This is a genomic window from Brevibacterium antiquum CNRZ 918, assembly GCF_900169145.1.
Taxonomy (GTDB): domain Bacteria; phylum Actinomycetota; class Actinomycetes; order Actinomycetales; family Brevibacteriaceae; genus Brevibacterium; species Brevibacterium koreense.
Genome location: NZ_FXZD01000009.1, coordinates 57,672 through 115,342, shown reverse-complemented (window position 1 = coordinate 115,342; position 57,671 = coordinate 57,672). Strand labels below are relative to the sequence as shown.

The 57,671-nt window shown below is 63.1% G+C and carries 43 protein-coding genes and 1 tRNA gene (2 of these 44 cut by a window edge); 25 read left to right on the top strand and 19 right to left on the bottom strand.

The window, feature by feature from the left end:
* Positions 1–571 carry the 5' portion of an isocitrate lyase/PEP mutase family protein gene (locus tag BANT918_RS13335; RefSeq protein WP_101620707.1) on the bottom strand. The gene continues 203 nt to the left of window position 1, outside the view, so the window shows 571 of its 774 coding nt (coding positions 1–571); its start codon is at positions 569–571; its stop codon lies beyond the left edge, outside the window.
* A gap of 96 nt (positions 572–667) precedes the next feature.
* On the bottom strand, positions 668–2,392 hold the full coding sequence (locus BANT918_RS13330) for an amidase (protein WP_101620706.1): 1,725 nt from the start codon (positions 2,390–2,392) through the stop codon (positions 668–670).
* Positions 2,393–2,564: 172 nt separating this feature from the next.
* On the opposite strand from BANT918_RS13330, the gene mobA reads away from it, so the two are divergent.
* Positions 2,565–3,200, top strand: a complete 636-nt coding sequence (gene mobA, locus BANT918_RS13325; protein WP_101620705.1) for a molybdenum cofactor guanylyltransferase — start codon at positions 2,565–2,567, stop codon at positions 3,198–3,200.
* 179 nt (positions 3,201–3,379) lie between these two features.
* On the opposite strand, the gene BANT918_RS13320 is transcribed toward mobA, so the two are convergent.
* Positions 3,380–5,035 (bottom strand): APC family permease, encoded by a 1,656-nt coding sequence (locus tag BANT918_RS13320; protein ID WP_208618112.1) that lies wholly within the window; start codon positions 5,033–5,035, stop codon positions 3,380–3,382.
* Positions 5,036–5,568: 533 nt separating this feature from the next.
* Here BANT918_RS13320 and BANT918_RS13315 point away from each other — a divergent pair.
* Positions 5,569–6,258, top strand: coding sequence for a GntR family transcriptional regulator (locus BANT918_RS13315; RefSeq protein WP_167389474.1), 690 nt, complete (start codon positions 5,569–5,571; stop codon positions 6,256–6,258).
* A 7-nt stretch (positions 6,259–6,265) separates the two neighbouring features.
* On the opposite strand, the gene ykgO is transcribed toward BANT918_RS13315, so the two are convergent.
* A complete protein-coding gene (gene ykgO / locus BANT918_RS13310; protein WP_101620703.1) occupies positions 6,266–6,388 on the bottom strand; it encodes a type B 50S ribosomal protein L36 in 123 nt (40 codons plus the stop codon).
* Between the two features lie 68 nt (positions 6,389–6,456).
* Here ykgO and BANT918_RS13305 point away from each other — a divergent pair, with 68 nt between their 5' ends.
* On the top strand, positions 6,457–7,527 hold the full coding sequence (locus BANT918_RS13305) for a GTP-binding protein (RefSeq protein ID WP_167389473.1): 1,071 nt from the start codon (positions 6,457–6,459) through the stop codon (positions 7,525–7,527).
* A 64-nt stretch (positions 7,528–7,591) separates the two neighbouring features.
* On the opposite strand, the gene BANT918_RS13300 is transcribed toward BANT918_RS13305, so the two are convergent.
* On the bottom strand, positions 7,592–8,005 hold the full coding sequence (locus BANT918_RS13300) for a Fur family transcriptional regulator (RefSeq protein ID WP_164743360.1): 414 nt from the start codon (positions 8,003–8,005) through the stop codon (positions 7,592–7,594).
* A gap of 136 nt (positions 8,006–8,141) precedes the next feature.
* On the opposite strand from BANT918_RS13300, the gene BANT918_RS13295 reads away from it, so the two are divergent.
* Both BANT918_RS13295 and BANT918_RS13290 read left to right on the top strand, forming a co-directional pair.
* Positions 8,142–9,275 (top strand): CobW family GTP-binding protein, encoded by a 1,134-nt coding sequence (locus BANT918_RS13295; RefSeq protein WP_208618111.1) that lies wholly within the window; start codon positions 8,142–8,144, stop codon positions 9,273–9,275.
* A gap of 347 nt (positions 9,276–9,622) precedes the next feature.
* Complete coding sequence (locus BANT918_RS13290) at positions 9,623–13,285, top strand: efflux RND transporter permease subunit (protein ID WP_167389477.1); 3,663 nt, start codon at positions 9,623–9,625, stop codon at positions 13,283–13,285.
* Positions 13,286–13,340: 55 nt separating this feature from the next.
* Here BANT918_RS13290 and aztA read toward each other — a convergent pair whose 3' ends face one another.
* Positions 13,341–13,973, bottom strand: coding sequence for a zinc ABC transporter ATP-binding protein AztA (gene aztA / locus BANT918_RS13285; RefSeq protein WP_096157623.1), 633 nt, complete (start codon positions 13,971–13,973; stop codon positions 13,341–13,343).
* A gap of 29 nt (positions 13,974–14,002) precedes the next feature.
* On the opposite strand from aztA, the gene aztB reads away from it, so the two are divergent.
* Genes aztB through aztD form a run of 4 tightly spaced genes read left to right on the top strand, consistent with a single transcriptional unit; the run spans position 14,003 to position 18,307 of the window.
* Positions 14,003–14,854 (top strand): zinc ABC transporter permease AztB, encoded by an 852-nt coding sequence (gene aztB / locus BANT918_RS13280; RefSeq protein ID WP_101620699.1) that lies wholly within the window; start codon positions 14,003–14,005, stop codon positions 14,852–14,854.
* A gap of 9 nt (positions 14,855–14,863) precedes the next feature.
* Positions 14,864–16,096, top strand: a complete 1,233-nt coding sequence (locus tag BANT918_RS13275) for a PQQ-binding-like beta-propeller repeat protein (RefSeq protein ID WP_101620698.1) — start codon at positions 14,864–14,866, stop codon at positions 16,094–16,096.
* A complete protein-coding gene (aztC, locus tag BANT918_RS13270; RefSeq protein ID WP_096167774.1) occupies positions 16,096–17,037 on the top strand; it encodes a zinc ABC transporter substrate-binding protein AztC in 942 nt (313 codons plus the stop codon). The genes BANT918_RS13275 and aztC overlap by 1 nt, the downstream gene beginning before the upstream one ends.
* A 19-nt stretch (positions 17,038–17,056) precedes the next feature.
* Positions 17,057–18,307, top strand: a complete 1,251-nt coding sequence (gene aztD / locus BANT918_RS13265; protein WP_101620697.1) for a zinc metallochaperone AztD — start codon at positions 17,057–17,059, stop codon at positions 18,305–18,307.
* Between the two features lie 9 nt (positions 18,308–18,316).
* Here aztD and BANT918_RS13260 read toward each other — a convergent pair whose 3' ends face one another.
* Complete coding sequence (locus BANT918_RS13260; RefSeq protein ID WP_096178391.1) at positions 18,317–19,123, bottom strand: FadR/GntR family transcriptional regulator; 807 nt, start codon at positions 19,121–19,123, stop codon at positions 18,317–18,319.
* A 216-nt stretch (positions 19,124–19,339) separates the two neighbouring features.
* Between BANT918_RS13260 and BANT918_RS13255 the strand changes: the two genes are divergently transcribed.
* From BANT918_RS13255 to BANT918_RS13225, 7 genes are all read left to right on the top strand, one after another.
* Complete coding sequence (locus tag BANT918_RS13255) at positions 19,340–21,031, top strand: L-lactate permease (protein ID WP_096162012.1); 1,692 nt, start codon at positions 19,340–19,342, stop codon at positions 21,029–21,031.
* An 89-nt stretch (positions 21,032–21,120) separates the two neighbouring features.
* Positions 21,121–22,389: an alpha-hydroxy acid oxidase gene (locus BANT918_RS13250; RefSeq protein WP_096146267.1), complete on the top strand. Its 1,269-nt coding sequence runs from the start codon at positions 21,121–21,123 to the stop codon at positions 22,387–22,389.
* A 384-nt stretch (positions 22,390–22,773) separates the two neighbouring features.
* Positions 22,774–24,639 (top strand): molecular chaperone DnaK, encoded by a 1,866-nt coding sequence (dnaK, locus tag BANT918_RS13245; RefSeq protein ID WP_101620696.1) that lies wholly within the window; start codon positions 22,774–22,776, stop codon positions 24,637–24,639.
* Complete coding sequence (locus BANT918_RS13240) at positions 24,639–25,358, top strand: nucleotide exchange factor GrpE (RefSeq protein WP_101620695.1); 720 nt, start codon at positions 24,639–24,641, stop codon at positions 25,356–25,358. The genes dnaK and BANT918_RS13240 overlap by 1 nt, the downstream gene beginning before the upstream one ends.
* 145 nt (positions 25,359–25,503) lie before the next feature.
* Positions 25,504–26,523, top strand: coding sequence for a DnaJ C-terminal domain-containing protein (locus BANT918_RS13235; RefSeq protein WP_096146269.1), 1,020 nt, complete (start codon positions 25,504–25,506; stop codon positions 26,521–26,523).
* A gap of 14 nt (positions 26,524–26,537) precedes the next feature.
* Positions 26,538–26,981, top strand: coding sequence for a heat shock protein transcriptional repressor HspR (locus BANT918_RS13230; RefSeq protein ID WP_101620694.1), 444 nt, complete (start codon positions 26,538–26,540; stop codon positions 26,979–26,981).
* Between the two features lie 94 nt (positions 26,982–27,075).
* A complete protein-coding gene (locus tag BANT918_RS13225) occupies positions 27,076–27,948 on the top strand; it encodes a DUF1206 domain-containing protein (RefSeq protein WP_009882589.1) in 873 nt (290 codons plus the stop codon).
* 149 nt (positions 27,949–28,097) lie between these two features.
* On the opposite strand, the gene BANT918_RS13220 is transcribed toward BANT918_RS13225, so the two are convergent.
* Together BANT918_RS13220 and BANT918_RS13215 are read right to left on the bottom strand one after the other, a co-directional pair.
* Complete coding sequence (locus tag BANT918_RS13220) at positions 28,098–29,453, bottom strand: LPXTG cell wall anchor domain-containing protein (RefSeq protein ID WP_101620693.1); 1,356 nt, start codon at positions 29,451–29,453, stop codon at positions 28,098–28,100.
* A gap of 242 nt (positions 29,454–29,695) precedes the next feature.
* Complete coding sequence (locus BANT918_RS13215) at positions 29,696–31,864, bottom strand: hypothetical protein (protein ID WP_101620692.1); 2,169 nt, start codon at positions 31,862–31,864, stop codon at positions 29,696–29,698.
* A 71-nt stretch (positions 31,865–31,935) separates the two neighbouring features.
* Between BANT918_RS13215 and BANT918_RS13210 the strand changes: the two genes are divergently transcribed.
* The gene (locus BANT918_RS13210; RefSeq protein WP_101620691.1) at positions 31,936–33,009 is read left to right on the top strand and encodes an IS630 family transposase; all 1,074 of its coding nucleotides are present in this window, start codon (positions 31,936–31,938) and stop codon (positions 33,007–33,009) included.
* Between the two features lie 201 nt (positions 33,010–33,210).
* Here the strand turns inward: BANT918_RS13210 and BANT918_RS13205 are convergent, their stop codons facing one another.
* Positions 33,211–34,326, bottom strand: coding sequence for a diacylglycerol/lipid kinase family protein (locus BANT918_RS13205; RefSeq protein WP_233430486.1), 1,116 nt, complete (start codon positions 34,324–34,326; stop codon positions 33,211–33,213).
* A gap of 119 nt (positions 34,327–34,445) precedes the next feature.
* On the opposite strand from BANT918_RS13205, the gene serS reads away from it, so the two are divergent.
* The gene (gene serS, locus BANT918_RS13200) at positions 34,446–35,726 is read left to right on the top strand and encodes a serine--tRNA ligase (protein ID WP_101620689.1); all 1,281 of its coding nucleotides are present in this window, start codon (positions 34,446–34,448) and stop codon (positions 35,724–35,726) included.
* Positions 35,727–35,754: 28 nt separating this feature from the next.
* A complete protein-coding gene (locus BANT918_RS13195) occupies positions 35,755–36,603 on the top strand; it encodes an HAD family hydrolase (protein WP_101620688.1) in 849 nt (282 codons plus the stop codon).
* Between the two features lie 3 nt (positions 36,604–36,606).
* Here BANT918_RS13195 and BANT918_RS13190 read toward each other — a convergent pair whose 3' ends face one another.
* From BANT918_RS13190 to ilvA, 5 genes are all read right to left on the bottom strand, one after another.
* Positions 36,607–37,443, bottom strand: a complete 837-nt coding sequence (locus tag BANT918_RS13190; protein WP_233429399.1) for a Cof-type HAD-IIB family hydrolase — start codon at positions 37,441–37,443, stop codon at positions 36,607–36,609.
* Entirely contained in the window at positions 37,440–37,994 is a 555-nt protein-coding gene (locus BANT918_RS13185; RefSeq protein WP_101620687.1) for a hypothetical protein, read from the bottom strand. Before BANT918_RS13185 ends, BANT918_RS13190 begins: the two co-directional genes overlap by 4 nt.
* Entirely contained in the window at positions 37,991–38,590 is a 600-nt protein-coding gene (locus tag BANT918_RS13180) for a proteasome activator (protein ID WP_101620686.1), read from the bottom strand. The genes BANT918_RS13185 and BANT918_RS13180 overlap by 4 nt, the downstream gene beginning before the upstream one ends.
* 61 nt (positions 38,591–38,651) lie before the next feature.
* Positions 38,652–39,680, bottom strand: coding sequence for an NAD(P)H-quinone oxidoreductase (locus BANT918_RS13175; RefSeq protein ID WP_101620685.1), 1,029 nt, complete (start codon positions 39,678–39,680; stop codon positions 38,652–38,654).
* 94 nt (positions 39,681–39,774) lie between these two features.
* The gene (ilvA, locus tag BANT918_RS13170) at positions 39,775–41,061 is read right to left on the bottom strand and encodes a threonine ammonia-lyase IlvA (protein WP_101620684.1); all 1,287 of its coding nucleotides are present in this window, start codon (positions 41,059–41,061) and stop codon (positions 39,775–39,777) included.
* Between the two features lie 204 nt (positions 41,062–41,265).
* Between ilvA and BANT918_RS13165 the strand changes: the two genes are divergently transcribed.
* Together BANT918_RS13165 and BANT918_RS13160 are read left to right on the top strand one after the other, a co-directional pair.
* On the top strand, positions 41,266–43,272 hold the full coding sequence (locus BANT918_RS13165; protein ID WP_101620683.1) for a maltokinase N-terminal cap-like domain-containing protein: 2,007 nt from the start codon (positions 41,266–41,268) through the stop codon (positions 43,270–43,272).
* Positions 43,273–43,374: 102 nt separating this feature from the next.
* A tRNA-Ser gene (locus tag BANT918_RS13160) sits at positions 43,375–43,465 on the top strand.
* A 328-nt stretch (positions 43,466–43,793) separates the two neighbouring features.
* Here BANT918_RS13160 and BANT918_RS13155 read toward each other — a convergent pair.
* Entirely contained in the window at positions 43,794–45,167 is a 1,374-nt protein-coding gene (locus tag BANT918_RS13155; RefSeq protein WP_101620682.1) for an APC family permease, read from the bottom strand.
* A 392-nt stretch (positions 45,168–45,559) separates the two neighbouring features.
* Between BANT918_RS13155 and BANT918_RS13150 the strand changes: the two genes are divergently transcribed.
* Together BANT918_RS13150 and BANT918_RS13145 are read left to right on the top strand one after the other, a co-directional pair.
* A complete protein-coding gene (locus tag BANT918_RS13150; protein WP_233430484.1) occupies positions 45,560–46,702 on the top strand; it encodes an MBL fold metallo-hydrolase in 1,143 nt (380 codons plus the stop codon).
* Positions 46,703–46,736: 34 nt separating this feature from the next.
* Entirely contained in the window at positions 46,737–47,879 is a 1,143-nt protein-coding gene (locus BANT918_RS13145) for a C45 family autoproteolytic acyltransferase/hydolase (RefSeq protein ID WP_101620681.1), read from the top strand.
* Positions 47,880–47,889: 10 nt separating this feature from the next.
* Here the strand turns inward: BANT918_RS13145 and BANT918_RS13140 are convergent, their stop codons facing one another.
* Together BANT918_RS13140 and BANT918_RS13135 are read right to left on the bottom strand one after the other, a co-directional pair.
* Complete coding sequence (locus BANT918_RS13140) at positions 47,890–48,915, bottom strand: hypothetical protein (RefSeq protein ID WP_101620680.1); 1,026 nt, start codon at positions 48,913–48,915, stop codon at positions 47,890–47,892.
* A 67-nt stretch (positions 48,916–48,982) separates the two neighbouring features.
* Positions 48,983–49,636, bottom strand: a complete 654-nt coding sequence (locus BANT918_RS13135; protein ID WP_233429398.1) for a TetR/AcrR family transcriptional regulator — start codon at positions 49,634–49,636, stop codon at positions 48,983–48,985.
* Between the two features lie 149 nt (positions 49,637–49,785).
* Between BANT918_RS13135 and BANT918_RS13130 the strand changes: the two genes are divergently transcribed.
* Positions 49,786–52,689: an MMPL family transporter gene (locus BANT918_RS13130; RefSeq protein WP_101620679.1), complete on the top strand. Its 2,904-nt coding sequence runs from the start codon at positions 49,786–49,788 to the stop codon at positions 52,687–52,689.
* A complete protein-coding gene (locus BANT918_RS13125; protein WP_101620678.1) occupies positions 52,686–55,094 on the top strand; it encodes a YhgE/Pip domain-containing protein in 2,409 nt (802 codons plus the stop codon). The genes BANT918_RS13130 and BANT918_RS13125 overlap by 4 nt, the downstream gene beginning before the upstream one ends.
* A gap of 292 nt (positions 55,095–55,386) precedes the next feature.
* Here BANT918_RS13125 and BANT918_RS13120 read toward each other — a convergent pair whose 3' ends face one another.
* Positions 55,387–57,671, bottom strand: the 3' portion of a protein-coding gene (locus BANT918_RS13120; RefSeq protein ID WP_101620677.1) for an FAD/NAD(P)-binding protein. It continues 37 nt past the right edge of the window; only the last 2,285 of its 2,322 coding nucleotides appear in the window; its start codon lies off the right edge, out of view; its stop codon occupies positions 55,387–55,389.

Genomic DNA, 57,671 nt, shown 5'->3' with positions numbered 1-57,671 from the left:
GCAGCCTGACCGGATAGACGGAATCCGCACCCGCCTCGGCGCACAGATTGAGGCGATGGATCGCCTCGGCGGTGGGATCGGAGAAATCACCTGGATTCTTGAACACATCGGTGCGGGCGTTGATCACCACGTGCACCCGTTGCGCGTCCGCGGCGCGACGCAGATCGCCGATGTACTCGGCATGCTCCTCAGCGCTGCGCATCCGTCCCTCGCTGTGGACGGTGTCCTCGATGTTGACCCCCACAGCACCGGCCTCGAGGAGTCCGGCGATGAGATCCGGCGCCGGGGTATCGTAGCCGGATTCCAGATCCGCGGAGACTGGAACGTCGACAGATCCGCAGACGCGCGCGATTCCGGCCAGGGCTTGGCTCAGGCTCATGGCCTCACCGTCGTCGGCCCCCACAGAATTTGCAAGCGGGTGGGATCCGATGCTCAGTGCATTGAACCCCGAGTCGACCATGGCATGGGCCGACCAGGAATCCCATACGGTCGGAAGGACGATCGGATGATCCTGTTGATGGGCTTCGAGCAGGGTGAAGGCGCGTTCGGCAAGAACAGTGAAATCAGTCATGTCCAATACTGTTCCACCGATTGGTTGCTACGATCCAGTAATCTGGCGAGTTCACCCGAAGATTTCAGTTGAATCCTCGTCTTCGCACCCTCGACTTCACAGCCTCGGTGTCCGCGGCGGCTCCTCACGACGGTCGCCGGTGGCTTCGAACGCTGCGGCGAGTTCGATGAGCAACGCATCGTCCCAGCCGCGCCCCGAAATCGTCAGCCCGATCGGAATGTCGGTGTCGGTCATCGTTCCCATGGGCACCGTGACTGAGGGGATGCCGAGGTGGCGTGGCACCAGGTTGCCGTTGGCGACCCAGGTGCCGTTGCGCCACCCGAGGTCCGCCGAGGCTTCGTTGACATCCATATCGGCCGGCCCCACATCAGCCATCGCCGGGTAGATGACGGCGTCGAAGCCGTTGGTGTCCATCCATTCCTCGAGATCGATACGACGAGTCACCTCTAGGCCGCGGATGCCGTCTTCGAGCTCGGGGATCTCTGCCACCGAGGTGTAGGGGCGGGCCTTGGCCAGCTGCGGGTATTCGGCGATGTCGTCCTCGAACCCGGTGAAGCGATCAGGGAGGGCGCCGTCCGGGTGGGGGAAGATCTTCATCCCGTCCACCCCGGTCAGCGTTGACCGATTCGGATCTCCGTTGGCAGCGAGGAAATCGTCCCAGGCCCACGCGGAGAGGTCATTGATCTCCCGGTCGAGGAAGGCGGTGCTCACGATGCCGCGGGTCTTGATCGTCGGTGCGCCGGGGCGATCGCCTTCGTAGTTGCTCACGACGGGGAAGTCGGTCTCGACCACCTGGGCTCCGGCGGCTTCGAGGTCGCGACGAGCCTGTTCCCACGCAGCGATCACCGAGGCTCGAGTCTCGATCCGCTGTCCCGTCGGCCCGCCGATGCCGCCCTCGGGGTTCGTGCCCGCCTCAGCATCGGCATTGATGTACATCTTCGGGATGGCCAATCGTTTGCCCGCCAGCGCCGAACGGGCCGCAGTCGCATCGGTCGGCAGAAGTGCGGCATAGGAGTCGGGGCGAATGGCAGAAGCGGCCGGGATCTCGACCCAGGGCTGGACCCGCCAGAAGTCACCACGAGTCTCGGTATCGTCGGCGACGATGACGTCAAGGACCTCGCACAGATCAGCCATCGACCGAGTGTGAGGGACGACGACGTCCATCGTGGGCACGAGCGGCCAGTTGCCGCGCACCGAGATGACGCCGCGAGACGGGGTGTAGGCGATGAGCGCATTGTGTGAGGCCGGAGCCCGCCCCGAGGACCAGGTCTCCTCGCCGAGACCGAAGGCGGCGAAGCTTGCGGTCGTCGCAGTCCCGGAGCCATTCGAGGAACCCGAAGCGAATGCACTGGTCAGCCACTCGAGGTTGTAGGGACTTTCGGCTCGACCGTAGAGTCCGCGCTGCATGCCCCCGTTGGCCATCGGTGGCATATTTGTCAGGCCCAGACAGATGGCCCCGGCACCACGGAGACGTTCGATTGTGAAGGCATCCTTCTGGGCGATGAGCTCGGCGAACGCGGGGGAACCAGCGGCCACGGACAGGCCGGCGACCATGTAGCTGTCCTTCGCGGTGTACGGGATCCCGTCGAGAGGGCCCAGCGTCTGACCCTGGGCACGTCGCTCGTCGGATGCGGCCGCCTCGGCGAGGGCCTCCGGGTTGGCCACGATCACGGAGTTGAGCCGGGTCTTCGTATCGGGGCCGTCGAAGGCGGCGATGCGAGCCTGGTAGGCCTCGACGAGCCCCACCGAGGTGATGGTTCCCTCCTCGAGGGCCGCTCGCAGTGAGGCGATGGATGCTTCGACAACATCGAACTTCGTCATTCGCGATTCCTCCGTGCAATTCCGGTGTGTACGGGCGCCTCGGCCGGGTCGACGATGTCCTACGCGACACAGCCCGCCATGAACTGGTGATGTCTCACAGTATTGCTCACCGGCGTCGGAAATGTCGTGCGGATCCCGTTGCCGATGCCGTCGTCCCGCGTAGGATCGGGGCATGTCGATCACGGCGATCATACTCAGCGGCGGCCGCTCGAACCGCTTCGGCGGCGTCCACAAACCCGCAGTCGAGCTGGGCGGGATCACCGTGATCTCCCGCATCCTCCGCACGGTTCGCACAGTCGATCCCGACGCCGAGGTGTGGGTGGCCGGACCGGGCGACGGATTGTCTGCCACGGAGCAGGAATCAGTGCATTCTGTTCGTGAGGAACCCGCTTTCGCCGGTCCGCTGGCTGGGATCGCGGCGGCAAGTGCAGCAGCCCGTGCCCACGATGACGCATCGTATGCTCTCGAGTCTGCAACGTCTGCGGATGTGACCCTGGTGCTGGCCGCGGACATGCCCCTGATCACTGCCGACCACCTCGGCGATCTGATCGAAGCCTGCAGGCGCACAGGGTTTCCGGCTGCGGGGACCGATGACCGGGGAAAGACCCAGTTCCTCTGCGCCGCGTGGCCGACGGGGCTGCTGATTTCGCGCTTGGACGCCATCGGGGACCCGACGAACGGTGCGGTGAAGTGGCTGTTCTCGGGGCTCGACCCCACTCTCGTTGACGTGGATCCGGGCATCGTTGCCGACTTCGACACGGCCGCCGCCTTCGACCGCATCCGCACCCGCATCGACAACGACAGTTGAACCTGGACCACATGTACTCGCCTCAGACGAACGCATGTGGTCGAGCGCAGCTGAATCTGGTTCCGAGAGTGCCGAAGCCGCCCCGACGCGTTCAAACGTCGAGGCGGCTTCGAAGGCGAATCTGCCATACAGACTCAGGCAGTACAGCCTTAGGCAGTACGAACTCAGGCCATACGAACTCAGTCGTCCGCACGCTGAGTCTGCTCGACAGCTTCCACCGCCTCTTCCGGGCTCAGCCGGCAGCTGATGCCGACGTGGAAGACGACGACCGAGAAGATCACCGTGATGAGCTCACCCCAGACGAAGCCCATGATGTCGAGTCCACCGCCGTAATGGCCGATGAGGCTGAGGACGACCAGGCCGACCATCCACAGGATCATCCACCAACCGGAGCGCATCTTCAGATCCGGCAGACGGCTCTTGTCCTTGGTGAAGATGTGGTGGAGGATCATTACGACGTAGCCGATGGCCACAGCCAGGAAGAGCTTCCAGTTCGTCTCCCAGCCTGTCCAGTACACGATGAGGTTCGCGCAGATGAAGCCGACGATCGGCAGCACATCGTTGCCGGGCAGTTTGAATGGACGTTCCTGATCGGGCAGCTGACGGCGCAGCGCGGCTACGACCACCGGACCCGTGGCGAATGAGAGCACGGTGCCGGAGGTGATGAATCCGACCAGTTTCGCCCATGAGGGGAACGGCAGGAACATGATGCAGGAGACGATGAACACAACGAGCAGCGAGATCCACGGGACGCCGTGCTTGTTGAGCTTGGCCAGGGCGCGTGGAGCGTTGCCGACCTTCGCTTGTGAATAGGACAGGCGAGGAGCCAGTGCAGTGTAGATCAGGCCGGTGTCAGCGGGGGAGACGATCGCATCACCGTAGAGGATGACTGCCAGCCATACGGCACCCAGCAGCAGAGAGATCTCAGCGAGAGGGCCTGCGTCATTGGTGAAGGCCAGGTTCTTCCAGCCGCCGTCGAGGAGGTCCGAGGGCAGCGCGCCGATGAAGGCCGCCTGCAGTGCGATGTAGATGACGCCGGTGACGAGGATCGACCCGATGACCGCGAAGGGGACATTCTTCTGCGGGTTCGTCGTCTCGCCGGCGAACTCGACGCCTTGGCGGAATCCGAGGTAGGAGAAGACGATCCCGGCAGCGGGGAGAGCTGCGAAGATCGGTCCGATTCCGTTGGGTGCGAATCCGCCGAACTGCTGGCTGGCGAAGTGGCCGGGGTTGAACGAGAGCGCGAAGAACACGACGATGACGAGGACGATGACGGCGAGCTTCCACCACACGAGGACGTTGTTGAACCGTGCGAAGAGCTGGACTCCGTAGAGGTTGATGAAGCTGAAGACCAGCATCAGGGCGATGCTCACCGCGATGCCCGGGCCGGTGAGGACAGCGACGTCGTCCACCGTGTGCATCAGCCAGGGGAGATAGCTCGAGGCGTACTGAACAGCGGCCATGACTTCGATGGGCACAGTCGCGGCCACAGAGAGCCAGGTGATCCAACCGCTGGTGAAGCTGGCGAATGAGCCGAAGGAGAAGTGGGGGAAGCGGATGACGCCGCCGGCGACGGGGAACATCACGCCGAGCTCGGCATAGTTCAGCGCCACGAAGATCATCATGACCGCGCCCAGCGCCCAGGAGATGAGTGATGCGGGGCCGACCATCACCGAGGCGTTGAATGCTCCGAAGAGCCAACCGGAACCGATGATCGAACCGACACCGGTGAAGAGAAGGCCGATCTTCCCGATGTCTCTCTTGAGCCCCTTATCGGCCCGGACCTCGACCTTCGTTGGTTGTCCGGATGCCGGGGGAATGATTGTGGACATCATTGCCCTTTCGATTGTGCCTAACAGCTTTCAACTGTTGAAGTTTGCTCCTTTGGAATAGGTGATGTCAATCACGCTGAAGTCGATTTCCAGGCTTTTTGAGAACCTTTATATACCTCATGTGACCAGCATCGATACTCAGTATTCTGCGCAATGTCAGGAAATGGTATCGATTGGATCCAATGCTTGGAAATGATGTTTCTGTGATCTCAGGAATGACCGGAAGTTATTGAATGTCGTGTTGTCACATTGGATCCAATTGCGTGCGGAATTCTCAGGAAGCAATTCGTCATTTCGAGGCGATTTAGTGGGAGACAGCAGCGGATTGCAGTTTGGTTGCAATCAGTGCGGCGTGTCTTCGGTCAGGGGACATCGCATGGCCCCGGGCGCGTATTCGCAGAGTGCGACGGGGGCTATGCTTCACCGCAGAGGCGGATGTCAGCAGACTGATGTCGGAGGGTGCGCGTCCGAGGGTAGGAGCCTGCCCGCGAGTGGACATCGCGTGAGCACCGCGATCGATGAAGGGAAGTCGAGCTGTGACACATGATCAGGCGGCCAGCGCCAGAATTGCGGCCGAGCTGAGGTCGCGGATCATCCAGGGCACTCTGCTTCCCGGGACCAGGATCAGACAGGAGGAGATCGCCGAGGAATTCGGCGTGAGTAGACTGCCGATCAGGGAGACTCTGCGCATCCTCGAATCCTCCGGACCGGTCACTCTCGTGGCATCGACCGGCGCGTGGGTCTCCACGCTTGATCTCGACGAGTGCCGGGAGATCTATCTGATGCGGGAACGGCTGGAGCCCCTGCTGCTGAGGATGGCGATGCCTACGCACACGGCCGAGTCATTCATCGAGTTCGAGGCTTGCGCCCAACGGGTGGAAGTGGCGATCGAGCCCGGTGAGTTCCTCGAGCGCGATCATGATTTCCACCGAGCGTTGATGGCTGGTCCTACGACGATCAGACTCCACGACACGGTCGACCACCTGTGGAACCTCACCCACTACTACCGCAGGCAGCTGCTGGCGCCGAACGCAGGCACCCGTCGCTCCCGGCGAGAGGATATCTTCGCCGAGCATCGCATGATCCTCAGGGCGGTCGTCGACGGCGACATCGAATCCGCGGAGGCGATGATGGCGCTGCATATCCGCCACACCAGAAAGCTCGTCGAGCTCTACCCCGAGGTCTTCACGCACAGCGGTGCGGGCGGGTCCAAGCGCTCCCGCTGAGGTTGGCTCAGCCCTGACGTGCCTTGAATCGGGGGTTGAGCTTGTTGATGACATAGACGCGGCCGCGGCGGCGTACGACCTGTGAGCCTGGCTGCTTCTTGATCGAGCGCAGGGAATTGCGAACCTTCATGACTGATCTCCTTAATGAGAATGAGTATTGTTAGTCTTAACAGTAGATTCTTTATGGGAAGGACGCCAATGCCAGTACCAAGTGGTGCCGATGTCGATGTGATTGCAGTGACCGGCGCATGTGCCCAGGAGCGGAGCAGCTGCGCCCGGGGCATTGCGGAAGCCCAGGGATTCGTCTTCGTCCCTGCTGACCAGACGGGCCAAGGGCTCGAAACAGTCGACAGGGCGGTCGATCTGATGCGCAAGTCGATCCACGTTCAGGGCTTGGTTCTGGAGTACCCGATAGGGGTGCCGGTGATGGAGATCGTCGGCTCCCTCACTGCTCCGGATGCCGGAACGAGACTCATCGACCTCGTCTGCGTTCTCGACGTGGGATGTTTGCTTGCAGACCTCGACTCCGAAGAGTTCATCAGACTTCCTCTGATCGGTGATGCGGACGACGGAGGCGTCATCGCCTCGAAGGCTGAGCTGATCGTCGCCCAGATCGAATTCGCCTCGACGATCGCAGTCGTCAATGGGGGATCGCTCCGGCCGAGGGCACTCGAACGGGCGACCTCACTGGTCAGCAAGCTTGCTCCGTGGGCCGAGCAGAGACTCGTCGCGAATCCCTGCGACGTGCATGGTCGTGACCGTAGTGACGGCCTACACAGTCCCTCCGGGAAGACCTATTCGCAGCAGCCGCCGAATGCCGGCTGGGTGTCGATCCTCAACCAGGAACTTCCGTCGCAGCGGCAATCCTGCGTGGTCGAAGCCATTCGCTACGAGCAGTATCGCCCCTTCCACCCAGGGCGCCTGCATCACGCGCTGAACACATGCCTGTTTCACGGGCACCGTGGGCACATTCTGCGTTCGGCCGGCTTCGCGCGATTGGCCTCGCGTCCGCACATCACGGCCCAGTGGGACCAAGTCGGCCGCATATTCACGCTCTCTCCCTTGGCACTCGATGACAGCCTTGGCGCCGAGGACGAGCTTCTCGCCTTCGGCCAGGACCTGGCATTCATCGGCACCGGACTCGACGAGGTCCGGCTGCGGCAGATCCTCGACGACGCAGCCCTCAGCCATGCGGAGCTGGCGGCAGGCCCCATGGTGTGGGCGAACTTCCCCGACGAGTTTCCGGCGTGGAGCACGACGGCGACGTAGGGCCGCCGATGCGGCTCGTCGATCAGGTCCAACGACGGATGATGCAGGCTATTCGCCGAGGTTGTTACCTGTTCTTCGCCAAAGCGGAGCACTCGGCGCAGAGTCCGAAGATCTCGAACACGTGTCGGGTGACTTCGAAGCCATGTGATTGAGCCGTGGTGGTGATCCAGTCCTCACTGGGCGGTTCGATCTCCACAGCCTTGCCGCAGTTCTCGCACACCAGGTGATGGTGATGCTCGTCCTGGGCGCAGGCGCGAAACAACTGCTTCTCGGCAATCGTGATGGAGTCGGCGCCACCGGACTCACTCAGAGCGTTGAGCTGTCGGTAGACGGTGGCCAATCCCACCGTGTGACCCTGGTCCTCAAGGGTTCGATGGAGCTGCTGGGCGGAGACGAAGCGCTTCTCACTCTCGAGCGCGGAGCTGATCACGGCCTTCTGGGCCGTGCTCCGAGTCTTCTTGGGTTCTTCAGCCGTCATGTCCTTCTGCCTCCGACTGTGCAGCGCAGCTGGTCCTGTGAGCATATGCGCATACGTTGATGTGTTCCGATATTAATGAAAAACGTTACCATTAGCGGATGACGAGTGGCAGCCAGGCGACAGGTGCGGAGGACAAGTGAGCAGGAAGCAGTCCGCAGGCGCCGTTCCGGTGATCCTCCTGACCGGCTACTTGGGCGCGGGAAAAACCAGTCTCCTCAACCACCTGCTGCGCCACCCTGATGCGCGCATCGGGGTCGTCGTCAACGACTTCGGCGATCTCAATATCGACGCGGGCCTCGTCGTCGGGCAGGTCGATGAGCCCTTCTCCATCTCGGGCGGATGCATCTGCTGCCTTGACGACGACACCTCTCTCGAGGATGCGCTCACTGCTCTCGCGAAACCGCGGCTGCGTCTCGACGCCATCATCGTCGAAGCAAGCGGCTTCGCCGAACCGCTGACCTTGGCACGCATGGTCACCCGCATGGGCCACCACCGCTTCCACCTCGGCGGGGTCATCGACGTCGTCGACGCCACCATGCATGCGGCCACGGTCGACACCGAAACCGCACCGCCGATGCGCTATGCGGCGACGACCCTGGTGCTCGTCAACAAGCTCGACCAATTGCCGGAAGCAGAACGTGAGCCTGCTGTCGACGCGATCCGGGAGCGGGTCCATCAGCGCAATCCGCGATTGCTCGTCGTCGGCACCAGCTATGGCCGACTAGACCCGACACTCATCTTCGATCCCGGAGCGGGAGCCGAACGAGGCGGAGACAGTGCTCGACCGAGCGTCGGCACGGGTGAAGGCGACGGCGCGAACGCAGAACCCATCCAAGCTGAGCTGCCGATCCGGGAACTCATCCGGCAGGCCTACGCCGAAGCCGCCCAGGAGAGCCACGACGGCAATGGCGAAAACGTCCCGGTTCACAAGCACGCACAATCGGTGACGATCACCGCTCACGGAAGTGCCGACGCCGGAGCCGTGCTCGACATCCTCGAAGATCTGCCTGCCGGGGTCTACCGGGCGAAGGGCTCGATTCTCGTCGACGACAGGGGTAGGCGCAGGCGCTACGGACTCCAGGTGGTGGGCCCGAACGTCTATGTGTCCGCAGCCGCACCACAAGAGCAGAACTGGGACAGCGCACTAGTCGTCATCGGTGAATCCTTCGACGAGGCGGCCGTCAGGGCAAAGCTGGAGGTTGCGTTGAGCGGCAATGGAGGCTCGAGTGGAGTGGAGCGACTCCGCCACTACGTACGCCTTCACAGCTGACCACAGCTGAACACGACTGTGGTGTTACCTGCCTCCAGTACGGAGGAAAACACCCGCGCCTGCGGCCTTCGGCGCTCATACGATCGAATCATGACCAGCCTCCCGTGCTGTACTCAGCCTTTTGGGGGAGGAAGAAGACAACTTTCGGGGGACGCGTCGACCAGACCGGACTGAAAGACTGAACTCGTTCCACCCTCACCCGGACCATCCCCGCCGACGCACTGACCGCCACCGCACCGCCGCCTCACCGAATCACTCGAGCACCACCACCGAAAATCACCGCTCCACCCATCTGCAGCTCCCGTATGCCCAAAACCCGGAGGAAACCCGTGTCCCTGATCACCAGGATGAGTCTGAAGAACCGTCTCATCGTCGGACTGCTCACCCTTGTGATCGCCGTCTTCGGCGTCGTAGCGACCACCTCGCTCAACCAGGAGACGATGCCCTCGGTCGAGATGCCGGGCACCTCTGTGCAGGTCACGATTCCCGGGGCCTCACCAGAGGTCGTTGAGGAGACGGTGACCAAGCCGATCGAAACTGCGCTCGACGGGGTCGGTGACCTCGAAGCGGTGACCACAACCTCCTCGGCGGGATCGATGACGGCTGACGTCACCTGGCCCTTCGGCAAGGACGCCGAGGAGATGACGGACGAGGTCCGGTCCGCCGTCGACTCCACGAAGGCCGACCTTCCCGAGGGCGCCGAGGCGGAGGTGCTCTCCCAGCAGATCGACGACGTTCCGGTGGTCATGTTCGCCGTCTCCGGGGGAGAAGATGCACAGAAGCTCGGTGACCTCGTCGAGAACGAGCTTGTGCCTGAACTCCAAGCCGTCGGCGGCGTCGCAGGCGTCGAGGTGGCCGGACAGACCGAGCAGCGGGTCAACATCAGCTTCCGGCCCAACGACGTCAACGACAAGAATGTCGTCACCACCTCGGTGCCAGATGAGCTCACCGCTGCGGGAACCGTCGTCCCAGCCGGACAGAGCGCAACCGGTGACAAGTCTCTGTCGGTCGAGGTGGGCGGCGAACTCGACGCCGTCGACCAGATCGAGAAGACTCCGCTGCGAACGGCCGATGGAACGGTCCTGCTGGGTGAGGTAGCCGATGTTGAGCTCGACTCGGTGGAGAAGACCTCGTATTCGCGTGCCGACGGCAACGATGCTGTGACGGTGTCCGTGACCAAGGGGCAGGATGACAATGTCGTCGAAGTCTCCCACGGCGTCAACGAGGTCCTCGACACGATGGGTCCGAAACTCGGGGACGACATCGCGTTCTCCACGATCTTCGATCAGGCACCAGAGATCGAGAAGTCGATCCACGATCTGTCCGTCGAAGGCGGGCTCGGGCTGTTCTTCGCCATCCTCGTGATCCTGGCCTTCCTCGGCTCCTTCCGCTCCACAGTCGTCGCCGCGATCTCCATCCCGATGTCGCTGCTCATTGCCATGATCGGACTGATGGTCGGGGACTACACACTCAACATCCTCACCCTGGGTGCCCTGACCATCGCTGTCGGACGCGTCGTCGACGACTCCATCGTCGTCATCGAGAACATCCGCAGACGGCAGGGCACGACCGAGCTGACGGTCGATGACATCGTCGCCTCGGTCAAGCAGGTCGCCGGGGCCATCACCGCATCGACGCTGACCACTGTGGCTGTATTCCTGCCCATCGCCTTCGTCGACGGCATCGCCGGGCAGCTGTTCCGCCCGTTCTCCGTGACCGTGACGTTGGCTCTGCTCGGCTCTCTCGTTGTGGCTCTGACCATTGTTCCCGTCTTCAGCTACTGGGTGCTGCGCAAGAGCCCGAAGCCTCTGTCCCCGAAGCGCCAGGCTGCCACCGATGCAAGCTATGAGGCCTGGGCCCAGAAGCATCGTGAGAAGGGCATCAAGCGAGCGGAGCGCCGCCAGAGGAAGATCGAGAAGAAGAACGCGAAGCGCGAGGCCAAGGGCAAGACACTGCTTCCAGCGGCGACTGCCGATGCTCCGGTGGAGCCGATGCCCGGTGACGGTGAGGCCTCCGACCGGGTCGACCGTCTCCAGCAGCGCAGCCTGCCTGCCATTCTCGCGGCACTGAGGCACCCATGGCGGACCATCGTCATCTCTGTGGCGATCTTCGCCGTCACCATGATGATGGCCAGCTTCCTCAAGACCGATCTCCTCGGATCTGCGGGACAGGGCTCCCTCTACATTTCACAGACGTTGCCCGCCGGAGCCTCGCTCGAGGCCAGCGACGAGGCGGCGAAGAAGATCGAAGACGTGCTCGCCTCCGACCCCGACGTCGATACCTATTCGACGACGGTCAATGGGCCAGAAACCGGCGCCGAGAATTCCTTCAACATCACGTTGAAGACCGACTCCGATGCGAAGGCGGCGACGAACCGGATTCGGTCCCAGGTCGAGAGCCTCGGTGAGGATATCGGTGAGGCCGATGTTCAGGACGCCTCCGGCAGCACGAATGAGGACGTCGAGATCAAGCTGGCCGGCTCTGATATGAAGGCCCTCGGCGAGGCCGCTGACGCGGTGACGAAGAAGATGAGTGAGACCGAGGGTGTGACGAACGCCCGCAACGACCTCGCCTCCGATCAGCCGATCATCCATGTCGACGTCGACCGTGAGAAGGCCGCGGACTACGGCTACAGCCAGGCTGAGGTGGGCCAGGCCATCGCCGCTGCCCTGCAGGGCAGCGAGGCCGGCACTCTGACATTGGAGGGCAAGGAGCGAGACATCTTCCTCGCACCGACCCACCCTGATGCGACACCCGATGAGATCCGAGCCTTGGAGCTTCCGGTCACCGAGGTGCAGACGCAGAACGCGCAGGAGGACGCGACCGACGCCGTTGAGGAGAAGACCGATCGCAGGGCCGACGAAGCCAAGGCCAAGGCCGAGGACGACGCGGCCGAGCAGCTCGACTCTGCACGCGAGGCCCGGGACAATGCCGCCGATCAGTTGGAAGAGGCTCGAAAAGCACTGAGGGACGCAAAGAATCCTCCACCGGCACCGAGCCCTGATGATATGGCGGCCGAGCAGGTCGACCAGGCCGAAGAAGGAGTCGAGCAGGCGCAGAAGGGTCTGAACGAAGCCAACGACGCTATCGATGACCTGGTCGATGGCCAGCGTGAGCAGGAGGAGAACCAGAACGAGGAGCAGGACCTCGCCGACGAGCAGGCAGCGATCCCCGACATCAAGGGTGAGCCGATCACGGTCGATGAGATCGCGAACGTCGATGAGACCGAGACTCCTGCCACGATCACTCGTGAGGACGGGGACCGTCAGGTCACCGTGTTCGCCACACCGGCCGAAGGGCAGCTCAATCCCGTATCCGCCGAGGCGAGTGCGCTGACCTCGAGCATGGACCTGCCCGCTGGTGTGAGCTTCGACGTCGGAGGCGCCAGCCAGGAGCAAGCTGATTCTTTCGCTCAGCTGGGATGGGCGATGCTGGTGGCGATCGCGCTGGTCTTCCTTGTCATGATCGCGACCTTCCGCAGCTTCGTGCAGCCATTGGTCCTGCTCGTGTCGATCCCGTTCGCCGCGACCGGTGCCGTGCTGCTGTTGCTGCTGACCGGAACGCCGCTGGGCATTCCCTCGCTCATCGGTCTCCTCATGCTCATCGGCATCGTGGTGACCAACGCGATCGTGCTCATGGACCTCATCAACAAGCTTCGTGAACACGGAATGGGGCTGATGGATGCGATCATCCACGGCACCCGTCTGCGTCTGCGCCCGATCCTGATGACGGCCGCTGCCACGGTCTTCGCACTCGTGCCCATGTCACTGGGGCTCACAGGTGGGGGAGTCTTCATCTCCCAGCCGCTGGCGATCGTCGTCATCGGCGGTCTGACCTCCTCGACCGTGCTGACTCTGATCCTCGTGCCTGCCCTCTACCTCCTCGTCGAGCGACGCAAGGAGCGCCGGGCCGAGCGCCACGACGCGAAGGCCGCGGCGAAGCGCGATGCCGATGAGGCAAGGATCGAAGCGGAGACCGCCGAGGTGGACGCCGGGTACAGGGAGGAGTGACCCTGACCGCGGCGGCAGGTCGATGTCAGCGTCGGCAGGCAGCCAGCCGTCCCCGTCAACCCGCTGCGAGGACGCCCTGCTCGAGCCGGACGACATGATCGGCACGCTCGGCCTGGGCGCGCTCGTGCGTGGCCATGACGATCGTGGCGCCGCGGTTGCGCTCGGAGTCGATGGCCTCGGCGATGTCCACGGCCGCGTGAATATCGATGCCGGCCAGCGGCTCGTCGAGGAGGAGCAGCTCGGGGCGCTGCGCCAAGCCCTGCGCCACGAGAGCGCGCTGACGCTGTCCGCCGGAGAGCGACCCAAGGCGTCGCGAGGCGAGGTCGCTGATCCGCAGACGTGCCAGGCAGTCATCGATGATGCGTCTGTCCTCACCGCCGAGGCGAGTCAACGGCCCGCAGGAGGCCCACCTGCCCATCGCGACAGTCTGCCGGACGGTGATCGGCAGGTGGTCGGGAGCCGTGCTGCGCTGAGGCACGAATGCGATGCTGGCCGGACGGCCGGAGATCGTGCCGCTCGTCGGCCTGAGCAGGCCGGCCAGCGCCATGAGGACGGTCGATTTGCCCGAACCGTTGGCCCCGACAAGTGCTGTGACCTGGCCCGGGACTGCTGTCAGTGACACGCCTTTCACCGCGAGATGGTCACCATGGTGGCAGGTCAGGTCTGCGACTGTGATCGGATTGCCCATTCGATAACAATAATGGTTATCATCATCGAATGGAATTCCTGCTTGCGCCCTTTGAGGTGTCCTTCGTTCTCCGTGCCCTCATTGCCGGTGTGCTCGCTGCCGTGCTTTGTGGGTGCATTGGCACCTGGGTCGTCCTGCGCGGCCTGGCCTTCTTCGGGGATGCGATGTCGCACGGGATGCTGCCGGGAGTCGCAATCGCGGCGCTCCTCGGCGGTCAGCTCATGATCGGCGCGGCGGTCAGTGCGCTGGTGATGGCGGCCGGGATCACCTGGGTATCGCGCGAGTCGAAGCTGTCCCAAGACGTCGGCATCGGACTGCTCTTCGTCGGAATGCTGGCCATCGGCGTGGTTATCGTGTCCCACTCCCAATCATTCGCCGTCGACCTCACGGGCTTCCTGTTCGGTGACGTGCTCGGGGTCCGCGGCCAGGACCTGATCATCCTCACAGTCGCAGCCTGCCTCGGAGTGCTGGCCTGCATTCTGTTGCACAGGCCGTTCCTCGCGCTCGCCTTCGATGAGCGCAAGGCGGCAACTCTGGGCATGCGGCCCGGCTGGGCTCATATTGCGATGCTCATGCTCACGGCCCTGGCGGTCGTCGCCTCGTTCCAGGTCGTCGGCACTCTCCTCGTCTTCGGGCTCCTTATCGGGCCCCCGGCCACGGCCTGCCTTCTCTTCGACCGCGTCGGAATGATCATGGCGGCCGCCTCGGTGATCGGTGCGTTCTCGTGCTTCTTCGGACTGCTGGTGAGCTGGTATGCCCAGACGTCTGCCGGCGCGACCATTGCGCTGCTCACCGTCCTCGTCTTCTTCGCGGTGCTCGTCGCGAGACGGGTGAGAAGTGCGCTACGATACACTCATCACAATGAGAACCATTATCAATAGAAAGATCTCATGACGAGGACAACAGCAATCGCCGCACCGAGCGCGGCACTGATCGCACTGCTCGCCTTCACCGGGTGCCAGGGCCAACAAGCGGACAGCGGGGCCAACAGCCCCAGTCAATCGACGGCGCCCCACGGATATGTCGAAGGGGCAGAGGAGGCCGACGAGCCGCAGCTGCGGCTGGCCGTCAGTGATGCGAAGACCGGGGCGGTCTCGGTCATCGACCTGCTCACCGAGGATGTCGTGGAGAAGGTCGAAGGCTCACCATCGACGACCCTGGCGGGGGCAGATTCCCGGTACCTCTACCTCGGCGATGGTGAAGCCGGAACGGTCACAGCCGTCGACACGGGGGCGTGGACGGTCGACCACGGCGATCACAGGCACTACTACAAGGCCGAGGCGAAGACCATCGGTCAGGTCGACGGGGCCGACCCCGCGCACGTCGTCTCGACCCCGACCGAGGTTGCCTTCTTCTTCGACGGCGAGGGCCGGGCGAAGATCTATGACCGGAGCGCCCTCGGCGATGGTGAACTCACTCAGCTCGGCACCGTGAAACCGGGTGCCCACCACGGAGTGACGGTCCCCTTCGAGGATCACTTCGTGTCCACGCTTCCAGGGGACAAGGCCGATGATCTGCCTTCCGAACTCACCGTGTACGACGACAAGGGTCAGGCCTCGCCGATCGATGCGACATGCGAGGAGATCCACGGAGCCGGAGTCACTCGCGACGGGCTGGTCTTCGCCTGCGCCGACGGCGTGATCAGGGTCGATGAGGACTTCGACGCCGAGGTGCTGCCCTACCCCGAGGACACCGATGAGCGCGCGTGGTCGATCGAGGTCGGTCGAGACCTCGCCGCGGCACCTTTCGATGATGGTGGAATCGGGATCCTCGACGCGTCGACCGATGAATGGATGTACGCCGACACCGATGCCGAGGTGGTCTCCGCCGGCATCGCCCCCGACGATTCCGTGGTCGTGGCCCTGGACGAAGACGGGACCGTCTATTCGCTGGACCCAGAGACCGGGAAGGAGTTGGCGAAGAAGAAACTCATCAAGCCCTTCGACGCCGAGGGCCAAGGTCACGGAGCCGGACCCTCGGTGGCCGTGGATAGCGAACGCACCTATGTCAGCGACCCTGCGTCGGGCACAGTGCTCGAACTCGACCCGGCCGATGGGCTGCGTGAGGCACGCAGCTTCGACCTCGGCGGAGCGCCCGCGAGCCTGGCTGTGACGGGACGGTGATGAGCACACGGCACCACCTCACTGCGGTGGCACTCACCCTGGCAACGCTCGGATCACTGACTGCCTGCAGCGGGGGCGACGATGAGCCGTCGATCGTGGTGACGACGAACATCCTCGGCGATGTCGTGAGCAGTCTCGTCGCAGACCACGCAACGGTCACGGTGCTGATGAAGCCGAACTCCGATCCGCATTCCTTCGGCATCTCGGCGAAGGAAGCCGGGGCCATGGAGAGCGCGGATCTCATCATCGGCAACGGCCTCGGACTGGAAGAGGGGCTCTCAGCCAACCTCGACAATGCGCGCAGCGAAGGGGTGCGTGTCCTCGATGTCGGTGAGAGCATCGACCCCCTCGAATACACCTCGGGCGGCAGCGCGGGCACACCCGATCCGCACTTCTGGACCGATCCCGCGCGGATGATCGCCGCCGTCGACACCATCACCTCGGCGCTGGGGGAGGAGGTCGGCGATGACCTCGCCGAGGCGATCGAACCGTCCGTGGCCTCGTATCGGGGGCAACTGGAGGACCTCGATGCCGAAATCGCAGAGATCGTCGAAGCGATTCCTGCGAAGAACCGGAAGCTGGTGACGAATCATCACGTGTTCGGCTACTTCGCACAGCGCTTCGACTTCGAGGTCATCGGAGCGGTGCTGCCAAGCGGAACCACGCTGGCCTCACCTTCGGCAGCCGACCTCGAGGAGCTCGCGCGCACGGTCGAAGACGCCGGCGTGCCCACGATCTTCGCGGACTCCTCGCAGCCGCAGAAGCTCGCCGAGGCCCTGTCTGAGGAAGTCGACCTCGACGTCGAAGTGACACCGCTGTTCTCGGAATCGCTGACCGAGGCCGACGGGGAGGCCGGAACCTACATCGACATGCAGCGAACCAACGCGAAGGCCATCGCGGACGGGCTCGCATCACCACAGATCACGGACACACCATCATGAGAATAGGGAAGAGAGAAGAATGAGAACACGACACACCCTGATCGCACCACTGGCTGCGACCGCGGCCGTCACCGCCCTCCTGCTGAGCGGCTGCGGCGGCACCGGAGCGGAGGCCGACCCCGACACCGGCGACCAGACAGATGCAGGGGAGCCCTCGGACGCCGAACAGGTCGAAGAAGCACAGTCGCGACTGGTCACCACCTACGACGGCGGCATCCTCACTCTGGATGCGAGGACGCTTGAGGTCATCGACGACACGAAGCTCGAAGGCTTCAACCGGGTCAATCCGGTCGGAGACGGACGGCACGTCATGGTCTCGGTGGCCAGCGGATTCCAGCTCTTCGACGCCGGAGTCTGGACCGAAGAGCACGGCGACCATACCCACAGCTTCGCCGAATCGCCTGAACTCACCGACAAGGTCTACGAAACCGATACCCCAGGTCACGTCGTGCGCCACGGTGGTTCGACGGTGCTCTTCGGCGACGGCGACGGACGGATGCAGATCTTCGACACCAATGCCTTCGGTGACGGCACACCCGAACCCGAGGTCAAAGAAGCAGAAGAGGCACACCACGGTGTGGCAGTGCAGTTGGAGAACGGCAACGTCCTGCACACCATCGGCAACGAAGAAGAACGCTCGGGAGCGAAGGTCATTGACGCCGACGGCAAGGAGATCGCCCGCAACGAAGACTGCCCGGGTGTCCACGGGGAAGCCGCTGCCCAGAACGAGGCGATCGCCGTCGGCTGTGAAGACGGCATCCTCTACTACAAGGACGGAAAGTTCACGAAGGTCGACGCCCCGGATTCATACGGCCGCATCGGCAATCAGGCCGGATCCGATGACTCACCGGTCGTGCTCGGCGATTACAAGGTCGACGAGGATGCCGAACTCGAGCGCCCGGAGAAGGTCACTCTGACGAACACCGAGACCGGAGAGATGAAGCTCGTCGATCTCGACTCCTCGTACAGTTTCCGTTCCCTGGCCCGCGGACCCGAAGGTGAGGCCCTCGTGCTCGGCACTGACGGCAAGCTCAACGTCATCGACCCGGAGTCCGGCAAGATCACTGACTCCCACCCGGTCACCGAAGCATGGAAGGAGCCCGTGGACTGGCAGCAGCCTCGGCCGACGCTCTTCGTGCAGGGGGAGAAAGCCTACGTCTCCGAACCGGACAAGAGCCAGCTCCACATCGTGGATCTGGCGACCGGCGAGGTGGAGAAGAGTGCTGAACTGCCACACGCCAGCAATGAGGTCACCGGGGTGACGGGCTGACGCCTGCGCTCAGCTGCCTGCCCGGCTCTGATTGGTCAGCTGCGGCAGGGCGGCGGTGGCCGATCGGATGTGATCCTCGGTCAGCTGCACCGCGTGATCGGTGTCGCGGTCGACGATCGCCTGCATGATCGCATGGTGCTCTTCCTGCAGCTGCGCCATCAGAGCGCGCGGATCCTCGACCTCGTGGAAGGCATCGAGGATGGGTCGCCGCAGAGAACCGCGGATGGCTTCCGTGAGATCCGAGAGCAGCTGATTGTTCGAAGCATGGGCGATGGCGACGTGGAAGGCGGTATCGGCATCGTTGAAGGTCTCCAGGCTCACGCCCGGAGTGTCCATGATCGCCAATGAGGCATTCATGCCGGCCAGCGCGTCATCGTGGACCCGTCCCGTCGCCAGCGCGGTGCTTGAGCGCTCCAGCTGGATGCGTGTTTCGATGGCCTCCTCGATGCTGAAGTTCGCCAGAGCCACGTGGAGGCGCAGAAACCGAGTCAGCGCCTCCTTGGGCATGGAGGCGATGAAGGTGCCCGCGGACTTGCCGGAACCGACGTTTGAGACGACGACGCCGAGGGACTCCATGACGCGCAGCGCCTCACGCACTGCCGCGCGACTGACCTGAAGCTTCGCGGCAAGGTCCCGTTCGGAGGGGAGCGGATCGCCGACGGTGAGGTAACCGGAGGTGATCTGCTCCTCGATCGCATTGATGACGAGTTCATGGGTGCTCGATCGAGAAACCGGCTTCCATTCCGGTGCCTGGGGCGCCTTGGGGGCGTGACCTGCGGCGATGTCGTCGCTCGAGCGGACTGATTCACTGGGCATGAGTACTCACTTTTCGCACCTCGCCATCATCCCATGAGTAGGACCCTGCCTCATCGGGAGCAAATCCTTGACCTGGATCACATTCAGTCCTACACTCACTTTAGTGGTCTGACCACACAAAGGACATACTTAAACCAATCGAGTATGCATGTTCGGGGCGCGTTCATCGTCGAACCGCAGACGCTGGAGTCGAGCACCGACCGTGTAGGAGAAAATATGTACACTCCTGAAATCGCCCCACTTGCAGACAGCCTCATGCGGTCATCGCTGGTTGCGCTGCTGCCGCTGCTGACCATCTTCGTCACCCTCGGGTTCTTGAAGTGGAAGGCCCACTGGGCCGGGCTGGCAGCCGTAATCGTCGCCCTGATCGTTGCCATCTTCGTCTACGGCATGCCGGTCGGACTGGCGGGGCTCTCAGCCAGCCAGGGATTCGCCTTCGGGCTGTTCCCGATCATGTGGATCGTCATCACCGCCATCTGGCTCTACGAACTGACGGTGAAGTCAGGACACTTCGAAGACCTCAGGTTGGTCATCAACGTCATCTCCGATGATCCTCGCGTGCAGGCGATCCTGGTCGCCTTCTGCTTCGGAGGACTGCTCGAAGCCCTTGCCGGATTCGGTGCCCCGGTTGCCATCACCGGTGTCATGCTCATCGCAGTCGGCTTCACCGCCATGCGTGCAGCAGTCGTCGTGCTGGTGGCCAACACCGCTCCGGTCGCCTTCGGTGCGATCGCCATCCCGATCATCACCGCCGGTAACCTCACCGGGATCGATTACAAAGAGATCGGTGCCATGGTCGGTCACCAGACTCCGTTGCTGGCTGCCGTCGTGCCGCTGTTCCTCATCTTCCTCGTTGACGGCAAGCGCGGTCTGCGTCAGCTGTGGCCACTTGCTCTGGTCGTCGGGATCGTGTTCGGAGCAGCACAGTTCGTCTCCGCGAACTATCTCTCGGTCGAGATGACGGACATCGTCGCCTCGCTCATGGGCCTTGCTGCTGCCGTGGTCATGCTCCAGTTCTGGAAGCCAGTCGGCGGCCAGGACGCGCTGGACAAGATGGCAGACGAGCGCAGTAAGGAGAAGGCCAGCGCTCCCGATGCTGGTGGAGCAGCCGCAGCCGTGACGACCACGGTGGACACGAAGGCTGCACCTCTGACCGGCAAGCGCGTCTTCATGGCGCTCTTCCCCTACCTCATGGTCATCGTCATCTTCTCCGGTGCCAAGCTGATCCCAGTCATCGACAAATGGTTGGCCAGCACCGATATCAAGATTCCTTGGCCGGGGCTTGACGGGAACATCATGACCGCTGCCGGAGAGCTGTCGACGAGCACGGTCTACAACTTCCAATGGTTGTCATCACCGGGCACGATGCTGCTGGTCTCAGGCATCATCGTCGCCATCGTGTACAAGATGACCGTCAAGGACGCAGTCCAGGTCTTCGTCGACAATGTCGTCAAAATGCGATTCTCCATCCTCACCGTCGGACTTGTCCTGGCACTGGCCTACGTCATGAACCTGTCGGGCCAGACGATCACAATCGGCACCTGGATCGCCGGGACCGGGGCACTGTTCGCCTTCCTCTCGCCAATCCTCGGCTGGCTCGGCACGGCGGTGACCGGTTCCGACACCAGCGCCAACGCACTGTTCGCGACACTGCAGCAGACGGCCGCGACGAAGGCCGGAATCGATCCCGTCCTGCTGGTGGCCGCCAACAGCTCCGGAGGCGTCGTGGGCAAGATGATCAGCCCGCAGAACCTCACCATCGCAGCCACAGCGGTCGGCCTCCTCGGCCAGGAGTCCTCGATCTTCCGCCGCGTCATCTGGTGGTCGCTGGGCATGCTCGTCGTCATGTGTCTGCTGGTTGGTCTGCAGTCGACCGTCCTGTCCTGGATGCTTCCCGGTGGAGCCTGAAACTCCGTGATCTGAAGCCCGCAAGCTGAAGACAGAACACTGAAACCACCTAGCTGAAAATACGAACTGAAGAGAAAGAGGCAGTGCCCATGGTCAAGAGACAGTTGCCCAATCCGTCCGAGATCTTAGAGCTGATGAAGTTCAAGAAGTTCGAGCTCAATTCCCGGAAGCGTCGTCTCGATGCTGCATTGACGATCGAGGACCTGCGCCAGATCGCCAAGCGCCGCACCCCGGCTGCTGCGTTCGACTACACCGACGGTGCGGCCGAAGGCGAGATCTCGATGGAGCGCTCGGTTCAGTCTTTCCAGGACGTCGAGTTCCACCCCTCCATCCTCAACGATGTCTCGCACGTCGATACGACGACTCAGATCCTCGGCGGCAGTTCGGCGATGCCCTTCGGTATCGCACCGACCGGGTTCACCCGGCTGATGCAGACCGAAGGCGAGATCGCCGGAGCCTCCGCGGCCGGTGCTGCGGGCATTCCGTTCACCTTGTCCACTCTGGGAACGACCTCGATCGAGGACGTGAAGAAGGTCAACCCGGAAGGTCGGAACTGGTTCCAGCTCTATGTGATGCGCGAGCGGGAAATCTCCTATGGTCTCGTTGAGAGGGCCGCCGCAGCAGGGTACGACACTCTCTTCTTCACGGTCGACACCCCGATCGCCGGTGCACGGCTGCGCGATACCCGCAATGGTTTCGCTATCCCGCCGCAGCTGACGCCGAAGACCATTCTCAATGCCATCCCGCGTCCGTGGTGGTGGTGGGACTTCCTGACCACCCAGAAGCTCGAGTTCGCGTCCCTGTCGGAGACCGGCGGAACGGTCGGCGAGCTGCTCAACTCGGCGATGGACCCGTCGATCGACTTCGACGATCTGGCGGAGATCCGCAAGATGTGGCCGGGCAAGTTCGCGGTCAAGGGAGTCCAGACCGTCGCTGATGCGAAGAAGCTGGCCGACCTCGGCGTCGATTCGATCGTCCTGTCTAACCACGGCGGGCGCCAGCTCGATCGCGCGCCCGTGCCCTTCGAACTCCTCCCCGAGGTGGCTCGCGAGATCGGCAAGGACGTGGAGATCATCATCGACACCGGAATCCGCAACGGCGCCGACATCGTCGCGTCCCTGGCCCTGGGCGCGGACTTCACGCTCATCGGTCGCGCCTACCTCTTCGGCCTCATGGCCGGCGGTCGAGCAGGAGTGGACCGGACGATCGCGATACTCAGCGAACAGATTGAGCGGACGATGAAGCTGCTTCAGGTCTCAAGCGTCGCCGAGCTCAACCCGAGCCATGTGACCCAGCTGCGCAGGTTCAGTCGGGATGGTCAGCTGGATGGTGCGAATCCGAGGACCGACCTGTCCTGAGGCCTCGTCATCTCCACTGTGGAAGCGGTCTGCGGAATTCTCCGTGGGCCGTTTCTGCTGTGAGTCATGCGGCACCAGTGGCTGAGCTGCGACGTCAAGTGCCCTGTCGGGGAGCAGCGGAGGGCTGTCCTAAAAACTTTTTCTCCCCCGCGGAATAAACCTTCGCTCCGCAAAGTTGAGTCTAGTGTACGCAACTTTAGTGAGGCTGAGCTTGACTGCTCGAGTCACGAAGATAATACTTGAGTGCAGTTGGCTCAATGTGTGCGGTCGAGTGGGTCCACCATTCGTCCCCGCGGCAGGAAATGCCGTGGAAGCCCGGTGGTGGATCCGCCCGATCGCACACATTCGAGTCGAGAGTACTCACGATATGTAAGGAGAAACGTTATGGCACGTGCAGTTGGAATCGACCTCGGAACCACGAACTCCGTCGTCACAGTCCTCGAAGGCGGTGACCCTAAGGTCATCGCGAACGCGGAAGGCGGTCGCACGACCCCATCCGTCGTTGCTGTCAACAAGAACGGCGACTTCCTGGTCGGCGAAATCGCCAAGCGCCAGGCCGTCACGAACATCAAGAACACCGTCGCTTCGGTCAAGCGCCACATGGGCACCGACTGGTCCACCGAGATCGGCGGCAAGAAGATGTCCGCTCCGGAGATCTCCGCCCGTATCCTGCAGAAGCTCAAGCACGACGCTGAGGAATACCTGCAGGAAGACGTGACTGACGCAGTCATCACCGTTCCCGCATACTTCAATGACGCCGAGCGTCAGGCCACCAAGGATGCCGGTGAGATCGCAGGACTCAAGGTCTCGCGCATCATCAACGAGCCCACCGCTGCAGCTCTGGCCTACGGCCTCGAGCGCGGCAAGGAAGACGAGACCATTCTGGTCTTCGACCTCGGCGGCGGTACGTTCGACGTCTCCCTGCTGGAAGTCGGCAAGGACGAAGACGACTTCTCCACGATTCAGGTCCGTGCGACCTCGGGCGACAACCGCCTCGGCGGCGACGACTGGGATCAGCGCATCGTCGACTGGCTCGTCGGTGAGGTCAAGAACGGATACGGCGTCGACCTGAGTAAGGATGCGACAGCAATCCAGCGTCTGAAGGAAGCTTCGGAGCAGGCCAAGAAGGAACTCTCTTCGGCCACCAGCACCAACATCTCGCTGCAGTACCTGTCGATGAGCGAGAACGGACCCATCCACCTGGATGAGACCCTGACCCGCGCGAAGTTCGAGGACCTGACCAAGGACCTGCTCGAGCGCACCAAGGCTCCGTTCCACGCAGTCATGAAGGACGCAGGCGTGTCCGTCTCAGAGATCGACCACGTCGTCCTCGTCGGCGGTTCGACCCGTATGCCCGCCGTCTCCGCCGTCGTCACCGAACTCACCGGAGGCAAGGAGCCCAACAAGGGCGTCAACCCCGATGAGGTCGTCGCGATCGGCGCAGCCGTGCAGGCCGGTGTCCTCGTGGGCGAACGCAAGGACGTTCTGCTCATCGACGTCACCCCGCTTTCGCTCGGACTCGAGACCAAGGGCGGCGTGATGACCAAGCTCATCGAGCGCAACACCCCGATCCCGACCAAGCGTTCGGAGACCTTCACCACCGCTGAGGACAACCAGCCCTCCGTGTCGATCCAGGTCTTCCAGGGTGAGCGTGAGTTCACTCGCGACAACAAGAACCTGGGCACCTTCGAGCTGACCGGCATCGCTCCGGCTCCTCGCGGCGTGCCGCAGATCGAGGTCGCCTTCGACATCGACGCCAACGGCATCGTGCACGTGTCGGCCACCGACAAGGGCACCGGCACCGAGCAGTCGATGACGATCACCGGCGGTTCCGCGCTGCCGAAGGAAGACATCGACCGCATGGTCAAGGAAGCCGAAGAGCACGCAGACGAGGACAAGAAGCGCCGTGAGGCCGCTGACACTCGCAACAATGCGGAGAACCTCGCCTACCAGACCGAGAAGCTCGTCACCGACAACGAGGACAAGCTGCCCGAAGAGGTCAAGACCGAGATCAACTCGGACGTTGAGGCTCTCAAGGAAGCGCTCAAGGGTGAAGACGACGATGCAGTGAAGACTGCCTACGACAAGCTCGTCGAGAACCAGCAGAAGATCGGCGAAGCCATCTACAGCCAGCAGGGTGGTGCCGAAGGCGCCGCTGGTGAAGAGACCGCAGCCGGTGCAGATGCAAGCGCTGACGACGATGTCGTCGACGCTGAGGTTGTCGACGAAGAGGACGAGGAGAAGAAGTAATGACTTCCGAGGGCAACGATCCGTCGTCCGAGGAGCCAGGCTTCACCTTCAGCGACAAGCGCCGGATTGATCCGGACACCGGTGAACTCCGCCCAGAGGCCGACTCAGCGTCGGCCTCGGCGGAGACCGGTGAGGCCGATGTCGCGAACGACGCCACCGGTGCCGCAGGCGCCGACGACGTCCAGGGCGCGGAGGAGGATCTGGCTGATGCCAGCGACCTCGGCGTCGACATCCCGGCCGACGCTTCGACGTTGAACGACACCGAGGCTGCTCAGGGCGAAGAGGCTGCCGAACCCGCACCGGGAACTGAGGCTGCAGCGCACCTGGCCGACCTCAAACGCATCAACGCCGAGTACGCCGCCTACCGGATGCGGGCCGATCGCGAACGCGAGCGGGCTGCGACCGGTGGCACGATCAAGGCCGTCGAGGCCCTGATCCCGGTACTCGACGAAGTGCGCCTGGCGCAGGAGAACGGCGACGTCACGGGGCCTTTCGAGACCCACGTGAAGAAGCTGGTCGACTCGCTGAGCAAGGTCGGCGTCGAGCAGTACGGTGAAGTCGGCGACGAGTTCGATCCGCGACTGCACGAGGCACTCATGCAGCAGCCATCGGACGACGTCGAGACTCCGACCGTCTTCCTGGTCATGCAGCCGGGCTATCGCATGGGTGAGCGCGTCATCCGTGCGGCACGCGTCGGCGTGCAGCAGCCGGAAGACTGAGAACCACACCCTCGCCGAGGTGGTCCCACCACCGTGGAACCACCTCGGCGGCGGTCCGGATCACCCGGGATGACAATCCCGGGGTTGCGGATTGTGAGGAGACAATTGAATACACTGATGAAGAAGACACGGAAGGAGGTGCCAGGTGAATACCGGTCCTCAGAATGATTGGTTCGAAAAGGACTTCTACAAGACCCTCGGCGTCTCCAAAGATGCTTCCGACGCAGAGATCAAGAAGGCCTACCGCAAGCTGGCACGCAAGTACCACCCGGATGCCAACCCCGGCGACTCCAAGGCTGAAGACAAGTTCAAGGAGCTCGGCCAGGCGCATCAGGTGCTCTCTGACAAGGAATCTCGCGCCCAGTATGACCAGGTCCGCGCCATGGGCGGCGGAGCCAGGTTCACCGGTTCCGGTGGGCCAGCAGGTGGAGCCAGCGGCGGATTCGACGACGTATTCTCCGACCTCTTCGGCGGAGGCGGACGGACACGGACCCGCTCGCCCTACGGCGGAGGCGGGGGAGACGTGCCCCCGGACCTCGCCGACCTTCTCAACGGCTTCGGCGGAGGAGGCTACGGCGGTGGCGGCTTCGGCGGAGGCTATTCGCCACCTGTCAAGGGCGGGGACATCAAGTCCAGCACCACCCTGTCATTCACGGAGGCCATCAACGGAGCCTCGGTGAAGCTGAACATGCCGGGTGGGAAGCCGCTGACCGTGCGTACACCGATCGGGGTCAAGGACGGGCAGAAGATCCGCCTGGCCGGCAAGGGCAAGACCAGTCCGAACGGCGGCGAGCCCGGCGACGTGATCCTCACCGTGCACGTGAAACCGCACCCGGTATTCACCCGTGACGGTGACAATCTGCGCATGGACCTGCCCGTCAGCTTCGACGAGGCGGCCCTCGGCGCTGAGGTCAAGGTGCCGACCCTGGGCGGAACGCCCGTCAAGGTCAAGGTCGCACCGGGGACACCCTCGGGACGGACCCTGCGCGTGCGGGGCAAAGGTGTGAAGACGAAGAAAGGCACCGGCGATCTGCTGGCTACGGTCCAGATCGCGGTGCCGAAGAACCTGTCCAAGGAGGCCAAGGCTGCGGTCGAGTCGTTCAGGACTGCGACCGAGGGTGAAGACCCCCGCGCCGGCCTCCTGGACAAGGCCAAAGCCAGTTGAGGTGATGAAACACAATGCACATGCACATTTCGTCGAGTGCTGCGGTGTATGTCATCTCGGTGGCGGCGGATCTGGCGGGTATGCACCCGCAGACCTTGCGGCAGTATGACCGACTGGGTCTCGTCACCCCCGAGCGCACGGCAGGACGCGGTCGTCGCTACTCCGGTCAGGACATCGCCGAGCTGCGCATGATCCAGCAGCTCTCGCAGGACGAAGGCGTTAACCTCGTCGGGATCAAGAAGATCATCGACCTGCAGAATCAGGTCGATGCGCTCAAGTCCCGGAACGAGGAGCTGGAGACCGAAGTCAGGTCTCGGATGTCAGCGAAGTCACGCGAAGCTCGTGTCTTCGCTGCCGGCACTGCTGGTGACGTCGTCTCGATCTCGCGTGGCAGGCGGCCCCGGGGTCGGCCCGAGCCGGGTGCGATGGTTCTCTACAACAGGTTCAGACGCCGGTAAGCAACTGAGATTGGAGGCTGCCCGCGGCGCAGCCTCTTGTAGTCGACGCCGGCATTCGTCACTACACCGACCGTGCTGTGCCAGAATGTCGTTCATGGACGAAACTGACAAGCTCAAAAGTGCCGCGGACTCGGCCGACGACGCGGCCCAAGAAGCTGCGGACAGCAAGTGGTTCGAACGGGTTGCGCGAGCTGGTTTCGTCGCGAATGGAATCGTGCACATCATCCTCGGAGCCACCGCGGTTGCCGTTGGACTCGGTCGCGGTGGCGAGGCGGATCAATCGGGTGCGGTACAACAGATGGCCGCACAGCCGTTCGGCATGGTGCTCATCGTCCTGTGCCTGATCGGCTGTGGGCTGATGGCCCTCTGGTGTGTGTTCAACGCCTTCTTCGGTTCCGCCTCTCTGCGCGGAGCCGGCACGAATGCCCCTCAGCATCGGCAGGGACGCCGCAGATGGGTCGAATTCATCAAAACGATCGGTTCCGCTGTTGCCTATGCCGCAGTTGCCCTGACGTTCGCCCAGTCCGTCATCGGCGGCGGATCTGATTCAGGCAAGACCAGCTCTCAGGCATCGACGACCCTGGCGAAGGCCCCGGGCGGCCTGTACATCCTCGCAGCGATCGGGGTTGTGATCGTCATGATCGGCATCGGTTTCTGTATCGCCGGGATCCGCCTCAAATGGATGGACGAGCTGCGGATGCCACGTAAGGCTCCGGTGAGCACGCTGCTGATTGCCACTGGCATCATCGGATATTTGGGCAAAGGCGCGACGCTGCTGGCAGTCGGAGCGCTCGTCGTCGTCTCGGCGATGACCGGTGACCCCGAAGAGTTCACGGGAATTGACGGAGCGCTCAAAGCGATGCGCGACCAGCCGTTCGGCACTGTGCTCATGCTCGCTGTGGGTGCTGGTCTTGTGCTCTACGGAGTCTTCCTCAGTCTGCGTGCTCGGTACGACCGGATGGATTGATGCCTCGGGCACGGCACATCGGCACAATTCCTTATGCCGGGAAATAGCCGCCCAACAGGGATGTCCGAACGTGAATGCAAGAAGAGTGCGAACCCTCCACGGGCTCGCACTCTTCTTACATTGTCATCGCCGCTGCGACGGCCGACTTATCAGATCGCTGAAGGATCCTCGACGGCCTTCTTGCGACGCATGGTCATGGTGACTGCGGCTCCACCGATGAGGAGGAGAGCAGCTCCGCCGACGAGGCCAGTCAGCTCGGTACCGGTGCGGGGCAGCTCGCCGCCACCGTTTCCGTTGCCGTCATCATCGCCGCCGTCTGCGCTGCCGCCGCCTTCATTGCCATCTTCGTTTCCGTCGCTGCCGCCGGCGTTGGCGTCATCGCTGACAGTGAAGGCTCCGGTGAGCTCTTCGTCGCCGCAGGTGACGGTGACGTCGTAGTCGCCGAGGTAGGCAGAGGGGTCATTTGCAGAGGTGCCGTAGACGTTGACGGAAGCATTGCCCTCGTCGTCGGCCTTGACGGTGTTGTCGTAGGCGGTGACGTTCGAGTTGCCCTTGGGGGTGACGAGGTAGTGAACGTCCGAGCCTGGCTCGCAGTTCTCGACTGCAAGGGTGACACCCTTGTTCTCCACGACGAAGTCAGCGGCCTCAATGGTCTCAGGCGAGACCTTCAGCGTGGCTTCAGCGGCCGGAGTGGTGGGCTTGGGCTCTTCGGTCTCGTCTGCGGTGACGGTGAACTTGGCAGAGTTCGAGACTTCTTCGCTTTCGGCGTCGACTGCGGAGACCGAGTAGTCGCCTGGTTCGAGGCCATCTTCTGGTGCCTCGACGGTGGTGCTGATCTTGCCGTCTTCGTCGGCCTTGACCTCTTCCTGGAAGAAGGGCGACTGAGTGGCGTTGCCCAGCACAGTCACTGCGCTGTCGGGGGTGAAGCCCTCGCCGGTGACTTTGAGGCCGTCCTTTTCGAAGTCCGAGGCGGAGATCTTCTCGGTGTTGAGGGAGACCTTCGGGTCGACTGCGGGTGCTTCTGGCTCTTCGGCGTCGCCGGTGACCTTGAAGGTAGTCGTGGCTGAGTCTTCGGCGTCTTCTGGGTTAGTCACAGTCACGGTGTAGCTGCCTACGAACGCGGGGTTGGGTTCTCCTACGCCTTCGACTGCCGTCTCAAACGCACCACTTGCGTCAGTGGTGACGGTCGTTTCATATGGGTTGACGGCCTGTCCATCGGCAGGGGTTACAGCGAGTGCGTACTCGGTGTCTGGGGTCAGTCCTTCGCCCGCGATTCCGACGCCGTTTTCGGCGAATTCTTCGACGGTGACGCTGTCGGCGGAGACTCCGATGGTTCCGGCCTGAGCGTCCGCTGAAGTTGCACCAGAGACTTTGGCCTTCTGGAGTGCGCCAGTCTGTGATGTGGGCTGTGTCTGAGCGGGGGTCTCAGGTGCAGCCATTACTGGGGATGCGGCAAGGCCGGTGATGGCCAGGGCCACTGCGGGGGCGAGTACAAGCTTCTTCATGATGTCCTTCGTTTAAGCAGCTGAGGATGATGTCCTACGAAGGTAACAATAATGAAATATTTACAACGAGCATAGTTGTGGTCGTTTTGTTCACAGTTGTCGTACAGATCAGTCACAGGCGTCGTTGACCAGTTAGAGCAATGGGCGTGTTGGACATGGGTGCGGCCCCGACCGAAGCCGGGGCCGCACCCAGTTGCAGGCTCAGATGCTCACCTATTTGAGTTGATCATCTGCAGTGTTCATCAGAAGTCGGTAGGTGACTGTCCGACCTTCTTGCGACGACCGGTCATGGCGATTGCGGCTCCACCGACGAGGAGGAGCATCGCTCCCGAGGCAAGACCACCAAGGTCTGCACCGGTGCGTGGCAGCTGGCTGCCATCGTTGCCGCCGTTGTCGCCGCCGTCGCTTCCGCCGCCATCTGCGCCGGCGGTGACTGTGAATGATTCCTTCATCGAGTCATCGCCGCAGGTTGCGCTGGCGGTGTAGTCGCCGACATAAGCTGAAACGTTGTCAGAGGTGCCGAAGACATTGACCGAAGCCTTGCCCTCGTCGTCGGCCTGGACCGTGTTCTCGTACGCGGTGACCTGGATGCCCTTAGGGGTGACTTCGAAGTGCACATCCGCGCCGGGTTCGCAGTCCTCGACGGCCAGGGTGACGCCCTTCTTGTCGTTGGCGAAGTCCGTTGCTTCGAGCGTCTTCGGCGAGACCGTGAACGATGCTTCTGCTGGCGCTTCGGGGGTATCTCCTCCGTCGCCGTCGTCGCCGTCTTCTTTGTCTTCGGCGACGACGGTGATGTTGCCATTGAGTGTCTCCGACTCGGTGCCTTCGCGGTCGATGGTGACCGTGAACGGAACCTTGCCTTCTTCGAGGCTGTCGGGGTTGCCCTGGTAGTAGAGGTGGAGTTTGCAGTCGCCGTCGGCCTCGGCTGTCTCGGTGTCTCCGGTCAGCGAGTCGGTGATCTTGTCACCCTTTTTCACGCCGGTGACGGTGACGGTGACGCCCTTGTCCTTGTTGGCGAGATCCGCTGCGGTGATCTCCTTGGGGTCAACCTTGAGCGATGCATCGATCGCCTCAACGGCGTCGTCCTCGGTGACGGTGACTTCGACCGGGGCGCTCTTTTTACCGGTCTCATCGTCGATGAAGGTGAGCGAGTACTTGCCAGCTTCGATCGATTCAGGCGCGGTCACAACTCCGCTGACATTGCCATCCTCGTCGGCAGTGGCCTTGTCAGCCTGTGGTGCGGCACTCTGTGCCGAAACGGCTTCGCCCTGGACACTGACGGTGCCGTTGGGGCTGAAGCCCTCACCGGTGAACTTGAGTCCATCCTTCTTGAAGTCCTCGACCGAGATCTCATTGGTTGAGAGCGAGACCTTCGGGTCAACGTCGGAGACCTCGTCGACGACGTTGATCTCTCCTTCGAGGGTGACCGAATCTTCGCCTTCGCGATCGATGGTGACTGTGAACGACTTCTTACCCTCGGCGAGATCTTCAGCTGCACCCTGGTAGTAAAGGTGTAGCTTGTAGTCGCCGTCTTTTTCGGCGGTTTCGGTATCTCCGGTCAGGGAGTCTTTGATCTTGTCGCCCTCTTTTACGCCAGAGACGGTGACGGTGACGCCCTTGTCCTTGTTCGCGAGATCCTCGGCGGTGATCTCCTCGGGATCGACAGTGAGCGAGACCTTGGGGTCAACGTCGGCCTTAGTGACCTTAACCTGAGTCTGCAGGCTCTCGGCCGAGACGCCTTCGCGCTGGACCTTGACGGTGAGGGCCTTCGAGCCTTCGGTGAGGTCTTCGGCGTCGCCGTTGTACTTGACGTTGAGAGTTGCGGTCGAACCGGATGCTGTCGTCGCCGGTGCGCTCAGGCCCGACGTTGAGAGCTTGTCGCCCTTCTCCAGTCCGGTGACCGTGACCTTGACGCCCTTGGTTGCGAGGTCCTCGGCTGAGATCGATGAGGCGGCGACCTTCAGCTGAGCGTTGATCTCCTCGGCATCGTCTTTGTCGTCGGAGTCGTCCTTCTTCGGCTCGTCATCCTTGGGCGCAGGCTTCTTCGCGTCCTTGGCATCATCGCCGGACTTCTTGTCTGCCTTGTCGTCAGCCTTCTTCTTATCAGCTGCTTTCTTGGCTGCGGCCTTCTTGTCAGCGGCCTTCTTTTCGGCCGCGTCTTTCTTCTCCTGCTCAGCCTTTTCTTTGGCTTCCTTCTCAGCAGCAGCCTTTTCCTCAGCTGCCTTCTTCTGCTCAGCCTGTTCCTTGGCGAGCTTCTCGGCTGCTTCCTTGTCCTTCTTATCCTGCTCGGCCTTGGCTTCGGCCTTGGCAGAGGCGGACTGGGTGGAGGGGGTCTCGGCAGCGGCGACTGGGGCGGCCACCAGACCTGTGAACGCGAGGGCCACGGCCGGCGCGAGAATGAGCTTCTTCATTGTCAGTGCCTTCAATCTAGTGTCGCGTGTCGTTAGTTCCTGAATGGTTGGGTGTTTGGGAGAATTGGGTTATGGCGAATTCTCCCGCTCCAGCACTGGTCCTGCTCGAAGACGACGAGCCCATCCTGCGTGAATGGGTACGCGCGTCAACGATCAAGGCTGGCCTGGCAAGACGAGCACGCATCGTGCTCCTGGCCGCCGACGGTCTCGCGAACACCCGCATCGCTGAGCTCACGGGCTCGTCAGTGGTGACCGTGCTGAAGTGGCGGGCCCGCTACGCCGAAGCAGGCATTGCTGGACTCGGTGATGACCCACGCTCGGGCCGGCCGAAACAACTCGATCACTTTGACATCGTCACCACCACGCTGGTCCCACCACCGAAGAAATACGGCGTCACGCACTGGTCCTCGCGCCTGCTGGGCAAGCATCTCAAAGTCGGCAACGCGACCGTCGCCAGAGCCTGGCGCGAATATGGGATCCAGCCATGGAAGGCAGAGACGTTTAAGTTCTCCACCGACCCCGAGTTGGAAGCCAAAGTCACCGATGTCATCGGCCTCTACCTGGCACCACCGGACAATGCCGTTGTGCTCAGCGTTGATGAAAAATCTCAGATCCAGGCTCTCGATCGCACGGCCCCGTTGCTGCCGATGCGCATGGGTGATGCCGAGAAGCGCACTCATGACTACCACCGGCACGGAACATCAACACTGTTCGCAGCTTTGGACGTCGCTACAGGTCAGGTCACCGGAGCCGTGAAACCCCGTCATCGGCGTCAGGAGTTCCTGTCGTTTCTGCGCCAGATCGATCGGGCGTATCCGGACCAGGAGCTGCATTTGGTCATGGATAACTACGCGACTCATAAGACAGCCGAGGTCCGGGACTGGTTGGAAGCCCGCCCCCGGTTCCATGTCCACTTCACACCAACGTCGGGGTCGTGGTTGAACCTCGTCGAGGTGTGGTTCGGGATCATTGATCGCCAGGCGATTAAGCGGGGTGTGTTCACGTCAGTGAAGAACCTCAACAAAAAGATTCGAGAGTTCATCACGGGGTGGAACAAGCGTAAGCACCCGTTCGTGTGGACGAAGACTCCAGAGCAGGTACTCGAGAAAGCGAAACCTAAAACAACTTCAGAAACGCGACACTAGAGAGTGTGAGGGGGTGCACATCTGAAACTCATACTAGGTTCGAAGGATTCTCTAAACTATTTGCGTAAGTTTTGTTCAGTGGTATTTGCAGTAACACTTTGGTGAACAAAGAGTGCGCAGTGAAACACTCCCGTGATGTAACTATTGGGTAACCACCGGTGCCGTCACTGGGCCCCGCCCTCAGGCCAGCCGGGCCCGCCCTCAGATGGGCCAGGCCTCGGCGCGGATCTGCTTGCGCTGCTCCACGGTGGGCACGCGAACCGTCAGCGCTGCGGGCATGACCTCCATCGCCAGATATCCTGACTGGCCGATCGGATCTCCGTCCAGCTGCACATCGAGTTCCTCGCCGGATTCGATGACGACCTTCTGGCACTTGCGAATGTCCGTGTGCAGACCCTTCGAGGTCTTCCGGCCCAGCACGGAGGCCAGGACGCCGACCCACTGGCCCAGGTTCTTCGGGCTGACGATGAGGACGTCGAGCATCCCGTCATCGATGACAGCCTGGGGCAGCAGCTGAATGCCGCCCTGCAACTTTCCGCAGTTGCCGCCGAGGACCGAACGCACGCGGGCCGAGACCCGATAGTCGTCGTCGAAGGTCACCTTCACCTGGCTGGGTCGACCGACGAGCTTCCGGGACCCGGCTTCGACATAGGCCAACCAGCCCAGGCGGGACTTGAGGTCGGAATTGGTGTCGGCCATGACGGCCGCATCGAACCCGAGTCCCGTCATCACGGTGAACACGTGAGTGTCCCCATCCTCGGCGGTCTTCGCGGTTCCGACGTCGATCTTCCGGTTGCGGCCCCACAGTGCGATGCGCAGCGCCCACTCGGTCTTGTCGAGGACGATGTCGAGGTTTCGCGACAGCAGATTCCCCGTTCCCAGTGGGACGATCCCCATCGGTGTCTCTGACCCGGCCAGCGCCGAGGCGACTGCGCGGACCGTGCCATCACCGCCGGCGGCGATGACGACGTCGACCCCCTCATCGAGTGCGCGGGAAGTGGCTCCCTCACCGGAATCCTCTGGTGTGGTCTCGATGACCAACGGCGGGTTCCAGCCTTCGAAACGGCAGATCGCCTCGGCGGTCGAGGATAGTCTGCTGACATCGGCCTTGGTGGGGTTGACGACGAGGGCGGCCCGGTAGCGACTGGAGAGCTCGATCTCAGTCGACTCAGAGTCAGTGCCGCGGGCATACTGTCGAACTCGGCTCAGCGCACGACGCGTCCCGATGCGGTGGCCGACGAAGAACGCGACGACCAGCACAACGATGATGCCGGCGACGACGAACCACGTCATCATGGGGTCTAAAGCAATGGTCATGCCTCAAATTTACAGTGCCCAACTTGGGTGGGAGTTGGTCACCCACCTCTGGCGCGCCGCTGACCCTCCTACGAGCCCGCCGAATATCGAAAAGACTCCCATACCGTTAAGCTGAGAGGGTGATCGATCTAGCGCTCCTCAGAGAAAACCCGGACCTGTTCAAGGCATCGCAGGAGGCCCGCGGCTCGTCCGTCGACCTCGTTGACGAAGTCCTCGCCGCGGATTCCGCACGCCGCTCTGCCATCACCACTTATGAGGACGCGCGCGCCGATCAGAAGTCCTTCTCCGCTCAGATCGCGAAAGCGGCCAAAGACCACAAGCCTGCGCTTATCGCAGAGGGCAAAGAGAAATCTACCAAGGTCAAGGCTCTGCAGGCCGAGTCCGAAGAAGCGAGCTTTGCGTTCGACAAGCTTGCAGGCAAGCTTCCGAACCTCATCGTCGAGGGCATCCCCTCCGGTGGCGAAGAGAACTTCGTGACCCTGAAGACTGTCGGCGAACCACGCGACTTCAGCACCGACGGCTTCGAGCCTGCCGACCACCTGGAGATCGGTGAGACGCTCAAGGCGATCGACACCTCGCGTGGCACCAAGGTTTCGGGCTCGCGCTTCCACTACCTCACTGGATTCGGCGCCAAGCTGGAAATGGCCCTGCTCAACCTGGCCCGGGATGTGGCCGAAGAAGCCGGTTTCATCCCGACCATCACGCCCACTCTGGTCAAGCCCGAAGTCATGCGCGGCACCGGCTTCCTCGGCGAGCACGCCGACGAAATCTACCGACTCGAGGCCGATGACCTGTTCCTCGTCGGCACTTCTGAAGTGCCCCTGGCCGGACTCCACATGGACGAGATCGTCGATCTGACCGACGGCCCGCTGCGCTACGCCGGAATCTCCTCCTGCTACCGCCGTGAGGCTGGTTCCTACGGCAAAGACACCCGCGGAATCATCCGCGTCCACCAGTTCCAGAAGGTGGAGATGTTCGCCTACGTCGAGGTCGAGAACGCCGAGGCTGAACACGAGCGCATGCTGTCCCTGCAGGAGAAGATGCTGGGCCTGTGTGAACTTCCCTACCGCGTCATCGACACCGCCGCCGGGGACCTCGGCGACTCTGCGGCACGCAAGTTCGACTGCGAAGCCTGGGTGCCGACACAGGGCACTTACCGCGAGCTGACCTCGACCTCGAACTGCACGACCTTCCAGGCACGCCGCCTGCAGGTCCGCGAACGCTACGACGGCGCCACCCGCCCCGTCGCCACACTCAACGGAACCATGGCCAACACCCGCTGGCTCGTCCCGATCCTGGAGAACCACCAGCAGGCAGACGGTTCGGTCACGGTTCCCGCGGCACTGCGCCCCTACCTCGGCGGCATGGTCGCCCAGGGGCCAGAGGGCCCGCGCTACTGAAGTCCCATTCCTCAAGCTTGGAGAGAAATTGTCCAAACACCTCATCGCGCTCGACATCGACGGCACCGTCGTCAACTACGATGGTTCACTGTCCGAGCCTGTCCGTGAGGTGCTGACGCAGCTCGTCGAAGCCGGTCATCACCTTGTCATCTCCACCGGGCGGGCACTGCCCGGAGCACTAGAGGTCGTACACGCACTCGACCTCAAAGAAGGGTTCGTCGTCTGCTCGAACGGGTCCGTCGTCGTCAAACTCGACCCGGCTTCGCCGTTGGGCTGGGAGATGCACCACGTCGTGTCGTTCGATCCCAAGGACGCACTGGAGAAGATGTACGAAGCACTGCCGAACGCATTGTTCCTCGTTGAGGACCCCGACCTGCACCGGTGGGCTTCAGGGCCGTTCCCCGCGGGTGAGCTCGCGGAATCGGACACTCTCGACATCGTCGACTTCGAGCAGCTCCTCGAGAAGACCGCCACCCGCATCGTGATGCGTGAGGTCAACGGCACTGCGGAGGAATTCGCCGAGGCTGTCGATCGTCTCGGTCTCCACGAAGTCAGCTATTCGGTGGGGTGGAGCAACTGGCTCGACATCGCCCCCGATGGGGTCTCGAAGGCCAGCGGCCTCGAGCTTGTCGAGTCCGAGCTCGGCGTTGACCACGAACTGACCATCTGTGCCGGCGACGGACTCAATGACATCGAAATGATCGAATGGGCCCACCACGCGATCGTCATGGGACAGTCGAAGGATGTACTCAAGCAGCGTGCCTCCGTCGTGACGAAATCGGTCGACGACGATGGCCTGGCCGTGGCTCTCGTCGACTACTTCGACCTCGACCGCGAGGTGCTCTCACTCAGCGGTTCCCGCGACACCCACGCCTGAGGTTCAGCGCGAGGTGCGAGCGTCGAGCACGGCACCCAGATAGCGTGCGACGCCATCCTTTTCGACTGCATCGGTGACGGTGGCTGCGCAGTCCTTCACTGACTGCAGCGCATTGCCCATGGCGACGCCGTGGGCGGCCCAGGTCAGCATCTCGATGTCGTTGGGCATATCCCCGAACGCCATCACCTGTTCGCGAGCCACGCCCAGGTGGTCGCACATGCTCTCGAGCGTCTTCGCCTTCGTGACACCTGCTGGAGCCAGTTCGACGAGCCCGTTGACCGGGTCGGAGAACGAAGCATGGCAGTTGGCGGCGACGAGGGGATCGAGCAGATCGTGGAGAGCCTCTGAATCGTCGGAGCCGATGCTGACGAGGATCTTCACGACGTCACGTGTGGCCAGCTCCGACAGATCCTCCATCACGTGGGCTTGTCGGGGATTGCGCGAGATGAAGTTCTGGTCCACGAAGCCGCCGGTGAGCGTCTCGAATGCAAAATGCGTCTCTGGATGGGAAGAGGTGATCGTGGAGACGATCTCCTCGACGTCGGAGAAATCGATGGTGTGAGCCGACACCACACTCGCCGAGGCGATGTCATAGACGACTGCTCCGTTGAGGCAGATGACGGGACCGAGGTCGGGGATCTGTGCGGCGATCGCCTCCAGCCACCTGATCGGTCTGCCTGTGACGAGGACGAAGGGGATGCCCATGTTCTGGCAGCGGTGGATCGCATCGATCGTGGCTGCGGAGATGGGTTTCCAGTCAAGCAGAAGCGTGCCGTCGATATCGCTGGCGACGAGGCCGAGGTCGAAGTCCTCAGGCGGTGTCATCATCTGTCCGGTCATGATTCGGGTGCTCCGTCAGGTCCATTCGATAGGTGTGTTCTTCCAGCTCCGGCGAGGTTTCCCTGGGCGCGATCGAGCAGCTGTGCAGCATCGGAGATGAACCGCTCGGTCGCTTTGGCGCTCGGGCTGATTGATCGCCCGGCGATGATCTCCGTGCGGGCCATCGATGCGGCGAGCACCGCCTCGGCGACCTTCGAAGAGGCTCTGGTCAGAAGTTCCGGAGTGTCACCGATAGCGTGACGGGTGTGGCCGGGAACGACCTGCCCGGAGACCGGGTGATGGGCGTGCAGCCACCCGGTGATCTCGTCGACGGCCGGCACCAGATCATTGAGGTGCTGCGTCCCATCGATGATCATGTTCGCGTCGGCGGATGGACTCTGTCCCTCAGGCAGCAGTTCGTGGATCGCCACGCAGGTGGTGTAATAGCGGTCGACGGCGCGGATGAACCTGTCGCGGTTGTGTCGCCAGAGTCCAGTGCCGAACTGCTGGTCAGGGCCTTTGCGCGACGAGGATCCGCCCGGCTTGCGCAGCCCGGAGAAGATGTTCTTCACAGGTAGTTTCCCGTGCGACGGCCCTCGGTATCGTCCTGATCCTGGCCGTTCGTGGCTGCGGTCTGCGCAGTCCCAGGTGCCACCCTTCCCGGTGGCAGCCGCCCATGTTCGCTGCGTTCCTGCTGAGCCATAGCCTGCTGCGCCATGATCGCAGTCTGAATGCCGTGGAAAAGTCCCTCCAGCCAGCCGACCAGCTGGGCCTGAGCGATGCGCAGCTCGGAGTTCGTCGGAGGTCCATCACTCGTGTCGAAGGGCAGATCGAGGCGTTCGAGTTCATCGATGAGATCCTTGGACAATCCGTCTTCGAGCTCGTCGATCGACCGGCGGTGGATCTTCGCCAGACGCTCGCGACCCTTCTCATCGAGATCGGTGCGGCGGACCTCTTCGAGGAGCTGCTTGACCATGGTCCCGATCCGCATCACCTTAGCGGGGGAGGAGACATCGACCGGCGATGAGGACTCCGCGACGAAATCCCCTGCAGGGCTCGTCGGCTGACCGGGAGTGCTCACGGACTGACCGGGGGCGTTGCCCGGCTGCTCCGGGGCGTCCCCTGGCTGATCGGAGGAGCTCTCGGACTGATCGGGATTGCTGGTCATGATCGGACACCTACTTCCTGCGCTGAGACTCAGACATGCTCGACCCCAGCCTCATTGAACCTCAGACGTGCTGTGCTGATTTCGCGGCCGGTGCTGACTCGTCGACGATGAGCAGCACCTTTCCGATGCTCGCGCCCTCTTCCAAAGCGGCATGTGCCTTCGGCGCCTCGGACAGCGGCATCGTCTCATGGATGATCGGGCGGATATCGCCTGAGATCACGGCCGGCCACAACTGTGCGGCCACCTCGGCGACGATTTCGATCTTCTGTTCCTTGGGGCGGGCCCGAAGCGTCGTTCCCGCAACCGACTTGCGCGGCTGCATGAGCGAGGCGATGCTGAGTTCGGCCTTCGCTCCGCCCTGCATGCCGATGATGACGAGGCGCCCGTCGGTGCCCAGTGCCTTGATGTTGGACTTCAGATACTTCGCGCCGATGATGTCGAGGATGACGTCGGCGCCGGTGGAACCGTCGGGGCGAACGCAGATGTCGTGGACACGTTCGACGAAGTCCTCGTCGCGATAGTTGATGACGGCATCGGCGCCGAGGCCGCGGCAGAATTCGGCCTTGCGCTCGGACCCGACCGTGACGACGATCTTCACCCCGAGGTGCGCAGCGATCTGGATTGCGGCCGTGCCGATTCCCGATCCGCCGCCGTGGACGAGAAGCCATTCGCCGGCCTGGATGTTGGCGTTGCCGACGATATTGGAATGGACCGTGGACAGGACCTCCGGCAGGCCAGCGGCCGCGGTGAGGTCGAGGCTTTCCGGCACGCGGAGGAGCTGACCTGCCGGAACAGGGACCGACTCGGCGTATCCGCCACCTGAGAGCAGGGCGGCGACGCGGTCGCCGACCTGCCAGCCGGTGACGTCGGAGCCGAGTTCCGCGATCGTTCCCGAGACCTCGAGACCGGGGATCAGCGTGGCGCCGGCGGGTGGGTCGTAGAAGCCCTGGCGCTGGAGCAGATCGGCACGGTTGACGCCGGCTGCGTGCACTGTGACCAGAACTTCGTCGGCTGCGATGCCCGGGGTCGGTTCCTCGGTGACCCGGAGGACTTCTGGGCCGCCTGGAGTGGAAATCGTGATTGCTCGCATGATTCCACTCTAGTGGCTCCGGCGACTTTCGGCCGAGGCAGCTTCAGGCCCTGAGACCAGCTTCAGAGACCAGGTTCGACTGGGACGGCTGGCCTCAGGCGAAGAGACGGAACATCGGTGAGTTCTGGTGCACGCGTTCGATCTCAATCTGTGAGGCGTCCATGCGTTCCAGCAGGTTCGGCAGATCCTCGGCATAGCCGAGTTCGATGCCGACGAAAGCAGGTCCGGTCTCACGGTCGGAGCGTTTGACGTACTCGAACATCGCGATGTCGTCTTCGGGGCCGAGGATCTCGTTGAGGAAGCGACGCAGAGCACCGGGCTCCTGCGGGAAGTCGACGATGAAGTAGTGCTTGAGGCCCTCGTGGACGAGGGAGCGTTCGAGGATCTCCGGGTAGCGGGAGATGTCATTGTTGCCGCCGGAGACCAGGCAAACGACGGTTGATCCCGGTTCGATGGTGATCGGCTTGCCGGTTCCCGGTGCCCCGATTGCTGCTGAGGCGATGGCCCCGGATGGCTCGGCGATGATGCCGTCGACCTGGTACATGTCGAGCATCTCCGTCGCGATTGCGCCTTCGGCAACGGGGCGGACATCGACATCGAGGTCGGAGACGATGTCGTAGGTCAGTGCGCCGGCGCGCTTGACCGCAGTGCCGTCGGCGAACGGGTCGATGTTCTCCAAGGTCACAGGGCGCCCGGCCTTGAGCGCTGCGATCATCGACGCGGCACCCGCGGGTTCGGCACCGATGACGGTGGTACTCGGCAGGTTCTGGGCTGCGTAGGCCGCGATTCCGGAGATCACTCCGCCGCCGCCGACGGGCACGATGATGTAGTCGGGGGCGACTTCGAGTTGGGAGGCGATTTCCACGGCGACCGTTCCCTGGCCGGCGATGGTGCGCAGGTCATCGAATGCGGAGACGAGGAGAGCATCGTTGCGCTCGGCGTACCGGTGGGCCAGTGCCGATGCGTCGTCATAGGTGGAGCCGGAGATTTCGATCGTGACCCGGTCGCCGCCGAAATGGCGGACGCGTTCGATCTTCTGCCTCGGCGTGGTCTTGGGGACGAAGATGGTGCCTTGGATGCCGAGTTCCTTGCACGCGCGGGCGAAGCCCTGGGCGTGGTTGCCCGCCGAGGCGCACACGACTCCGCGGGCACGCTCGGTCTCGTCGAGCTGAAGCATGAAGTTGAAAGCACCGCGGATCTTGTACGACCGCACCATCTGCAGGTCCTCGCGCTTGAGGTAGACGGTGGAGCCGGTGGCGGCGGACAGCCGCTCCGAAACCTGCAGAGGAGACATGATCACGGAGTCGGCAATTCGCGTCGCGGCCGCCTCGACCTCGTTCGCGAGTGTTTGCTGCTGGGGTGACACGTCTTTTTTCAACACGACTCCATTGTGCTCCTACTGTCTTGGCCTTGTGCAACTCGTTCCGGGATAAGGACACCAGGCAGGCGGCCCACCGGCACGCCGCTGAGGCCTGGAAGACGCGGAATCCGGCGCGGAGTTGATGATTTCGGGTGCGCCCTGAACAGCGCGAAGGACGTAACATGATTGGATGGAAGATGCCCGTAATTCCTTCAAGGAGGCGACATGGCCATCAGCAGTGAGCTGGAGCAACTGTTAGCCGGCTGGATACCTCGGCAGTCGTGGTTTCCCAAGCTCGCCGCAGATTTCGGAACCGACCCCGATATCACCCCGATGTCAGTGGCTCGCGCCTTTGTCTACAAGGCCGAGGAGCTTGGTGGATTCGCCGGTCTCGTGACCGTGATCTCTGTCGGTGACGGAACGACTCTGCGTCGGCTCAACATTCCGCTCTCACTGCGCGGAGTCGAAGACATCCACCTGCGCAAGTCGCTGATTGGTCAGATCGACGACCTGGCGCTGGGGCACGTCTTCGTTTACGACGGCGCGGCAGACCCTGTGTTCGTCAATCTCATGGCTGACGCGATCACCAAGCGCAAGGTCTTCGACGGCGGGCAGCTGAGCACAGAATCGCTGCGCCACAGCCAGGAGAAGGCAGCATCACGGGACAAGCAGCCCGCACAGTCTTCAGTACCCGCACAGTCGGCTGCGCCTCAGTCCGCCGACGCCACCGCCGAGGTGGTCCCACCGAAGCCGTCGAAGGCTGCGCTGGTCACGGACTCCCGTGAAGAGCTGCCCATCGACATCCGCCCCATCGAGGTCGCCGATGCAGGCGCCCACAAATCGACGGTCATCATCCACGATGAGTACGAGCCGATGGAACTCAGCTTCTTCCGTGTACTGGAGAACGGGATGCCGTCATCGCTGACGATCCCGGTTCTGCTCACGGAGGCGGGCTCCCGCAGCGTCCCCGAAGTCATCGGCTGGGGCTCGGGCCGGTGGTATGACATGTTCGAAGTCACCGAGATGGAAGCTCCGATGGCGCTGCTGTCCCATGTGGACGTCGACGCCGAACCTGCTTGGCGCGAAGCAGTGGACATCGTGTGCGCCGTCGATTCGGGATCGATCGGTGCCTACAACGCTCAGGCCGCAGAGATGGGTCGGCGCATCGGCGAGCTCCACTCCGACATGGCCGCCGAATTCGGCATCGTCGAAGGCCGGGGAGAGCCGACGAAGCTCCTGGCCAAGAAGTGGATCGAACGCATCGATTGGGCGCTGGGCCGTGCTCCTCTGGCCCTGGATTCCCTGGTGCCCGAGCTGCGTGCCCACCGTGCGAAGCTGCAGTCACTGGAGACGATCGGTGTGCTGCAGAAGATCCATGGTGAGCTGACTCTTGATCACGTGGTGAGCTCAGGAACCGACGGATACTCGGTTGTGAAGTTCACGGACTCGACGAACTCGGATCCGAAGCCGGTGGCACTGGACCTGGTGGCTTTGCTGCGCAGCGTCGACTACGCGGCCGGGTTTGCCCGTCTGCAGCGGACCGGCGAGCTCGACTCCGAGGACGGCGGACTCGTCGTCAACGGCTTCGGCAACGACGCGTCTGCGCTGCGGACCATCTACGATTCCCCGGAATTCCTCTGGGCCTCGCAGGTGCAGAACTCGCTGCTCAGCGGGTACTCCCGCGCTCGTGGCGAAAGCCTGGGCCTCGGGGACCCCGTATTGCGCGCGGCCCTCATCGACAGGTTGCTCGTCGAGGTTGTCACCGAACTGCGCAATCGTCCGAACTGGCTCTCGGTTCCGCTCTCGACCCTGGCCCTGGTGCTCAAGGGCAAGCCGGCTCGTTCCGGCGACACTCCCGCCGAGGCGGAGCTCAGTGTTCCTGCGACTGCCGCGGAAGCTTCGAGTGCAGACGCCGAACCTCAGCCACGCCCCACGGCCCAGCAGGAGAAGACGGCGCAGACGAGTGGTGCTGCCAGGCAGAGTAAGATTCGTCGCCCGAGCCCCGCTGAACTTTCAGAGACGGTCGATGAGGAGTTCGAGGACGAAGAGGACGAGTTCGTCGTCTCGCCCGTTCCTGCTACGTTCGCTGCACGCGGCGCCACCTCGGAGGATTCGGATTCGACTGGTCGCCACGTCGTGGACGAGGGAAAGCACGAGAAGCCGCAGACTGACGATTCCGAGAAGTCGCTCACCGATGACTCTGAGCAGGACAGCGACTCGGGGAAGCATTGACGCCAGTCCTTAGGGAATCGATTAGCGCAAGACAATCGGTGTGTGAGAAACTGTTGTGGCTCAGCCTCGCGCTGAGCAGGCCGTGGTTCATGACGAACCCTTGGAAGCGTGTCCGAGCGGCCGAAGGAGATGGTCTTGAAAACCATTGAGCGGCAACCCCGCTCCGTGGGTTCGAATCCCACCGCTTCCGCCAAGTGAAAGTCCCCGTTCGCATCGTGAAAACGATAGCGAACGGGGACTTTTCTTCATCTCAGACGATTACCATCACGCCTGCGAGCCTGCGAGCCTGCGAGCCTGCGAGCCTGTGGACCTGTGGACCTGTGGACCTGTGGACCTGTGGACCTGACCGTCCCCGTCCTTGAACACAACACGTTTCATCAGCCCGGGTTGCAGGCCGTCAATCTGGCGACAGGGATTGCGCAGCCCGGTGATCACGATCCTGGCGGCCCCGATTGTCGGCTGTGCGAGCTTCCCGAATCTGCACGTCGAGTCAGATGGGCCGATCGTTTCGACCCGGGACCCTACTCAGTAGCGGCCTCCGGTTCGGACATCTCCGCATCGGCTTCGGGGTCATCGAAGCTGCGGACTGTGCGCTTGAAGCCACGGGTCAGCACGGCCAGATAGATGATCCCGATGGCCAGCCAGATCGCGCCGCCGATCAGTGCGGTCTCATGCAGACTCACCCACAGCACCCCGGTCAGTATTGCGCCGATCGCCGGCATCACCACGTAGTTGAACGCCGACTTGAAGTCGACGACCTGCCTGGTGCGGAAGGCGAAGTGCGCGATGACCGTGAGGTTGACGAAAGTGAAGGCGATGAGCGCTCCGAAGTTGATCAGCGCGGAGATGAATTCGAGGCTGAACGACATTGCCAGCAGACACACCGCGCCGACCAGGATGATGTTGAACATCGGAGTGTGCGTCTTCGGATTGATGTAGCCGAAAGCCTTGCGTGGCAGCACGCCATTGCGCCCCATCACCAGCAGCATGCGAGAGACCGACGCGTGGGAGGCCAGGCCGGAGGCGATCGTCGCGGCGAAGGCCGCTGCAAGGAAAAAGCCCAAAAAGACGGGCCCCCCGGTAAGTAGGCCGATCTCCGGCAGAGGGTCATCAACGATGTTGAACTGCGAATTGTCGGGGAAGAGCTGCTGCGCGAAGTAGCTGGCAGTGAGGAAGATCAGGCCACCGGAGACCACCGTGAGCAGAATTGCCTTGGGCATGAGGTTCACATGTTTGGCCTCGTTGGTGTACATCGTCACGGCGTCGAAGCCGATGAAGGAGAAGCAGACCACGGTGGCGCCGGTGAGCAGCGCGGACATGTGCACACCCTCATGCATGAAGGGCTCGGGGCTGAAGACGATCCCGGAACCTTCCCCGTTGGTCAGATTGACGACGGCGATGACGCAGAAGAGAGCAACCATGACGATGGCGAAGATCAGCAGAACAGCGTTGAAGTTTGCAGTCCCGCGCATGGAGGTGGCGACGATGCCGGTCATGATCACGGTGTAGAGGACCACCCACACCCAGGGTGGGGCATCGGGGACGAGTGATTCCATATACAGCCGCGCGATGAGGCAGTTGACCATCGGCAGCAGCAGATAGTCCATGAGCGAGGTCCAGCCGACCAGGAACCCGAGTCCTGGGCTCATGGTTTCGCGAGTGTATGTGTAGGCCGAACCGGCGGTGGGGAAGACCTTGACCATTTTGCCGTAGCTGAAGGCCGTGAAGATCATGACGATGAGCGCGATGAGGTACGCGGCGGGTACTGCACCGTTGGTTTCTCCCGACACGATTCCGAACGTATCGAAGACCACCGTCGGCGTCATATATCCGAGACCGAGCCCGACGATGGACCACAGCCCGAGGTTGCGTTTCAGTGAGCCTGACGCAGCCATACCAATCCTCTTCAATGAGTCTTGCCGGATGTTTCACCGATCGCACCCGACCGTGCATTCGCACAGGCGCAGAAGTGATCTGCGTCATAGATGCTATCCCTTCGGCAACCGAAAATGCAATCAATCCCACGGATCGAAACGAAATTTCCCCCGACGGCGCGTTGTCCGCAACGAATCCAGTAGCGTCTATTGCTGATTGCCAGCCGCGGTGCAACTCCGCGACCAGCAGCTCGCCGAAGTTGGTCGCCTATTCGCGGCACCTGTCCTTGCCTGTGGTGCCGGTCCCATCTCGCTGACCCCATCCCGTCTACCGAACGACCTTTCAGTAACAGCGAAAAGAGAGTAGGTTGATCAGCATTGGCAATGTGGGCCCTCAGATGCATGGGGCCGCAATGGTCCGGTCCCAAGTGGACCCGGCCATGATGCTCGACGAAGAGAGGCAACGGCGAACAATGGCGATCGAAACACTCAGTTCAGCGCAGTCGAAGGCGTGGAAGGACAGAGTTCTGCCCCCAGTGGAGAACGTGGCCTACGGTGTCTGGGCGATACCCGTCCCGATCCCGAACAACCCACTCGTCTACACCTACTGCTACGGAATCGCAGACGGCTCGGGCCTGATCCTCATCGATCCCGGTTGGGACGGCAAGGACCAATATCTGGCACTCACCTCGGCGCTGGATTCTCTGGGATTCACAGTCGCAAACGTGCACGGGATCGCCATCACCCACTACCACCGCGACCACATCGGGCTGGTTCCGGCACTGCTGAACAAGAATCCAGATATGTGGGTCGCCATGCACGGCGAAGATCTGCGCTCGATCAAACAGTTCTTCTCCAAGAGCGTGGACCTGGGCACCGGAGTTGACCCGAGTATCAACATCGCCCGCGCCTACGGCGTTCCCGAAGACCGCTGGGACGAGGTCGAGAGCCTCCAAGTCGGCAACAAGAAGGGCAAGGGCAGTGTCGGATCCAAGGATGATTTCGCACTGCTGATGAACAGTATGCCCGACACCATCACCATCCTCGAGGACGGCTCCGATCTGCCGCTGGAGTCCGGGGCCCTGCGGGCGCTGTGGACTCCTGGCCACACCTACGGTCATTCGGTCTTCATCCGCGACGAGGACCAGCTGCTGTTCTCAGGCGACCACGTGCTCCCCACGATCACTCCGAACATCGGGCTCGACAGCGGCGCGATCACGCACAGCCTCGGCGACTATCTGGGCTCTCTGGACAAAATCGGAAAGCTGGATGCAGAGGTGGCGGTCCTGCCCGCGCACGGGTTCCGCTTCCAGGGGCTCCACGACCGCAGGCGCGAACTCATCGACCATCATCAGCAGCGGCTGGGTGAGATCACCGCGCGCATGGACGCCACCGAGGATCACAGCGTCTACTCGATCGCGCAGGGCCTGCATTGGTCGCGCGGATTCGAATCCCTGCACAACTTCAACCTGTTCGCCGCCCTGGCGGAGACAGCCGCCCACATGCACTACCTGGATATCGACGTCGGAGTGGACTCGCTCGTCCCGCAGGTGTGAGGCGAACACGTCTACCTAAGAAGAGGAATCGTCCATGAGCACCGAATATGTTCCCGCCGCCGAGGTCAGGCCCGAGACCTTCACCGCCCGAGCCGCTGACCACGTCCAGCGTGGTGGCCAGCGCGGGCGTGAGCTGCGCACCGGCATCGAATCCGCAATCGCCGGCTACCGGCGCTACTTCGAATTCCTGTCCATCGCCGAGGCGGACGTCCGTGCCGCAGCCGGGTCGAGTCTCGCACGGCTCGAGGCGTGGTCCCCGGAAGCCGCCGAGGAGGTCGCGGCCGTGGCTGAGGGCGCGAAGGTTCCCGTCGGCGAGCTGATGGAGGTCATCGCCCGTACGGAGATCATGAGTCTGGCACCAGCCTCGGCGACGGAGTGCTCGACCGTGAGCTTCACCCGCCAGGGAGGCTCACTTGCGGCGCAGAACTGGGATTGGGCCGCCGACTTCTCGACGCTGTGGCACATCAATGATGTGGGAGCTGTGCCTGGCCAGCTGCATCACGTGGGCATCGCCGAATATGGGATGCTCGGCAAGATCGGACTCAACGAGGCCGGTGTCGGCGTTCTGCTCAACATCCTCAAACATGAGGGCGACGGGGTCGGGGGAGTGCCCATCCACATGATCCTCGAACGGGTCCTGTCAACGGCGACGACCCTGGACGAGACACTCGAAGTCATCCATTCGGCGCCGACGACGTCCTCGTCGATCATCACGGTGGTCACCGCCGACGAGGTGGTCCAGGTCGAGATCGCCAATGCCCAGAAGCGCGAGCTTCGAGCCGGAGATTCGAACTCATCACCGGGTGCCGAATCCGGTTCAGGATTCCTGCTGCACACGAACCACTTCCTCCACCCCGACCTCGTCCCCGGAAGCCTCGAGCTCAACGCGACGTCGACCTCACGGGCACGACACGCTCACCTTCAGCGGCGCCTGGAGGACTACTCCAGCCGAACCGGAGCATCCGGTGGTCCCGAGTCGACGGCCGATCTCATCGACATTCTGACCACCGGACCAGGCGAAGCGCCGGTGTCCTGCACTCCGGATCCCGGGGCCGCATATGGGGACCGGTCAGCGACCCTGGCCACTGTGCAGATCGACCCGAACCGCAAGCAGATCGACCTCGCTCCCGGTTCACCGGCAGATGGGATGCAGGGCAACCGTCGCTACCAGCTCTGAGCGGTCACCATCAGCTCTGGTCAGCTTCGACGCCGTCCGCAGCGTCGACGCCGTCCGCCCCGTTCGCAGCCTCTTCGCTTGCGGCCTCTTCGTCACGCATCGAGATGATCGTGTCAAGGCCAGAGGCGATCGAGTTCGAATCTTCGAGCGCCGTCTGGGCCAGTCGCCACGGGACCATATCGAGGTTCTGATCACCGACGCGGAAGCGGATGAAGGGCTGCCTGCTGCGAGGGTCGTCGGCCTCGAGGCTCGCACCGTAGCGCCACTGCCCGAAACCGATCCGGCGGATGGTCTCGCCGATGAAGCGCATTGCTCCGGCGACGAACGGGGTCTCCTCCTCGCTCATCATCTCATCGCGTGAGTCGTAGCGGGCCTTGAGCTGCTTGCCCAGCCGGGCGAGGCTCTCGCGCCCGTACTCCCACGAGGAGGGATCGGCCTGCTCCTGGGTCCAGGCGGCGATGCCCGGTTCCACGGTGCCGATGAAGCGGGACAGGAACTCGACCTCTTCCTCACTGGAGTTCTCAGCGGTGAGCATCCCCATCGCCAGGCCGGTGCAGTTGCGCTTCGGCTCTCCATCGCCGCCCAGGTTCTCGCGGGCCTTATTCAGCACAGCCGTGAAGACCTCGGCGGTGCGGGCATCGACCGCGGCGAGGATGATCGCCAGGATGGGGATGGGCTCGCCCTTCAGTGGCCCCTCTTCGGTGTCTGGACGGATGAACGGCATCCCGTTGCCGGTCTCCTCATCGTGGTCCCAGGCGCCGCCGATCGCGCGGAGATAGGTCTCGCCGAGGTAGCGGATGAGGCCTTCGACGAATCTGCGGCTCTCCGGGTCGATCACTTCGTCGGGGGAGGAGAAGCGGGAGAGGACGAAGAGTTCGAGCATCGGCAGGGACTTGGGGCCGAAGTCCTTGGGGAACTTCACCGTGGCCCCGTCTTCCTTGTCGAAGGTCTCGGGCAGGTCGGCGAGGACGAAGGCACCGAGGCGGACATCCATGTTGTTGATGAAGGCGTAATATTCGCGCTGTAGTTCATTCACGCCAACTACCTTAGTGCCTGAGAGCTGGGTCGTGGGTGCCCGGAACGGTCTTCGCCGGACAGTGCATCTAGGGCTTGGGTGTGAACTCGAGCAGCCGACCGAGGACGCGCACGATCTGGGTCGAGTCGATCTCGACGACCTCATGGAGCTTCTTCCCCGCAGCTGCTCGCAGTGATGCTTGCGAATGGACGGCGGTGAGAGCTTCGATGAGGTCTGTGAGGGGAATCGTTGAGACGGCTTCCGCAAAGCCGATGGCGTTTTCGATCAGCGATTGGATCCGCTGGACTTGGAATGAGTGCAGCTCCGCGTACCTGGGGTAGAGCCCGGGTGTGCGCAGACAGTACAGCTCGATCTCATGCTCGGCGATCACCTCGGCGGCGGTGACTCTCTTCTGACTGAAGGTGTCCTCGACGAACTCCATGATGAAGTCCTCGATGTTCTCTGGCCCACTGCGGTTGAGCCGATCGCGCCACCGTTCGACGGTGGCGTCGAGCATGTCGAGGTCGTGCGAGGTGCGCTGTTCGATCGTGGCCAGGACCAGGTCATCACGGCTGGAGAAGTTCGAGTAGAACGCTCCACGGGTGAATCCGGCGGCCTCGCAGATCTCCTCGATCGAGGCCCCATCGATTCCCTTGACGGCGAAGACGGACACGCCCGCCTCCACCAGTGTGGACCGGGTCTGCCTTCTGCGGGCGCTGAGATTGTCTGTGTTCATCGGCATTTCGTCGTTGTGGCGGTGGCGCATCGGTTCGGCCTGGGCCTGAGCATCCAATGAGAATCTTCCAGAAACTCCTGATGCATTTGCGCTGAGGGTGTTGAGTCAACAACAATACAGTACTGTATCCAATACACTTTTGTATCGAGGTCTTCGTGTCAACATTCTTGTACGCCCTGGGTCGTCGTGCCTACCGCGCTCCCATCCGAGTCATCGCTCTGTGGCTGGTGATCTTCGGGCTCGTCGGTGCCGGTGTCGCGGCCTTCGCCAAGGACTTCGACGATGACTTCACCCTTCCGGGGTCCGAAGCCCAGGTCGCACTCGACTCGATGCGTGCAACCTTCCCCGAAGCCTCGGGCGTCGCCGCTTCGGTCATCGTCGTCGCCGCCGACGGTGATTCGGTCGAGGCCCCGACATACAAGGACGAGATCGAGAAGGAAGTCGATCGACTCGAAGATCTCCCGCACGTCGACGCAGTGACCTCGCCGTTCGGCGACACGGTCAAGGGCGCAGTCAGCGACGACGAATCCGCCGCCATGATCTCCGTCCAATACGACGGCACCCAGCAGGAGGTCGGCGAGGCCGCTCCCGACCAGCTCCTGAACGAACTGGATCCGCTTCGGGATGCCCTGCCCGACGGTTCCCAGGTCGAAGGCGGAGGCGAACTCTTCCAGATCACAGGCGTGGCGATCTCCTGGGTCGAAGGCATCGGCGTAGTCATCGCCTTCATCGTCCTGCTGCTCACCCTTGGGTCCTTCCGTGCTGCGGGCATGCCCCTGATCACAGCGCTCATCGGAGTCGGCATCTCCGTTCTCCTGGTCGTAGGATCCACGGCCTTCGGCGCGGTCAACTCCTCTTCGATCATGTTGGCGCTGATGTTGGGCCTGGCGGTCGGCATCGACTATGCCCTGTTCATCGTCTCGCGAGCCCGGGCGCTTCTGGCCGAGGGGCATGACCCGCTCGAGGCCACCGGACGGGCAGTGGCCACTGCCGGCTCGGCCGTCGTCTTCGCAGGCATGACCGTGATGATCGCGCTGCTCGGCCTGTCCCTGGCCGGAATCCCCTTCCTCACCGTGATGGGCATCGGCGCTTCCGGCTCGGTCGTCATCGCTGTGCTGATCTCGCTGACGATGGTTCCCGCGCTGCTGGGACTGGTCAAGGACAAGATCACACCCAAGCCCACGAAACGCTACCGCAGGGCGTTGGCCACGGCCCAGAAGAAGGCCGACGCGCGCGTGGACTCCACTGCCGAGGTGGGGCCCGGCATCGCGGCTACCGTGTCCCGGGAATCGATCGTTGCTGAGGCTCACGCCGAGGCCGGCGAACCGTATCCGCAGACGATCATGAATAGATTCTTCGCGGGTTGGCTGCGAGTGGTGACGAAGATTCCGCTGCTGACGATTGTCATCATCGTGGGCGGACTCGCACTGTTCGCGATCCCCGCCTCCAATCTCCAGCTCTCTCTGCCCACTGCCGGCAGCCAGGAGGAGGGCACTCCCGCCCGGACCACCTACGACCTCATCGATGAGCATTTCGGCCCCGGTTTCAACGGGCCGCTGGTCATGACCAGCGAGATCGTGACCTCCGATGATCCCCTCGACGATGTCGAGAAGATCAAGAACGAGATCGAAGACGTCGAGGGCGTCGACCAGGTCATCCTCGCCACCCCGAACCGGGACGCGACCACGGCCCTGTTCCAGATCATTCCGACCACGAGCTCTGAGGATCCGGCGACTCTCGACACCGTCGACCGGCTTCGGGACCTGAGCGCGGACATCGAGGACGAGGACGGTTTCGACACCGCGGTCACCGGTGCCACCGCAATCCAGATCGACGTCTCCGACCAGCTCGGCAAGGCGCTGGTCCCCTTCGGCATCTTCGTCGTCGGCTTCTCGATCATCCTGCTGATGATGGTCTTCCGGTCGATCGCGGTCCCGATCAAGGCCACCGGCGGCTTCCTCCTGTCCGTTTTCGCTTCCTTCGGCACCGTGGTCCTCGTCTTCCACGACGGACTCTTAGCCGGTCCGCTGGGCATCGATTCGACAGGGCCGGTCATCAGCTTCCTGCCGATCATCCTCATGGGCATCCTGTTCGGATTGGCCATGGACTACGAGGTTTTCCTCGTCTCCGGCATGCGCGAGGCCTATGTCCACGGGGCGAGTGCACGGGATGCGATCAAGGCCGGTTTCGCCTCCTCTGCCCGGGTCGTCTCGGCCGCCGCGATCATCATGTTCTCCGTCTTCGCAGCCTTCGTTCCCGCGGGCGAGCCGATCATCAAGTCCATCGCCCTCGCCCTGGCCTCGGGCATCTTCGTCGATGCCTTCCTGGTGCGCATGTCCTTGGTGCCTGCCATCATGCAGATGCTCGGCGACAAGGCCTGGTGGCTGCCGAAGTGGCTCGACCGCATTCTGCCCAGGCTCGATGTCGAAGGTGAGGGCTTGGCACATGAGGTGGCTCTGCGGGACTGGCCGGAACCGAATTCCGAGTACCGGGTCTACGGCCGTGGCATCGCAGTCAGCTCGGGCCGGCGCGGATTCTCCCAGGTCGATGTCTCGCTCTCACCGGGCCAGATCCTCGTCGCCAGCGGCCAGGCCCGCAAGGTACTTCTGCTTGCCCTCTCCGGTCGCGTCGGGCTGACCTCCGGTGAGATGAAGATCGGAGACATGGTCCTGCCCGAACATGCGGGATGGGTCCGTCGTCGTGTTCCGTACTTCGACCTCTCTGCGACCGGGCCGGGGAAGATGCCAGGGGCACGTGAAGTCTCACAGCTGCGCACCTCGGCGCCGGATCTGCTCATCATCAGCGAAGCAGGTGCACTGGCCGGTGAGAGCGGCCGAGCCGTACGCGATCTCCTGTTCGATCTGCAGGCCGAGGGCACGGCTATCGTGCTGGGACTGCCCGACGGTGACGTCACCGGGGTTCTGTCCCCGAATACGAACTATTTCCATCTCGACCTCGATGAGGCCAAGCCCGAGACCGAGCGTGGAACCGACAATGACAACGGCGGCGTGCAAGCCCACGCAGCCGGTCGCAGCGAAATGGAAGGCGTGCAGTCGTGAGACTCGAACGTGCGAACTCGAAACGGCCCGTGACCTGGCTGTCCCTTTTCGGCCTGGTGCTCATCCCGATCATCGTGGCCGCCGGATTCATCATGGCCACGTGGAACAGCACCGACCGCCTCGACACAATCGAGGCCGCGATCGTCAACAATGATGACGGCGCCGAGGTTGATGGTGAGACCGTGCCGATCGGCCGGCAGCTCACCAGTGGGCTCGTGGGCGAAGAGGACAACAATATCCATTGGGTCATCACCGATGAAGAAGATGCCGAGAACGGCATGTCCGACGGGTCCTACGCCGCGACCTTGACGATCCCCGAGGGCTTCTCCCGGGCTGTGACCTCGGTCAGCGACGCCAAGTCCGCGACTCAGACGCAGCTCGACGTCGACGTCTCCGGTGTCGCTCCGGCCGCCGACACCCAGATCGCGCAGTCAGTGGCTGGGGTGGCACGGACGACCTTCAACACGAAGATGACCGAGACCTATCTCGACAACATCTATGTCGGCTTCAACGAGATCGGCGACCAGATGAAGGACCTCGGGGACGCCGCCGGCGAACTCGACAACGGAGCCGAGGGCTTGGCAGAGGGCACGAAGAAGTCCGCCAGCGGTGCGGGCGAACTCTCCGATGGTATGGAGAAGCTCGACGCGTCCGGAGCCGAGCTCAACAAGGGCGCCGGGGATCTGTCCCAGGGCGCCGGCGAACTGTCGAAGGGCACGTCCGAACTCTCGGGCGGACTGCAGGAGCTGAAGAAGTCGACCGCGGATCTGCCCGACAGCACGCAGAAGCTGGCCGACGGTGCCGGAGAGCTCTCCGGGGGAGTCGACGAGTACACGAAGTCGATCGATCAGATCATCAAGGGCTTCGCCGATTCCGGTGACTCCGGCTCCGGCGAGGGCGGAATCGACGAGCTCGTCAAGGGCGGCAAGGACCTCGATAAGGGCGCCCAGGGCGTTTCCGAGGGTGCCGAGGGCCTGTCCTCGGGGCTCGGCCAGTATCGAGACGGTCTTCAGAAGGGCGCCGACCAGGCCGATCAGCTCGCCAAGAGTGGAACCGTGACCGGCCTGGATGACCTCGTGTCGGCACGCCTGATGTCCAAGGACCAAGCCGAGCAGGCGAGGGCCGGACTCTGCCAGCCGGGCACACCCGATGCAGTCTGTCAGGGCATGGAGCAGGCCTACGCTCAGGGGCTGCTCAATGGCACCTCGGGGGGACTGAACAGCGCCGTCGACGGCCTGGAGCAGAAGCAGGACGGGCAGTCACTGCTCGGAGGTGCGGACAAGCTGGCCGACGGTGCCGGTGAACTCAGCGACGGCATGAGCAAGTTCGTCAAGGGCCTCGAAGACGGCCTCGGCGAACTCACCAAGGGCATGGAGGACATCTCGAAGAACGCCCCGAAGCTGCTCGAAGCCTCGAAGGGTCTGCGTGAAGGTGCCTCCGGTGTCGCCGAAGGCAACCAGAAACTCGCCGACGGAATGCCAGAGCTCAGCGACGGCATCGCCCAGGTAGCCGATGGTTCGAGCGAACTCGACGACGGCGCAGGACAGCTCTCCGACGGACTCGGCGACTTCGCGACCGGCCTCGACAAGTACACCACCGGTGTCTCCACCGCTGCCACCGGCACCTCTGATCTCGCGGCCGGGCTGGACACCCTGGCCGAGGGCACAGACAAGTATTCGGAGGGAGTCGGGAAGTTCGCCGACGGTGTGAAGAAGGGCGCGGACCAAGTTCCCTCGTATTCGGCTCCGGAGCGCGACAAGCTCTCCACCGTCGCCTCGGCGAACATCAAGGCGCCGAGCTCAGACTCGCCGAGCGATGTGCTGCAGGGTTCGACGCTCGCGCTGCTCATCATGCTCGCACTGTGGGTCGGCGGACTCGTCACCTACACGGTGCTCAAGCCGATCCCGGCCTCGACCCTGTTGTCGACGAAGTCCTCGGTGGCGGTCTGGCTGCGCGGTCTGGTGCCGGGCGTGATCGTGGGACTGCTGCAGGCACTGGTGCTGTCGATCCTGGCGGTGAGCGTGTTGGACATCGGTGCCGTCCAAGGCTTCGACATCGCCGTCCTGACGTTCGTCTCCGCACTGGTGTTCATGGTGCTCAACTTCGCCTTGGTGGCCTGGTTCGGCGGCGTGGGCAGGTTCCTGTCGGTGATCGCTGTGGTCCTCGCAGTCGCCGGCCGGACGATCGGCGCGGTGCCGCAGTTCTTCGACTTCCTCGCTCCGATCCTCCCGTTGACGCCCGCGATGAATGGCTTCTCCGCGATCACCGCCGGGACCACCGGGGTGGGGGCTGCCTATGGTGGCCTGCTGGCCTGGGCGATCATCGGAGTCGTGATGTCACTGCTCGCGATTGTGCGTGCCCGCACCACGAAGCCCGAAGCCGCTCTCCAGATGGCCGACGCATAGGTGGGCGCGTAGGAGCCCCCGCAGCTTTGAGGGCGCCCACCGCTGACTAGTGGTGGGGCCTCTGGGAGGCGTCATGAGGATTGTTCGGAGAAGCAGCTTGATCGAAGTTTCAGAGCTCACGTTTAAAGTAGAGCTCTGAAACTTCGATCGAGCTGTTTGCAACCAACTCAATCTGATTCAGAGCACTTAGCCTGACTCCGAGCGCTCAGACCCGCGCCACGCTGCTCGGCCCTGCTCCACATTGCTCGGCCCTGCTCAGCATCCCTCAGGGCATGTGCCGCCTGCGTGTGCCTCAGATGAGGTCGAGAATCGCTGTTGCTGCGGCGTGGGAGTCATTCAGTGTTGCTGCGTTCGTATTGGGATTTGCTGCGATCGCCAATCCCCACTGGACGGAGGAGAGCTGAATGGACAGCGCGAAACGGCGAGGGTGAACGGCGCCTTCGACATCGATCGTGCGGTAGGGCCGCGGCGTGAGCGCCAGTCCGCTGAGGAACTTCTCACGTCCGTCGTCCAAGGTCAGACGTGCGGGTGTGAGCTGGCCACGTTCGACCATCCCGTGTATCAGCACATCTGCGGCCCGGGACACGGCGTTCGTCGGTGAAGCAGCATCTATGACGACGCTTCCCGTGATGCCACCCGTGACCTGCGCCGAGGTGACCGTGAAGATCTGCGGCAACGGATCCCCGACCGCTAACGTAGTGCCGCTGGCTGCCGGTGCGCCGCCCCTACCTGCTTGTGTGCCGCCGGTACCTGCCGGTGCGGCGACATCGGGATTAGCCTCAATGCGCATGTCCGGGCCGATGAATTCGACGAGGCCTGCTTCGGCCAGAGCGAGAAGTTCAGCAATGCGCTGAGGGGGAGGACCGTCGCAGATGCCGGAGACGAAGCTTTCGAACCAACCACAGATCTCCATATCGATGCTGACCCGGTCGATATGGCCGGCCACGATGAGCTCTTTGAGCAGCAGCCGAGACTGCCAGAGCACGGTGAACAGCGACTTCTCGGCACTGCCTTCGGTGCCGGCCAGAGAATCGTGGAGGTCGTTGCGGAGGAAGTCGAGCATCCACTCGTGCAGGGAATTCGCCTCCCTGGGCCCCCGGCTGCCGAACTGTCGTCCCTCAAGAGGGTTGAGCAGCTCATGCAGTGACATGCGGTGAGCGGGGTCGGGGACGAGGCTCTCCTCGATCTCAGACCACGCGAAAGCCTCACGGGTGACACGGCCCTGACGTGCAGCCTCGGCGGCTTCGCGCTGCCGCGACCCGGCAGCGTCCGTGTCCCCAGCGTGCGCTTCGGCAGACTCGCGTGACTCCGGGTGGGTCTCCCGCCAGGTCCGCCTGGTCAGGTGTCGGGACACCGCCTCGGCGATGGCCTCACGCAACTGACCGGGGTCACCGGCGAACGCTTCAGGACGGATCCGGGACAGGGTGCTGTAGTAGGCGAGGCGGAGATCGGCCAAGATGAGCGGCCATAGCTGGTCGTTGAAACGTGCTCCCGCCTTGCGGTCGCTGTCGAGATCGTCGAGGTCATCGAGGCCAGCCAGCAGTGCGATGTTCTCCCGCGTGAAGTAGCGCAGGGGCCAGGCTGAGCGAGGGTGGGCCGGGCAGATGGGCTTGCTGCGGTAGGGGACGCCACGGCGTGAGCCGAGCAGCAGGCGAGGTTCCTCACCGCTGCGCACATAGCGGAGTTCGCCCGCAATGTCGGGGTCTGGGTCGAAGCGGCCCCCACGTTCGTGGGTGAACAATGTCTGCAGGTCGAAGTAGTTCAGTCCCATGCCACGGACGATGACACGGTTACCGGGTGCCACCTCGGCGACGGGAGCTTCCGCCGGCAGACCTTGTGGGATGTAGCGTCCGCCGGTGCGTTGTGCGAAGGCTGAGAGTCGGGCACGTTCCTCGGTCTGAGCGCTGGGGATGTGGCCGACGGCGAGGACGACGGCGGAGGCGATGATGGCCGTTCCGTCCTCGCAGCGGACCAGTTGCGGCGGCACGGTTTCGGGATCTGTGGACGTGTGGCCCAGAGGTTCGACCGGCGGCAGATCGATGACCGATTCGACTGTCGTCGGGTGCTCGACGATCTTGAAGAAATCGGGTGCCGTGTCGCGGATGCGAGCATAGGCGTCGCGCAGATAGCGGCCGTAGAGAGTCCGGCTGGGGAACGTCGCATCGACGGGATCTGTTCCGCCCTCATTGCGATACCACTGAGCCATAGAGGGACCGAAACGATCGGACATGCCGCCTGCGTCGAAACGATCGGCCGTGTCGTCGGAGGAGACGCGCGGCGCGCCGGATGAGGCGAAGGAACAGCTGGAGTCGGGGAAGATCGTCTGCTCGGCGATTGTCGTGTTCATCAGCAGGGTCTCGGGCTGATCCGTACGCCACACGATCCCTGCACCTGGCGGGTAGGGATCGATGAGATGGACGACGATGGTGGGCGGGGTGTCTGCGCCTAGGAACCGTTCGGCTGAGAGAGCGACGAGCCTCTCGAGGATCGAGAGCCCGCGAGGTCCGGCGCCGATGATTGCGACCGAGTGTGCCTGCGCGTCAAGAAGGTCCGAGGCGGAAACGTTCGTCTCAGCTG

Bases quoted from the DNA above. Each gene is read 5' to 3' on its own strand.
- BANT918_RS13330 (WP_101620706.1), bottom strand. From the start codon at position 2,392: ATGACGAAGTTCGATGTTGTCGAAGCATCCATCGCCTCACTGCGAGCG.
- mobA (WP_101620705.1), top strand. From the start codon at position 2,565: ATGTCGATCACGGCGATCATACTCAGCGGCGGCCGCTCGAACCGCTTC.
- BANT918_RS13320 (WP_208618112.1), bottom strand. From the start codon at position 5,035: ATGATGTCCACAATCATTCCCCCGGCATCCGGACAACCAACGAAGGTC.
- ykgO (WP_101620703.1), bottom strand. From the start codon at position 6,388: ATGAAGGTTCGCAATTCCCTGCGCTCGATCAAGAAGCAGCCAGGCTCA.
- BANT918_RS13305 (WP_167389473.1), top strand. From the start codon at position 6,457: ATGCCAGTACCAAGTGGTGCCGATGTCGATGTGATTGCAGTGACCGGC.
- BANT918_RS13300 (WP_164743360.1), bottom strand. From the start codon at position 8,005: ATGACGGCTGAAGAACCCAAGAAGACTCGGAGCACGGCCCAGAAGGCC.
- BANT918_RS13290 (WP_167389477.1), top strand. From the start codon at position 9,623: ATGAGTCTGAAGAACCGTCTCATCGTCGGACTGCTCACCCTTGTGATC.
- aztA (WP_096157623.1), bottom strand. From the start codon at position 13,973: ATGGGCAATCCGATCACAGTCGCAGACCTGACCTGCCACCATGGTGAC.
- aztB (WP_101620699.1), top strand. From the start codon at position 14,003: ATGGAATTCCTGCTTGCGCCCTTTGAGGTGTCCTTCGTTCTCCGTGCC.
- BANT918_RS13275 (WP_101620698.1), top strand. From the start codon at position 14,864: ATGACGAGGACAACAGCAATCGCCGCACCGAGCGCGGCACTGATCGCA.
- aztC (WP_096167774.1), top strand. From the start codon at position 16,096: ATGAGCACACGGCACCACCTCACTGCGGTGGCACTCACCCTGGCAACG.
- aztD (WP_101620697.1), top strand. From the start codon at position 17,057: ATGAGAACACGACACACCCTGATCGCACCACTGGCTGCGACCGCGGCC.
- BANT918_RS13260 (WP_096178391.1), bottom strand. From the start codon at position 19,123: ATGCCCAGTGAATCAGTCCGCTCGAGCGACGACATCGCCGCAGGTCAC.
- BANT918_RS13255 (WP_096162012.1), top strand. From the start codon at position 19,340: ATGTACACTCCTGAAATCGCCCCACTTGCAGACAGCCTCATGCGGTCA.
- BANT918_RS13250 (WP_096146267.1), top strand. From the start codon at position 21,121: ATGGTCAAGAGACAGTTGCCCAATCCGTCCGAGATCTTAGAGCTGATG.
- dnaK (WP_101620696.1), top strand. From the start codon at position 22,774: ATGGCACGTGCAGTTGGAATCGACCTCGGAACCACGAACTCCGTCGTC.
- BANT918_RS13240 (WP_101620695.1), top strand. From the start codon at position 24,639: ATGACTTCCGAGGGCAACGATCCGTCGTCCGAGGAGCCAGGCTTCACC.
- BANT918_RS13230 (WP_101620694.1), top strand. From the start codon at position 26,538: ATGCACATGCACATTTCGTCGAGTGCTGCGGTGTATGTCATCTCGGTG.
- BANT918_RS13225 (WP_009882589.1), top strand. From the start codon at position 27,076: ATGGACGAAACTGACAAGCTCAAAAGTGCCGCGGACTCGGCCGACGAC.
- BANT918_RS13220 (WP_101620693.1), bottom strand. From the start codon at position 29,453: ATGAAGAAGCTTGTACTCGCCCCCGCAGTGGCCCTGGCCATCACCGGC.
- BANT918_RS13215 (WP_101620692.1), bottom strand. From the start codon at position 31,864: ATGAAGAAGCTCATTCTCGCGCCGGCCGTGGCCCTCGCGTTCACAGGT.
- BANT918_RS13210 (WP_101620691.1), top strand. From the start codon at position 31,936: ATGGCGAATTCTCCCGCTCCAGCACTGGTCCTGCTCGAAGACGACGAG.
- BANT918_RS13205 (WP_233430486.1), bottom strand. From the start codon at position 34,326: ATGACCATTGCTTTAGACCCCATGATGACGTGGTTCGTCGTCGCCGGC.
- BANT918_RS13190 (WP_233429399.1), bottom strand. From the start codon at position 37,443: ATGACCGGACAGATGATGACACCGCCTGAGGACTTCGACCTCGGCCTC.
- BANT918_RS13180 (WP_101620686.1), bottom strand. From the start codon at position 38,590: ATGACCAGCAATCCCGATCAGTCCGAGAGCTCCTCCGATCAGCCAGGG.
- BANT918_RS13175 (WP_101620685.1), bottom strand. From the start codon at position 39,680: ATGCGAGCAATCACGATTTCCACTCCAGGCGGCCCAGAAGTCCTCCGG.
- BANT918_RS13165 (WP_101620683.1), top strand. From the start codon at position 41,266: ATGGCCATCAGCAGTGAGCTGGAGCAACTGTTAGCCGGCTGGATACCT.
- BANT918_RS13155 (WP_101620682.1), bottom strand. From the start codon at position 45,167: ATGGCTGCGTCAGGCTCACTGAAACGCAACCTCGGGCTGTGGTCCATC.
- BANT918_RS13150 (WP_233430484.1), top strand. From the start codon at position 45,560: ATGGTCCGGTCCCAAGTGGACCCGGCCATGATGCTCGACGAAGAGAGG.
- BANT918_RS13145 (WP_101620681.1), top strand. From the start codon at position 46,737: ATGAGCACCGAATATGTTCCCGCCGCCGAGGTCAGGCCCGAGACCTTC.
- BANT918_RS13135 (WP_233429398.1), bottom strand. From the start codon at position 49,636: ATGCCGATGAACACAGACAATCTCAGCGCCCGCAGAAGGCAGACCCGG.